Genomic DNA, 54798 nt, shown 5'->3' on the forward strand with positions numbered 1-54798 from the left:
GACGGTCAACGGCCGGCGGGAAAACCGCCGGCCGTTCTGTTTTGCCCAGTCTCAGGCCGTATGACGCGCGATCACCTTCGGCGTCATGCCGACGACCACCCGGTCGTCAGGCGCCCGGCGCCCGTTGAGCAGGTCGAGCACGAGTTCGGCGACACGGATGCCGATCTCATGCGCCTCGACATCGATCGTGGTGATCGAAGGCACCGACTGTTCGGCGAGGTCATAGGCGCCGAAACCGGCAATCGCGACGTCGTCGGGAACGCGGATGCCGCGCCTCACGCATTCCATCAGCGCGCCGAAAGCCGAAAGATCCGACACGCACATCACGGCTTGCGTGTCCGGCCAGCGCGAGATCATCTCGACCATGGCGGTGGCGCCCTCGCGCATCGATATCGGCGGCACGCCGGAGGCAATGATGCGCGAGCCATCGAGGCCGCGTTCCTGCAGGGCCGCGACGAAGCCGCGCCGGCGATCGAGGCCACGCGTGTCGCGCGACGTGTCGCCGCCGATGAAGCCGAGCCTCGAGTAGCCACGCTGAATGAAATGATCGACCATCAGCCGTCCGGCCGCGGCGTTGGAGAAGCCGACGACGTGACCGATCGGATCGTCCGGCAGGTCCCAGGTCTCCACCACCGGCACGCCGGCATTCTCCAGCATCTTGCGGCAGCGCGGCGTGTGCCGGCCGCCGGCGACGATGATTGCTTCCGGCCGCCGCCTCAGCAGTTGGCCGACCAGGCGCTCCTCCTCCTCGACATTGTAGTCGGTGAAGCCAAGCAGGATCTCCAGCCCGCTGTCACGCAGGCCCTCGGTCATGCCGCGCACCGTGTCGGCGAAGTTGGCGTTGTTGATCGAAGGGATCGTCACCGCGACGAAACCGGAGCGGCGCGACGACAGGTTGGCGGCGATACTGTCGAAGACATAGCCGAGCTCTTCCGCCGCCTGCAGGATGCGGTCGCGCGTGTCGGTGCTCACCGACGCGTCGCTCTTGAAGGCGCGCGACACCGTCATCGTCGAGACGTTGGCGCGATGCGCGACGTCGGCCATGGTTGGGCGTTTGGGCGGAGGCTGCATCGCCGTACGTTATCGATATCACTGCGGAATGCAACGCGCCGCGATGCTTATGAAAAGGCGATCTGAACCTTCATCGCCCGGCTGCGGTCATTGGCAAGTTCGAAGCCGGACAAGGCCTCGTCGCAGGCCACGGTGTGGGTGATCAGCGGCTTGACGTCGATCAGTCCCTTGCGCATCAGCTCGACCCCGACGGCGAATTCGGGGTGGAAGCGGAACGACCCGTTGATGGACAGTTCCTTGGCGGTGACCACCGACATAGGCAATGCCATCTCCGCACCACCAAGGCCGAGCTGAACGATCGTGCCGCGCGGCCGCAGCGCCGCGATGCCTTGCGCCAGCGCCGCCGCCGCCCCCGAGCATTCATAGAGGATGTCGAACGTCCCCTTGTCGGCGAGATAGGGCGCCAGCCCTTCCGGATCGGTTTTTGTGTTGATGGTCTTGTCGGCGCCGGCGCGCATTGCCATCGCCAGGGTGAAATCGGTGATGTCGACCGCGACGATCTCGGCAGCGCCCGCCCGCCGCGCGCTGAGGATCGACAAGAGGCCGATCGGTCCGCAGCCGGTCACCAGCACGCGCTTGCCGAGTATTTCGCCGGCCCGGCGTGTGGCGTGGAGACAAACCGCCAGCGGTTCGGCCATCGCCGCCTCGCCGGCGCTCAATCCGTCGGCCGGGACGCATTGCAGCGCGTCCGCCACTAGCATTTCGCGGAACGCACCCTGGATGTGCGGAAACGGCATGGCGCTGCCGTAGAAGCGCATGTTGAGGCACTGGTTGTGCATCCCTTCGCGGCAGTAGCGGCAGCTGTAGCAGGGCCGCGACGGCGACACCGCGACCAGTTGGCCGGGCTTGAGCCCGCTGACGCCAGAACCCAGCTTTTCGATGACGCCGGACACCTCGTGGCCGAGAATCATCGGCTCCTTCAGGCGCACCGTTCCGAAGCCGCCATGATTGTAGTAGTGCAGATCGCTGCCGCAGATGCCGCCGGCGGCGAGACGCACCAGCACCTGGCCCGGGCCCGGCGCCTCGACCGGACGGTCCTCGATGCGCAGGTCCTTGGCGGCGTGGATGACGATCGACTTCATGGTCAGCGAACTCCTCGGGCAATTCCAGGAACAATGTGCAGCGGTTTTCCGTCCGAATCTGCGTGAGACAAGCCTAGAGCACCGGCGTGAGCAATGGCTGGCCGGCGAAATGGGCGGCAAGATTGTCGCGCACCAGTTTGCCCATCGCCTTGCGCGTTTCGATGGTGCCCGACGCATGGTGCGGCTGCAGCAGCACATTGTCGAGCGCCAGGAAGCGCGGATTGAGCTTCGGCTCGCCTTCGAACACGTCGAGCGCGGCGGAGCCGAGCACCTTCGTCTCGAGCGCATCGAGCAACGCGTCCTCGTCGATGTTGGAGGCGCGCGAGATGTTGATCAGCATGCCGTTCTCGCCGAGCGCCGCGAGCACATCCTTGTTGACGATGTGGCGCGTCGCGGCCGATGCGGCAAGCGTCACGAACAGGAAATCCGAACGCCTGGCCAGTGCGTCCGGATCGGCGACGAATTCCCAATCCGGGGCGAAATCCTTCGGCGCGACGTCGCTGTAGGCAATGTCCATGTCGAAGCCGGCGAGACGCTTGGCTACCTCGTAGCCGATGCGGCCGAGTCCAAGCACGCCGGCCCGCCGGCCCCAGACGCGGCGCTTGAGCGGGTAGAGCCCCTTCGCCGCCCAGCTGCCGTCGCGCACCCACCGTTCGGCACCGATCATGCCGCGCGACTGGCACAGCATCATGGCGATGCCGAGATCGGCGACGTCGTTGGTCAGCACGTCCGGCGTGTTGGTGACCCGCACGCCTCGCTCCCGGCATGCCGCGAGATCGACCGCATCGAAACCGACGCCGTAGACGGAAACAACCTCGAGCGAAGGGCACGCCTCGATCATGGCGCGGTTCGCGCCGAGTTCGCCGCGCGTGGCTATGCCGCGCACTTGCGGCCCGATCCCGGCGAGGAAAGCCTGCTTGTCGTCGGCCGCGAAATAGCGGTGCACCGTGAAGGCTTCGTTGAGCGGCTCCTCGTCCCATGCCGGATAGGGTCCAACCTGAAGGATGTGAGGCCGCTGCATCGCTATTCTCTCCACTTGACTTGACAGATGATGTTATCGATAACATAAGACGCTCAGCGACGAGAGGCAATCGGAAAATGTCATCCAATCTGTTCAATCTCGGCGGGCGCACCGCGCTCGTGACCGGCTCCTCTCAGGGCATCGGATTTGCTTTGGCCAAAGGGCTGGCCGAGGCCGGCGCCAGAGTGGTGCTCAACGGCCGTGACGAGGCGAAGCTCACGGTTGCGGCTGGGCAGATTCCAGGCGCTGCGACGCTTGCCTTCGACGCGACCGACCACGACGCCGTCAGGGCCGCAATCGACGCCTTCGAGCAAGCCAGCGAGCCGATCGACGTTCTCGTCAACAATGCCGGCATGCAGTTCCGCACGCCGCTGGAGGATTTTCCCGCCGATGCGTTCGAACGCCTGCTGCAGACCAATGTCGCCAGCGTCTTCCATGTCGGCCAGGCGGTGGCCCGGCACATGATCAAGCGCGGTCGCGGCAAGATCATCAACATCGCCAGCGTGCAGACCGCGCTCGCCCGGCCGAGCATCGCGCCCTACACGGCGACCAAGGGCGCCGTCGGCAATTTGACCAAGGGCATGGCGACCGACTGGGCCAGGCACGGCCTGCAATGCAATGCGATCGCGCCCGGCTATTTCGACACGCCGCTCAACGCGGCACTCGTCGCTGACCCGGCCTTCAGCGCATGGCTCGAAAAGCGCACCCCGGCCGGCCGCTGGGGCAAGGTCGAGGAGCTGGTCGGCGCCTGCGTCTTCCTGGCCTCCGACGCATCATCCTTTGTCAACGGACACATTCTCTATGTCGATGGCGGCATCACAGCTTCGATCTGACGGGCCGCCGCGCATGGTGGTCATGGGCGTTACCGGTTCGGGCAAGACGACGATCGGCGTGGCGCTGGCCCGCGCTATTTCCGCGACATTCGTGGACGGTGACCAACTCCACCCTGAGGCCAACATCGCCAAGATGAGCGCCGGCATTCCGCTGGACGATGCCGACCGGTGGCCATGGCTGTCCAAGGTGGGCGAAACGCTGCGGCTAGGGCCCGCGCCGGTCATCGTCGGCTGCTCGGCGCTGAAGCGCGCCTATCGCGATTTCATCGCCGAGCAGGCGGGCGCGCCGGTGCTGTTCATCCATCTCGACGGCTCGCGCGAGCTGATCTCGAAGCGCATGCATGAGCGCACCGGCCACTTCATGCCGGCCAGCCTGCTCGACAGCCAGTTCGCGACACTGGAAGTGCCGGGCAAGGACGAGAATGCGATCGCCGTGCCGATCGACGCGCCGCTCGACGAGATTGTTGCGGACATAACAGCGAAATTCGGGGAGCGACCATCATGACCAACGCAGTCGCCTTGATCGGCGCCGGCGCCATGGGCGGGGCAATCGGCGAACGCCTGCTCGCCACCGGCAACCGCCTTTTCGTGTTCGATCTCGACAAGGCCAAGGTTGAGGTGCTGCTCACCAAAGGCGCGACCGCCATGGCGAGCGCGGCCGAGGCCGCCGGCGCGTCCGACTACGTGATCCTTAGCCTTAATTCGGCGGCGATCGTGCGCCGCGCCGTGTTCGGCGATGCCGGCGTGGCGGCTGGGGCGAAGCCCGGTACGCTGATCATCGACATGTCGTCCATCGACCCCGACGCGACGCGCCAACTCGCCGCTGACGTCAGCGAGAAGGGTTTACGCTGGGTCGACAGTCCGCTGTCTGGCGGCGCGCCCAAGGCGCTGACCGGAGAATTGACGCTGATGGCCGGCGGCGAAGCCGAGGACGTGGCCGACGCCTACAAGGTGCTGCGCCACGTCGCCACCAATTACACGCATATGGGCCCGGCCGGAGCGGGGCAGACGACCAAGCTGATCAATCAGGTGCTGTGCGCGCTGAACTTCATGGCTGTCGCCGAAGCGACCAAGCTGGCGCTCGACGCCGGCGTCGACGCGCTCAAGATCCCGCAGGCGCTGAAAGGCGGCCGCGCCGACAGCGCCATCCTGCAGGAATACCTGCCGCGCTTCGCCACCCGCGACTACCGGCGAACCGGCCGCATCGACAACATGGTGAAGGACCTCAACGCCGCCCAGGACCTGGCGCGGCGCACGCACACCGCAATGCCGCTGACGGCCGTCTGCGCCGAGGTGCACCGGCTATTGACGGCCGCAGGGCTGGGCGGCGAGGACCAGGCGGCACTGATGGAATTTTTCCAACGCAAGGATGAGGAACCGAGCAGATGATCACGCGCTATGCGTTCTTTGAAGGCAAAGTGAAGGAAGGTCAGATCGAAGCGTTCCGCAAGGACGTGATTGAGACGGTTCTGCCGAAGTGGAAGGCTTTCCCGGGCGCGCTCGACGTTCGAGTCAGCTTCGCGGAAAAACGCGACGATGGTGCGCCTGAATTTCCGATGATCCTGGCGATCAACTACCCAGATATGGCGGCCGTCGACGCGGCTTTGGCCAGCCCCGCACGCGCTGAATCGCGTGCCGCGACAGAGGCTGTGTTGTCCAGGTACTTCGAGGGTCGCATTCACCACCACGTCACCATCGCCAACGAGTTTTCATTGGCCGGAGATTGACGAATCTTAGGACATGTATCTGGCCCACTGCACTTCCCATTCATCGTTCTGCTCGAGCAGGATTGTGCCGACGAGGCGCACGATCGCATCGTCGTTCGGGAAGATTCCGACGACCTCGGTGCGCTGCTTGATCTCGCCGTTGAGACGCTGTGGCGTCCGGAATTATCTGTCGCAGTCCGGAATTTAGTCAAGGCGTCGCTGTCGCGCGCAAGTGCCTACGCTGAGATTCTGACGTCATCTGTCTCAAGGGGTTGTGGGGGAAGTACAGAGCCGTATCTTGGCCGATAAGGCTGCTGCTTTGGTTTACCAATCCTGGGGTTTGGGTTGACCAATTGGTTGCCGACCGCAAGCGGGTTTACCAATAAGGGCGGTTATATTCTATGCGAATCCAATCACTTAATGCCAATCCAGAATTAACTGTCATTGGGGCCATTGGCAAACTCGATGTTAGGGTCGGAACCCCCCTACCCTCAGCCAGAAAAACTCTTCTTTTCAATCACATAGTTCACCCGCCGCCGACCCATATTTCCGGACTGGTAAACCCCGTGAAATGCCAAATAATTCCGGACATCACACCAGTGTGCCGTCCGGAATTATCTGTCGCTGTCCGGAATTAAGCCGGGCTGCGGAGGTCGTCTGCGGCGGCGTTTCGGCGCTCGTGTAGAAGCCTGAGCACATCGCTGCCGCACGACATGCCGCGAAGCGTGGTCTCTATCCGGGGAAGACGAATGCTGCCGAAGCCGCTGGTCCCGGCAGCGCAATTCTGGAGGAGATGGCAAAGCGCGCGAAGGGAGGTGTTCTCACCGTAGATAACTATCGCTTCGTAGGCGTCGGCTCCCTCAACGTTGTGTTCCTCGCCGATCCTCACGCAGTCCTCCCGCGTCGGCTGCCCGATCTCGAAACGCATGCCGATACGGCTTTCGATCTGATCCACAGCGTGGGTATCACGCCTCGTGGCCGCTAACCGATGAGTATTGCCGGCGAGCAGTAAGGCGAAGCCGCAGCGCTCCTGAAGATGCAGCAGCTCCCGCAAAACAGTGGGTGTGAAGTTCTGATATTCGTCCACCAGTAACGGACGCGTCGGGCCGTATCGGGCGCCCAAAAAATTCATGCAATCCTTCGCAAGATCGTATGTGTGCTTGCTGTCGCTTTGGACGCCGTAGGCATCATGCAGCATCAGGAACATCGGCCTGATAGCCTTGGTATGCTGCGCAACCTCACAATAGGCAGCGCCGCTTTGCGCCGCTATCCAGTTGAGCGCTACAGTCTTTCCGACTCCGGCTTTGCCGACCGCGAGCACCGGATATCGCCTCTTGACCGCCGTATCGAATGCAGCCCGTACGGTGAACGCGGCGCGGGTTTCGATAAACGTCATCCGACGATCCTCTTCGCCAAGTCCATCTGAACGGCTATGCGCTCGTCTTGTTCGCGTCGGCGCTCTTCGGAGGTCGAAGCCCCCTTCGGCATTACGATCCGCGCCGGCCGCTTCGCCGGATGGTAAGAGACGATGCCGACAGGCTCGTTGGGGACCGTGTCAGGCTGGGCTTCGCCGCGTGCGATCAGGCGTGCAGCCACGTCGATATCAGGCGCTGACCGATCGAGATCACGCACCGCCTGCCGATGCACCCTTGCGCGTTCGGCTGATGCTTTTGCGCCGCGCTTGTCGAGCGGATGGAATTCGACATCGGGAGAGGCTATGCCGACTCGTTCACCATGCCGGTCAAGCAACAGCAACTCGGCCGGTGTGTGATAGGCCGGCACACGGACCCAAATCTTCTCGTACTGGTAAGCTTGCAATTCCGGGCATGTCCAATGACGGCCACCGACCGATATCGCACCCTGAACAACCGACCGCTCTTCGGTTCGCGCACATGCCGCGCGCACTTCATCGCGGCTCATCGCAGTCGGCGCCCATCCCGCCTCGACGTGTTTGCGGTATGTGGCTTCAGGTGAGAGACCTTTGAGCGCGCTCTTCTTGCCCTGTGCAGTGTAATTATAGGTGCGCACAAAGCCTTCTATGGCTGGCACCACATCTTCGAACGCGCCGAACGGAGCGACCGTCCTGCCGATCGCCTCCTGCTTCTTGCTCATTCGGTTGCCGCCGATGTGGCCGCGCGCCGTGCTGAAATAGCGCGTCTCGGGTGTGGCCCCACGACATGCCTCCTTTGAGCAGGCCGCGGATTTCCTGTTTTAGGTCCTCCGCGATTTTCGCCTTGGTGGGGGCGTCGAACGGGACGAGCCTGTCCCACTTCCGGCTTATGACGACACGCTTCTTGCCCTTGTCCGATCGACCATGCCGTCCGACCTTCATGCCTTCGTCAAAGCGTGCGGCATGACGCTGTAGCGTCCGCAGGGAATAGCTGACCGCCCTACCCTCCAGTTCCGCGTTGACTTGTCTGCTCGCTCGGCCAGGGCGTCGGCGCGGGCAGTCGAGTTGGCTGGATGCTGAAGCGCTGGCCCCAGGTAATCGAGCCACCATGCGTGTTCTGCCGTCCTGTCGATGATTGATTTCGAGTGGTTTTCAAGGAGGGTTTGAGAGACCTCTAAACGGTGCTGGTATTCGAGCGGCAGAGACGTGGAATTCACCTGATATTGCTCTCCGGCGTTCCCGCCGCGCCGACCATTGACCTTCCGCACTTCGAGCGGATTCTTGCGCCAGTGACGCCGACGAAGAGCGCGATGAGCGACTTGTCGCCTAATGCCGACCAGCTCAGCAAACTCAACTGTAGACAGCCACTCACCCATAGCTAGCTACCTGGCGTCGACGCGGGGCAATTCCTGAGAATTTTGTGGGGATATGCTTACATCGCGAACGTGTAGGCTATTTGAAGATCGTCCGAGACCAACTCGCGGAGGCAATCTGCAATAGCGCTTGGTCGTGAGCTCGATGACCTCTCCGCTAGGGACTGGGCCAGTTGGATCGCTGATAACCGCCTCCGGATATTCCAGGAGATCGATGAGGCAGATCGCATCGACGAAACGATTAACGACCAATGTCTGGCGAGCCGTCTTGTCGGGTTGGTCATGCGCACCACAGACGGGAATCTGCTGACCGCAGCTGAACTGAAACGAATTCGCCGAAAGGTGCGAGCGCCACTCGCTCGATGAGGGTTACCAAAACCTGTCGCTGGGGGTTACCAATGCGCCTGTGGGGTGGCCTTAGGTTCCCAAACTTGGCCGTAATAAGCTCAATCAAAACAACTCCTTAAGGCCAGTCGGGAATTGATTGTCGTTGGGGCACATTGGTAACCTATTGTCCAAAGGGCATTGGTAACCTCTTCGGGCGAAAGCGGCGGGATATCATCCACTTAGCAGTCCGGCCAACGACAGATAATTCTGGACTCTCGCCCCTACCGACGACAGATAATTCGGGACGCCATACCAGTATGGCGTCGGGAATTATCTGTCGTTGTCGGGAATTAATCCGGACTTCGGAGAGGCCGGGTCCATTACGAAACGATCAATGATCTGTGTGTCTAGCCGCCGCCGCGGTCAGAAATCTGCGGGGTTTCACCGTCCCCGAGTGGGAGCGGTAGTCGCTCGTTGACGGTTACCAAACCTGTCGCTGGTGGGTTACCAATGCGCGTAACGGATGGCGTTGGGTTACCAATCGAGGCTACAATTAGCTAAATGAATGCAACGCCGACATGGGGTGCAGAGTTGCAGAGAAGCTGCGTAGAGCCGCCTGCGACAGTCATCGAAATTACCGGTGTTAACACCAAACATGCACGCGCCGTGGCAAAATTCATGGAGCCGGATATCATCAAGGCATGCCATGAAGGCTATGTGAACCAAGGCGGCTTCGCCTCGCCTGAGGAGTGCATTCGCCAGACGAAAGCGGACCTTCTCGGCGATGCAATTCGTGCGGAAGCAAATTGCAGTAAGGGCACCATCAATTTGGGGCATATGTCCTTCAAAATACCCCTTGAAAATAACTGCGCATCAGGCGGAATTTTTGCCGCACCAGCTTTCACAATGCTCCGCCCCAAATATCGGGGCAAGGTCGTTAAACCGTAAGGAAAGGCCATTGCGCGCACACCGAACTTTTCGAGCGCAAAAATTGCATTCTGATCGTTTGAACAACAAGTGTTCAGTTTGAAAACTGGAGCACGGGAACAGTCTTGTTTCGAAGCCCACCTCTTCTGGCAACACACCGACTCCTGCGCAGCTTGTCCTTGCAGCGCCCTTTCACGGCGGTAACAGGGGTTCGATTCCCCTTGGGCGTACCAGATAAATCAAGCACTTAGCTGTTACCTTTCGGCCCTGTCCAAGATTTGGCCAATATTCATCCAGAATCGCGCGTTTGCCGGCCGGTCCATGCGAAGACGCTAGATGCGCGTAGTGCTATTCTCTCGGCTACCAAAATGTCGCGTCCGCATAGGCCCATCGCCGCTTCGCTCTTGGTCTGATCCGCCGCCCACCTCAATGATTCCGACCAGTGCGCGAACAAACTGAACCATATCGTTTGCCGTGACTGCTGCCTCGTCAGGACTTTGCCCAATGTGCTCGGCGGCTGCGCAACATGACAGGCGGATGAGATCGTAGTGTGAATCCCTTTCATCCTCCGGAAACGCCGCTATTTTAAGGGCTCGGCGATAAATCAACCGCAGCAATTGTTCGAGAGCTGTTCCGACGACACTCATGCGTTTGCTCCGCATTGGTCGAGCGTTTTCCGGCGTCCAGAGCGCGCGTTGTAACGTCGATGAGGGAGGTGGTTTTCCCGTCCCGTGTGTGGAAGGGTGCGTCACAGCCGTTAACATATCGTTTCTTGCTAATATAAGACGCGTCGCAGAAGCCGCCCTGCAACTAGGCTGGGGCCACGTCTCCTCAGAAATTGTTCGTGTGTAGGACCAATGACGGGGCTTCGCGGGCCGATTCTACAATTGACGATGATCTTACGTAGCGTTAACTTCTTATTAGCTTTTGCTAACAAAGAGGGCTTCCAATGAAAACCGCTATCGTTTGCGCGGCGATTGTGCTTGCCGCGTCGAGCGCCGCTATGGCGCACGAGATGAAGAAGCCAACAGTCACTGCCGAAAAGACATGTGCAGGCATGTCGATCAAGGCGGCAGCAGCCGCCAAACTTGACTGCACCGCTACCGGAACCGCCAATTCACCACAGACGGACATGGGCAGTAATTCCAAGCCCCGCCTCGGCTATGAGACGAGCAGTCCCCAGGTGTTCTCTTTCGGGCTCTAGGGGTTGATGGTCGATTTTAGGGAGACGCTCACGCACGAGGCCGGCGAGTTGGCTTTCGCCGAGGAAAGGCGGGCCGGAGCACTACGGCGCAAGCTCGCGCTTCACGATGAAACGGGGGCAAAGCTAAAATCTGCCGTCGACTACGCTGCCTCTGCGGCTGCTCGCGTTCATAGATATCACCCCGTCATTGAGGAAACGCCGCAATGCCCGCGCTGCTGGATATTGCGAGCAAAGAAGGAGCCTTTGAGCAATCAAGTGAGCGGCGAAAAAAACGATTTGTTCAAGTGCCGCGAATGCGGGTACGAGATGCCCTTGGAGCCTTGAGGCCCTTGAGGCCCCGGAAGCCGAAGCGGCCGGGGCCAAAATTGATCAACAGATTTCGATTAATCTTCAAAGACCATTTCGCTGTCGACGCACACCTCCCGCTCATGGTCGCCACGCGCGCCGTCTGCCCAACAGGTTTGATTGTGGTGACGGTTCGGCGCGCCTAGCGTCGGTTCCTCGTTGCCGTCGTCCTCAGTGTCGCAGTCGTCCTGTTCCCGATCGTCGTAAGGGCTGCCCCTGCCATCATCAAAGCCCCTGACGGTCTGCGGGCCGAGCGCACACCAGCCAAGCCAAGGTTCGAGGTCGGCACCGTCTTCCAGATCGCAATCCACCTCCATCAGGTCGAGCGCCGTGATGAGGCTCATGGCGCGGTCGAGGAGATCGTTCAACTGCCTTTCGATCGCCTGCCGCCATGTCCGTGGATCGGTGCCGAGTGGCATACCCAGCGGCTTAAGAACGGCAACAGTCTTCAACAGTTCGCTCACGGTGATGCCGGCATTCATGGCGTCGTCCCCAGTGTCGCCTTGAATTGTGCGAAGACTTTATCGTGGTACCTCAAGCTGCGAATGTAAGCCAAGATATCAGCACGAGGCGCGCCGCTCTCTTGCATCCATACAATGTGGGTAAGCCACTCATGCATCTGCGCACGATAGGCGGCTGCGATATGTGGCGGCAGCGTGTCCAACAGGGCTTCGAGGCGCGCGAGTTTGGCATGAGCGCTTTCCCTGGTGGGCGGTGTGGGCGGTGTGATCAGAAGAGCCAGCGGTGCCGGCAATGCCGCTGTAGCGCCAGCTATGGCCGGCAGACAGGCAATGACGCCGAAGGCGGCGCGCCGTGAGAGGTGCGCGCTCATGACTGCACCTCGAAATAGGCCAACGCTGCGGTAAGGAGCGGGTCGACAATTCCGCTGCGTTCAAATGCCCTATTCTCTTCGGCAATCAGCTTCAGCGCTTCTATGGCGCTGCTGCGCGTCTTTGCTGGCTCATGCCATTTCTCAAGTGCCGCGAATGGCCGTTCGTATGTTATCGCGGCATAGGCGTCAGCCGCATCGTCGTCGTCTGGCGTGCTTGCATTGAAGGCAGCAAGGCCGGCGCGATAGGCACGGATGGAGTCGAGCAGCGGATCTTTGATCCGGATGGCAGTGGAAGCCGCAGTAGCGGCTCCCAGGGCCGGCAGAGAGGCAAGCCCGGCAAGGACGAGCCGGCGAGAAAATCGCCCGGTGATGATGTGCATTCCCTCGACAGCAGGCATAGCTTCGCTGGCCGCCGGAACATGGGTGTTCGGCATGGTGGTTGCCTCCAAATGGTGATATTTACACCATTAAAGGTAATGCCATAGCCGGTTTGCTGTCAACAACGTTTGGTGATAAAAACACCACATGAGACCAGTACAATGCCGTATGGGGCGCGCCGCCCTCAATTGGAGCACTCTCGACCTAGCCAAGGCGGCTGGCGTTGGGGGAAATACAGTCAATCGATTTGAGGCTGGACAGGACGCCCGCCTGAGCAGCGTGGACAAGATGCGCGCGGCACTCGAATCGGCCGGGGTCGAGTTCATTCCTGAGAATGGCGGCGGCGCTGGCGTGAGGCTTCGGAAGGCCTAAAGGCGCAAGTTCGCTTGCACGCGTGCTGGAGTTGCGCAAGTATTGGCGGATTGACTGGGGGAGCATAGTGCTGTGGGTTGGGGAAAATTCCTGTGGTTTGCACTAGTGATTGTCGCTGGCGATGCAGAAGCTCAAACCCTTCAGGGCATCGAAAACTGTCGGCAGTTGGTAAACGGCGCGGACCGGCTGGCGTGCTACGACGGCCTAGGAACGAGCGCGCCATCAGTAGAAACAGGCCAAAAATCTGCGGCCCCCGTTACTCTCGCCAAAGCTCGATTCAACATCCAAGCCAAAAATTACGAACAGCAGATTTTCAACCCTCGGATTGAACTGCATATGTCATTTACCAATTCAACGGCCAAGAGAGTATCGGCCCTGGCTTTGGTAGTGTCCATCAAAGATGCGTTCGGCGATGTAGTCCTAAGCGGTGACAGTAAATTGGATGTCAACATCGGGCCGGGCGCGACCGAGACAAGCCCCACCTTCCTAATTTGGGAGGACAACCAGTTCCTTAACGACGATCCCTACAGCAAGATGGTTGGCCCGGTGGATGCGGGGACCGCAACGGCCGAGATCGCAATCAAGAAGGTGGTCTACCAAGACGGAACAGTTGAGTCCTACTAACCAAAAAGGGGGAGGGAAAACATGCCGCACATCGAGCGCATCGAGAAACGTAAGCGCGGTTTCTTCGGAATTATTTTCTGGTGGATGTTCCTGGCCTTCAACGCGCTGATGGGGCTCTGGATATTCTACGCCATCAAGATTTCCAGCGAGCACTACCAAGCCACAACAGATGCAGCCGGACAGGCTGGCACTGCGATCGGCGGGACACTTGCGGTTGGCATGCTGCTTTGGCTGTGGGTGTTCGGCGACATCATTCTCGGTTTGCTGGTCGCGCTTTCCCGAGGGAAGAAAATCACCATCGAGCGGACTGTCGCCTGATGACAACCAGATTGAGATACAGAGCCAACAGAATTTCACTGGCGCCGGCAGCTTTCCGAGCGGTGGGGGCCTGCTGTGGTTGCAGGCGGGGTTACGGCAAAAGGCAGTGACGCACACTTGGCGCCAATGACGGATTGAAGCGTCCAGTTCTTGCCCAATAAACGAGGCCTCTATTCTTTTCCCCCGCCTAATTTTGGTCAGTGCTTGCACTCCTGCCTTGATTGCGCGATTGCTCAGTTAGGGCAACAATTGGGGCGGGGCTGCGTGATACCGATGCGTCGGGTCATCGCGCACGGCGATGGCATGATCACAGACTTATTTCTCACAGCGGTCGCTGCGTTTTCTATTCTGATTCCACTCTACTTCATCCTCAAATGACAGGCGTCGGCTCCAGTTTCGCCGTGAACAAACCGGGGATTCACAGATTCGCGCACCGGGTATATGTTGCCAGGCATGGAACACGCTTTCGATGACATCGCCAGCGCCTTGAAAGCCCCTCAGACTGGCCAGGGAAGCCGCTACAGCGCGTTTGCTCTGAAGATGGCAGCGAACTTGGTCCTCGGCTTCGCTATCGGCCTGGGAATCGCCATAGGCCATGCTGTAGCGGGCTAGCGGCCCATATTTGCGCTATTGCTAATATTAGGCCATGATCCCTTTGCCGGGAGGGATCGCCGGCATGGCCCGGTTGCCGGCCTCCAACCCAAAACACCCCACGGCAGCCGGGTCGCCCGTTTATTACCGGCCGCCCTTAGCGTCCCCATAGAGGTTTTGCCCCATGCCCGACGTCTTGTTGGAATCGGGCGAGTAGATCAGCCCGACCGTCTTGCACTGGCAAACGTCGCATTTCAGCTTTGGCCTCAGATCCCACTCCATTGCGGGCATGTCCGGTCCAAATCGGTGGCGTAGCTTTTCGAGCGGTAGGGTCTTGCAGTGGTTGCAGGCCCCGTTCTGGCAAAAGGCAGTGACGCACATCTTGGCGTCTATCAGCGATTGAAGCGTCCAGTTCTTGCCTATCAAAGCACAGTGTCCCTATTTTTCCCGAAAGTCCTTCAGAGAGGCGTGACGTAGCTTCTCCTCGCCCTTCAGGAACCGCACGCGGCCGACCAGACCCGGCTTCAGCCATTCTGCCTTGTCGCTCTTAAGCCCCCTTGGAACAGGTCCGCCGACCTTCCCCTGCACGCGATCCCATAACGCTTGCCGTTTGTCAGCCTTGAAGGTGACAAAGGCGCCACCGGCATAACGGCCTTTGTCGGCCATCAGCACCATCGCGGGTTTCCCCGCCTCACGCTGCACGCCAATGATGTCCATTTCCTTTTCGGCATAGCACTTGATCTTGCGCCAGTTCATCGTCGGCCCGCTGCGGTATGTGCTGTCCTTGCGCTTTGAAACCATGCCCTCCAGGCCGGCTTGGTCGACAAGGTGATAGACGGCATCGCCGGTCCCAGGCATGGCTTCGCTGAACTGGATGCGGCCGCCGGTCGGGATCAATGCCTGGAGAATGTCGCGGCGGTCTTCCACCGGCATGTCACGCAAATCGTGACCATTGAGGTGCAGGAGGTCGAACGCCACCAGATAAAGGTCGCGCGACTGCGTGCGGCTGGTTACGGCTGATTGCATCGCATGGAAGTCAGACAGGCCAGCTTCGTTGATGGTGATCGCCTCGCCGTCAATGATGAAGTCTTTCGCTTCGATCGCCGCTGCTTCGCCGGCAAGCTGGATATATCGGCCGGTCCAGTCGTAGCCATTCTTGGTGATCAGCCGAATCCCGTCCTCATCCTTGATGACCTGGGTCCTGTACCCATCGAACTTGATTTCGTGGATCCACTCATCGCCTTGGGGCGGGGTATCGACCAGTTCGGGCTCCATCGGCTTAATGAACTTCAGACGCATGAACACACTCGCAAAACCTCGACTCAATTAGCTTTGTCTAAAATTGTTCCGAAGGGAGACGCCGACGCCGAAACAAAGCGACCGATCGCACGTTGCGAATCTCGCCACAGGAGGAACGTTAATGGCCGACGACAAGAGCAAGCGTGATGCCCGCGATCGGAACCGCGTATCGGGTGAAGAGGATTATGAGGTCGCCTATTTCGCCCGGAAATTCCAGCTCACCATGCCGGAGGTGCGAGACCTCATTGCGAAGCACGGCAACGACCGTGAGACGCTAGAGCGAGAGGCAAAAGCGCTTGGAAACCGCTGAGCCCGAGATATTCGAGCGGCTTCGCGCTCTGCCCTCGATGATGATCTCCGCCGAGGACTGTGACGAGGCCCTTGGCCTGATCAGGATGGCAATCGAGGCGACCTGTCCGGCTGGCGTGCTGGCTAGCCGAGAGATGGTCAATGCGCTCTATGGGCCGACCCCGATCCATGAGGCCGAGGCGCTGGCCAAAGCGATCATCGCCACGGTGGAGAAGCTGACCAGCTAGACGAACCACCAAATGGCCGCCAGCACAATTGCTGCAGCGATGAGACCCGCCGATCCAGTCCTGGCATACCTGCGACGCGCCGCTTTGCGGGCTGCTGCTGGCGCATACGCGCTGTAAAGACGCTGGCCGTCTTCGGCGAAGCGGTCGCTGTTCGGGTAAGCTTTTTTGGGCTTCTGCCGTGGTCGAAGTATCCCCATGAAGGACGATGATAAACGAGATGCAGAACGCCCGCCACCCAGTGGGCCCGCCTCCTGGCAGTACGGGCAGGGAAGCGGGCCCGGCCAGGGGGGACATCCTGACCAGCAGCGGGGAGCTGCCACGTTTCGAACTTGCCGAGAAATACCAAGTTCCCACATGCGCACAAAATGCCCGCCGGCCGGAGCCAGCGGGCAGCTGACAGAAGTGGAGACCCGCCGGAGTAGCCGGCTGGCTCCCGAACCTTTGACTCTGACGTATGTTCCAGTGAGGCCCGCACCCCACCCCACTGTAGAGCGCGGGCCGGCCAGCGTCGCGAAAGACCCGGACGCGCCGCCGCCTAGGCCGGAACTTGCGACTGGTCGAGCTGTTCCCGACCCGAACACGAAAACCCGCCGGGCGTAGCCCTAGCGGGCTGCTTTGCATGGATCGGCTAGCCGGCCGACTTCGAGATGACGATCACCTGGGCCGCGATCCTCGATGTCCTACCGACGCTTCTTCGGCCCGCACGGAACGAAATAAACTCTATCCTGGATTCGCGCTGACCATCTCAGAATTTGTAGTTAATCTTGGCGACGACAGTGTTCTCGGTCTCGCGAGCGCTGAGCACGAAGGCCGGGCCTGCTAAGCTGCTGGCGCCATCTTTCGAGCCAAAATCGTAATAGTTCCATTCGACGCCAGCGGTCCAATGGTCACTGAAAGCGTAGTCAACGCCGAGGCCAGCAGTCCAACCTACCCGAGACCCACCCCCAAAGGATTGAAGCAAAAGCTGCGTCTCCGCGAACTTGTACTTGCTGAATGCAACGCCGCCATCGCCATAGATAAGCACCCGATCCATTGCGTACCCGAGGCGTCCGCGCACCGAACCCAGATAGTCCTGCTTGGTCTGGCAGACCGACCCTGGCGTAGCCGGACATTGACTATCGCCCTTTACCGAAGAGCCTGCGAAATCGCCCTCGATGCCTATGACGAATTGGTTGATCTGGTAGTTGTAACCGATCTGTCCGCCGTACACGGCTCCGGACCCGTTTGTATTGAAGGGAGCGAAGCTCCCCGGAGGGATTGCCGGCGACCATCGGCTGTCATTCCAGGCGCCTCCGACTTGTGCGCCGATATAGAAGCCGGTCCATGAGTACGGCATCGCGGCGACCGGCTCAACGAAGTCGGCAGCCAGGACTGGAGAAGAAGCTGCCAGAAACGCAACGGAACAGATGAGCGCGAGTTTCATGCCTTCGTCTCCAAATTCATCAACTTGTAGCTTTGCGCATTTTCTCAGGAAGAGTCTGCGCTACTTTTGCAACAGGGCGGATATTCTAGCGCTCGGTCGCGCATTGGATATCGTGCGTTTGCAGGCGCACGCTTTAGGCGTTGCTAGACGCAAAACTGCTGTGCGCCGCTTCAGGACCGATGAGGCAACGACCGCGACGCCGCGTCCTATCGATATGGGCGGCCGGGCGCCACAGTATCAAAAAACAGCAAGCACGCTGCGACCGATAGGACGTCGACTAGCAGTTCGTCCCCGGTCAATCCGAGAAAGTGGGCGAAATCACAAGCCAACACCAGCGCCATCGCACTTTACCGATCATAGAGTCCGGGAACACGTTGCATAGGTGAACCGTTAGAGGGCGCTAATGTTCCGATCTGGACTCCTACGCGGGAACCCGCCAAGAGTTGGGGCGCCGTTCATTCACGGCGGGTCGATCTAGCCCCGATTAACCAGAGTAGACATGCACCCTTGCACAAGGAATAACTTTAGGAGATGCTAATCCTTGGCCTTGGGAGGGCTCGGGGATGAAAATAAATACGTTGATGGCACTTGGTGCCATTGCCACGCTATGTGGCTGTCAGACCAGCAATCAATCTGACTACATGCAGAGCTGTTTGTCGCTTCCGTCTAGCAAGATGCGCCTGCGTTCTGCCTCCAGTGCTTCAGCCGCTGCTTCGGCGCCTTCGATGTCAATCTGCCCCAAGGCGGCCGTTAGATCCCCGACCGTATTTGCTTGGCGGCGCACCAAATTCAAGAAGGCTTTGAAGTCCATTTGTGAGGCTCCGGTTTCCGATGCACCGAATATACGATAAGCGGCGCAGCCAGTCATTTTGGGAAAACTGCAAACCTGCATCGGAAACTGCAAAACATGAACAGACCTGTTCACGGATGATTGGAGACATATTCGAAAAGCTCCGCCTTCTTGGTTTCGTATCTTCCACCAAACCTTGTCCCGATACGTCCGCCTTTGCACCACCTTGTGATCGTGCATTCAGACCTCCTTGCCAGATGGCCAGCTTGTTTCGGTGTCAGGATATCTGGCTGAAGAAGCCACTCGGCAGGGAATTGCGGCTCGAAATGGGGCGCAGGTTCCGGCTGCCGACAGGCTCCGGAAGAGCCGTGGCAGATATAGCGACGTAGGTCCGCCAGCGCGGCTTCTGCAGCTGCGACATAGGCTTCCAGTTGCGGATCGAGCGGTGTCATACACTCCTCCCCATCGCAAGCAGGGAACGAGGAACCAAAGCAGAATATGAGGGTTTCCTAATGGAAGGGATTCCAACGGACGCGAAACAATGCTTGAACTTTCGATCTGGAGCTTGCCAAGGCCAGGCTGAGCGTGAGCCAAGCTGAATCCGAGCTCAAACGTGTCGAGCGGATGCAGGACAAGCGCTACGGCGTGGGCATCGACCTTACCCTCTGTGACACGATACGAGGCGCGCACAGACGTGTCTGTGAAGCCAGAGAGCACCTGACGAAGATCAAGACCGGCAACATGGGCTGAGGTGGTGCTATGATCTACAATTCCGAATTTCACACTCCGACCAAATGCCCGACACAGATCGGGCAAAGAGGATATCGGCGCTTCGCCGACAGTTGGCGGAGCAAGCCGCACACACGGATGCATCGGCTCGGCTGGTCGAGAAAGCGGTTGCCAGGATGGCTGAGGCAAGCGGCTCTGGAGGCTTCGGACGGCGGCACATTCGCCGCTGGCTGGCATTTGGCAGCTGACCAACTCGGGGGCCGAGCCGGCGGTCGGGAAATTCCTTTGCGAACGTCCTGAAGAAGCGTAGCTTCACAGTGCGGGAGGGCGTCTGGGAGGAGCCCTTTATGTTCGAGGTGCGGAGCTTTGTCGCCAAGCTGGTGAAACGCGAGCGCGTAGCTGCTAAGCAGCACGTAAACTCGCCGATGGTGAAAACACTCGCCAATCGGCCGGTTCACATCAAACCCCGGCCCGCCAGGAACAGACCGGCTCCGCCTCAGCATCACGCAGCCAGCAACATGTAGGCTCGTCGGGGCCGCCGTCGCAGACAAGCTTTTGAGGGAGGACGAACGTGGCTGCCGAATACCAAGGAAACGATCTGACAGTCGTCTCGAAAGACCCGCTTGTTGGCAGCGTGGAACTTATTGGCGACGACGAGGTGATCGAGTTGCAGCTCGATTCCGAAACGGCGGAAGATATTATTTCGGCGTTGATACAGTTCTTCCAATTAGGCCAGCGAGTTTCCTGACGCGAGCCGACGTTCGATCCTGGCTCCCTCTTTCTCCAAAGCCCTCTTGCGGCGCTGATGGCGGGTTGGGCCTTTGCGATTTGAGCCAGTCTCAGGTCTCGGTCTAAGGTCTCGGTCTTGGTCTTGGTGTGTGCACACCCTGTCACAGGGTGTAAAACTACCCCTACAGAGGGTGTGCACAGGGTCACTACAGGGTGTCTACAGGGTCTCATTGGCCACCCCGCATCAATCGAGTGCCCATCAGACGCGAAGTGGTTCCGATGGTCTCAGCCACCGATCTGGACATTCCAGCGGCCTTTGCGGCCTTGTCCGCTGCCTTCTGTGCTTCCCGTTCGATACGAGCCGCGTTGACCTCATCGAAGCCCGCGACGGCCTTCTCTCGCAACCGGTCGCTCTCGATTGCCTGGAGGCGGCGCCGTGTGCCTATGGCGTGGTCATCGTTGGTCGGCGGGTTATGCTTGAACCAGCGTTCTATGAGGATCACGTCGCGGTCGCGGTCGATCAACTCAACCTCGACCAGCTCGCGAAGTGCGCTCTCATACGCCGCATCAGTCCAGCCGAGATCCGCGCAAGCGTACCCAGGCGGGAGGTCGTAGACCCCGGCACTCGTCACATGGGCATTGGTGAGGAGATAGAGAAATCCCACCTTCGCCTCGTCCGGCAAGCTGATAAACCGCCGGGAGCGCCAGACGGCCGGCGCTACCTTGGTGAAGCTGCGGGCGCTCATTCGGCTGCCTCGCACCGAAGGCGCCGATGCTCTGCCTGATGGTCACGCCGGCAAAGCCAATCCACATCCATCGGCCGGTCATAGTCCGGATGATGTGCTTCGGCATCGAGATTGCCGCAGACCCTGCACGGCTCCTGAATGACCAGCCCCCGCTTCAAGGCACTCCGCAAGGACTGTTGAGCCCAGACTTTTTTCGGGTTGGCGCGCTTCCACCTCTCTTGCGGCGTAATGCGGTCGGCGTTAGACTTACGCGTCAACCTTCCTTTGCCGCCGTTCCCGACTGCAATCGGGGCGGCGGCCTCGTTTTCAAGAGGCGTCTGCATTGCTGATGCCTCCCTTCACGATCTTGAACAACGTCAACGCTTCGTCCGGTGTCAGTTTGAAGCGCTGCGCCAGCATCTCCCGCGTGGTCCAATGGGTCCGGCCTTCGCCAGCATAGGCGATGAACCAAGAGGCCTTTTCGATCATGTCATCGATGAAGGTCGTCAATGCGCCCTCGCCAAACGAAGGGCGTTGGCGAGGCGAATGGCCTCGATTGCCTGGGGTGCCGTGATGCCGAAGCGGCTGCGCAACTCAGGAACGGTTGCCGCGCCGGTCTTGCCGCCACCGGCGAGCCATTCGGCTGCGTGCTGGACTTGCTGGTCGGGATTGAGATCGAACTGCATTATGCGGCCTCCGCCTTGGCCGCGCCAAGTTCGCAGGCTTTGCGCCAATCCGCCGCCGCTTCCCTAGAGATCAGGACGCGGGCACCCACCTTCATGGTGCGCGGTGCATGACCATCGTTGACGAGATTGTAGAACGTCGCGCGGCTGATCCTATGAGCGGCGCAAAACTCGGGAATGCTGTAAGCTTCGAAAGAGTAGTCCATTTGGGTTTCCCTGTGTTGTTACAGGCCCAAGGTGGACGACGCTTTCCACTGTCGCTAATTGTCGATGGTGGTAGATAGTTTCACTTAAACTCCGACAATTCCCGACGAGCGCGGCGGCAAGTATCGCGGGAAGCTTTAAACTGCGCGGCCATGGCTTCCTCGGTCATGGTGTCGAGAATGGCCCGGTCGAAATCGGCCATCGCCGCCTTCACACTGAGAAGTTTTTGCGGTGCAGGCCCTCGCCGCCGCGCCATCGGCGAATCGGCAACGGTTGCCGATTTGGTCGGCAATGCTGGTTGCTTGGAACTGGCGCGATCAATGTCGGTGCGGACCTGATCATCGGCCGCAACAACCGCCTGTTTGGACACGCTCCAGTACTCGACCCATGCATCGAGATCGGCCTTTCGAACTTGAACGTCGGTGCCGATTTGTACCGCCAGGAGATCCTTGTCTACTGCCGGATGAGCTTGGGCCATAGATGGCGGATCGAACGTGAGATGGCCACGATCATCGTAACGTGGATGCCCGTGCGGATTAGTTTCCTCGCCGCGTCGGGGATCGATGGTTACACCATCAGATGACCAGTCGAACACCGCTTGCTCATGAAGCGATGACGGCAAATCGACATTGGCGGCGGCGCCTAACGTTCCGGCTTGCACAGCTACGGTTCCCGATCGCCAGCATGACAGAAACATATCCCGCGCAAACTTTGACCGATCGGCCGAGCGAGCGGCCCGAGCATATGGCAAGAGGCGTTCGGATTTTTCCGATGCCGGAATGAGTGTCGTTTCCAACATGGCGACCGCAAATTTGAGGGGACCCATTCAACGGTCATCGCTTAAACCCCTCCCATCGAGACGACGTTTGTATTCTGCACGGTGCCGAACCGTGGCGCCCCTGCCCTCACCGCATCGGCCACATAGGACGGCGCCAGATGACCGTAGTGCTTTTCCACCATCCTCGTATCAGTGTGCCCCAGGTTCTTTGCCACCACCAAAAGCGGCATTCCATTCATGACGGAAAGGCTTGCCCAAGTGTGCCGAAGACCATGGAAACCGATCGCCGGAACGATCTTGGCGTTCTTGCAAGCTTCGTTCATCGGCCGGAACTGATGCGATTTCTCCCATAGCCGCGCGCCCCAATGCGCCCCGTATTCAGGATTGAGTTCCTGATCTCTGCGGATCGGAGCAAACCAGCGATTAAGTTCAACAAAATCCGTGGACATCTGGTCGTCACCCAACAGTTCGGTGGGCTATTTTAGCCAAATCACCGGCTCCCTCATGCAGCTTCTATGGTAGCCACCGATTGAAATCATTTGCGCGCGATTCACCGAGCCGCCTTCGGAACGTAACCCAGTTCGTCTTGACAGGAGATTGACCGTGACCTCGGGAGGTTCGAACAAATATGTGGGTCGTAACCCGCCGGGCATAAGGCCCTTGCAGAAGCGGACATCGCGGAACACCAACTGAAAATGATGAAATGACTTGGCTAATGCGGCGGCGGTCATACTCAGCGACCCCTCGCTCGTCGACGTGACTCTCCTCGCGCCTAGGGCGCCGATCCGTTCGAGCGGAAGTCTTCGAGCCACTTTCGGAAGTATGCGCGACACGAGGCGGCATACGGGTTCATCCAATGGAGGTAGTCCCGGACGATTTGGTTCAGCGCTAGTCTTCCATTCTCCTTGAGCCTGTCCTTTTTTGCCTGGTGATCCTCGTCGTCCGCTAGGCTGTAGAGTAATTCGACGTTGTCGATCGCGCTTTTCATCCGCTCGATCATCCGCTTTCTCGAATATGCAAGCCGTGGCCTGTTCAGTCCGTAGATTTCGATCGAAGCACGGCCCCTTGGGTCCTCCGCCCCGAGCGCACCGATGGTCGGCTCGACGACGCTCTCGCTGCGTCCCGACGGCGACTGCTTGTAGACGTGGTTCAGATGCGCGGCGGGGTCTTCGGCGGCGGGATCGATTAACAGGGGTTCTTCAGTGGCGACAGCGGCCGGTGTGGTCGCCGGCATCGCACCTCCCTTCAACGGGAACAGGTTTTCCTTGCCATATTTATAGTGCGAACCGTCCAATTGGTGCCATCGCCCTCGGTTGCAGTCGATACAAGATGGCAGGAGATTCGCCCATGTCGACGCGAGCCACCAATAGCCTGGAAATAGCAGGTTACCAGCCGGTCCGACTACGCGTCCCTTTGGGCGAAAATGCTCTACATCGACAGGCATCCCTGGGCCGAAGTCTGTTTCACAGTATGCGCACTTGTAATTGACAGCTCGTTGAGACGGTGCTTCACCTCGTCGTTGCCATATGCGCTGAACGTCATGCTCGCGGTCGGCAGAGGTAAAGCGTTGTAGTATTCGTGTGCCGCTTGCCGTTCTGCGGCCGCCGGCGAGCCGACGTCTGCGAGGACGTCCGGCGCGTTCACAAGGTGACGCGGTCGCCTGATCATGTCTCGCGCTTTGTATCTTGCTCGATTGCATCCCTCTCGGCGAGCTCGAAGAGGTTTACGAGTTCGTCGATGGTCTGGACGCTCATCTTTTCGACTCGCGAGCCCTCATGGCGAGAGAGATAGGTGTCGATGATCCTGTACATGAGCCTCTCGCGCGGATTGTCGCCGAGCGGGACTGCCGACGGAAGTGCAGCCTCAGCAGCGACGAGCGCCTGGTCTTCAGCTTCCGAACGGACCGGCCGCGCAAGGAGGGAATAGTACCGGGCCAGCCGGTCGGCAGTAGTGATGTCGAACGTCGTGGTCAGGCCGAACAGGTCGGACGTCAGGATCTGGTCGACGCTCATCCCGTCCAATCCGAGGACAGCAGGTCGCTCGATAGTGGTTCCGTTCTCGCCGCGGTCGAGGATGACTACTTCGCCTTCGATCAACCCGCGCAGCGGAAGTGGGTCGTGGGTTGTCATCAGGAACTGTGCAAGTGGGAATGTCTCACGCAAGGCTTCCACCACTGCCAGCCGCCACGACGGGTGGAGGTGGGCATCGATTTCGTCGATCAGGATGAACGCCTGCGCGGAGGTCATCCCGTTCCACACCTCATACATGACATCCATAATATCGGCCGTGATCGCAACGATGCTCTTGAACCCTGAACTAAGCTCATCGAGCGGTTGGGCTCGTCCATTCTCATCCACGATTAGTCGGTTGCCCGCGCCCAAGCTTGCCTTCGCCCTGCCTCGGAGTACGGCGTTGAGGGCGCGAGTCGCGTCGTTTAGTCGCTCGACATCGGGTTCGCCGTTCGCTCGTCTGAGGTGCTGGCGAAGTCCAAAGGCGCCGTTCACGAGCGCACGCTCCGAGAAGAGGCTCTGGATGCGGAGCTCGTACTCGCTGCCGCGATGGGTCAGCTCGCGCCGCGCCGCCATACGGTATGCACCGTATCCAAGCACCATCACAGGCACCTGCGCGTGGCCGTCGAACGCCGGCGACGAGGAGTTGAACGAAACGCGGTTTGTACGCTCTGTTCCCCAGAACTCGACGACGATCTCGCCCTCCTCCTCCCCTTCGGTGAGGCACCAGTTCGGCGTGACGTTGGCATCCAACGCACGTTCCGGACCGAGACAACCGAGTGCGGCGGCCTGCAGCACGGACGTCTTTCCAACGCCGTCGTCGCCGAGCACTACCACCGACCCGGCCGCTTTGACCTGCTCCTTGCCGCGCGGAGGAAACTCGAGGACGGCTTGGACAAGGCCTCGAAAATGCCTGACCGATACGCGGCGCACGTAGCGGCGCCGTCGGCGTCCTTCATCAGGCCGCCATCCATCGTCGATCAAGTCTGGGTCTTCAGGGCTGAAGGCGTTGGTGATTAGGTTGCCGAGAGTCCGCCTGTTCGTCGGCCGCCGCCGCATCCTCGCGCGTGCCAAGTAAGGCGGAAACCGTTCGAGGAGAGCGAGCCAGGCAGCACCGGAGTACGGGGCACGAGGCAGGAGCCTGTCGATCCGCGCCGACATAGGTTGGCGTGGCGATAGAAAGACCCGTAGCACCCCGCTACGCGCCTCGATAAGGGTCGGCCGGTTTAGGTCGAGGATGTCGATCGTCATCTCCCCACGCGACGTCTTGCCGATTAGGTTGCCCCGGTGATCGATGGAGAAGTGGTCTGCGGGAAGATCGGCACACGGGTCAATCAAGGTCTCGCGTTCGATGTTGCGGAGTTGTGCGACGGAGCGTCGGATGGGTCCGCGGGGGTCCGCGGGGAAGCGGTTGCGCTTCTCCCGCAAACAGTCCGGACATGCAAGATAGAGGTTCGCCCAGTCGAGCGCGAGCCAACAGTAGTGCTGGTAGTGCACCTCCCCATCGCCACCTTCCGCACCCTGCTGTGGTCGGAAATGGTCGATCTCGCCCCCCGTGGTCACTGGCGTCTCGCAGTATGCGCAGGCTCCTTCAAACAGGCGATCAAGCGAGCGACGAAGTTCTCGGTCTTCCAGCACCTCGAACGGCAGCTTGGGCGGTCGCTCGCCTCGATTTCCCTGACTGAGATATCGATCTACCCGGACACGATAGTCCTGCGCCAAAGTCGATCGCAGGGCGGCAGGACCTGCGACACGGCGTCTGTCGATATAGCGCAATCACCCCTCCCTCTTCTGTCCGACCAATAACGCCCGCTAAAGTCATATCTAATGCGATTGCGCCTCACGGACTGGAGCAAGGCCGTCCCATCGGGGCGGCGGTTCCTGACAGCCGAAAATTGATTGAGCATGCGACACAGCTGTTGGTTAGAGCAGCATCACTGATATGGCGAATTAACTCTTCATCGGATGGCGGTGTGCCGGCACGCAACTCGGGCAACTCGATGACAGCCGCATGCCTGCAGGAAGCAGCATCACCGACCTGAGCCGATATCATTCGCTGCGTCGCATTGGCTAGCTGCCATGTGAGCGGCAGGGACAATGCGGCATTCAGTTTGACGAGGGGAGACGGTGAGGAAAAATCGCCTGTGGTTCCCGCTGTCGAACCGTGCTGGGGGTTTAGAAGCGTCCTGATGCGATGGGTCGCCATGTCGGCCCTCGTGATCCTCGAGGCAAGGAGCGTGCGCACTGGCGAAAGCAGGTCACCAAATCCCTCGACTGCTCCCGGCCGCAGAACGCCTTCCGACGTGAGCGTGATCAAATGGACTTCGAAAGGGGGCACCTGCCCAATCGTGAGCTTTCCACCTAGCTGCTGAACCTGACGAAGCTCCATGATAAGGTCAAACGCCGTTTCATCGCCGGAGTTGTCAAGATAACCACCGTCGACCAGCCGGAACTCGGTTCTGCTGGTGATGAAGCGGGCCGCCGGCATGACCCACGGAAAACGGGCGCTCAGCCCCAGTGCGGTGCTAAGCTTAATGTCCTCGTCTGCACCCAACGCCTCCCATCCGTCATCGACGAGCTCGCCGTTAAAATAGCGCGTGTAGCGCGCTCTCTGATGGAGTGTGCCTGCCTCCAGCGGGCCGTCGATTGACATAAACGGTGCCACCACCACGCGCATACCGTTTTCGACCTGAGTCGTGTTCGCCAAGATTGCCGGCGCAGCACCATCTGGCCTCCAGAAACCCAAATAGGGTGCAGATAGCGGATTCTGGATGGCCGGCAGTACATCGCTCCATGCGCGCTCGAGTCCGGTGTCGAAGACGTCAGCCCTATCGTGGCGCGAAATCAACGCTGGAACTAACGTCGCCGGCAGATCGCTGAAGAGCATCGACGCCATCACTGGTGCGAGGAAATCGCGATCGAGAATCTGGCGCGTGGTTCGCTCGAACATGCCCGGGGCCATCGTACCAACGGCGCATTCGGCCCAGGGCCCGTTGGCGGCAAACGACTTCGCTAGCGCCGCAAAGACGCCCGCGCCGATTGAACCGCCGGAAACCGAACTTATTGCGAAGATGTGCTGGGAGAAGCTTGGGCAGCGATCCTGAACGCGAGCAAGGAATGTGGCGGCAAAGTCTGCGGCGTAGTGCCCGCCGCCTGCCGCGGAGATGATGAATACCGGATATGGACGTCCCGAACTCAGGAAATGATCGCGGTCACCGCGAGCCGAGAGCCAAGCATAGAGCGCTGCGGCAGTCGGTTGAACACCTGCGGCACCCTCGGGACGTCGCACCTTCGACGGAATATGGTTGTCGCTGACGTTCAACCACGAAAGGTAGACAGCGACGATCAGCAGGATGGAGAAAGCGGGAATGTTCCAACGGTCGCGTAACCGAAAAAGGACGCTCAGGAACCCTCCTGTAACCAGCAAAAAGAAGAGCACTATGGCCATGCTGCCCAACAATACAGGGAGTCGGTACGGGGCAAGTGCAAACGCGACCCAACCTACTGAGCCCAAGCCGCATATCGGACCGAGGATCCGAACAAAACGCGGACGGAACGTTCGCCCGACGCACAGGAAAAGGGCTGCGACCAGCGCACCCAGAAATGCCACTAAGAGGGCGGCTAACACGAGGTTCGAGGGAAGGTCGGATATCGAATCGAAGATTGCGGAAAAGGCCCCATCGAGCGCGCCGGCAGGTTGCCCCGCGCCCATGACCTTTGTCCTCGATCCCGCTAGGAAAAGCCCGCTGGCGGCGCCCAGAAATGGTAGCAAAGCGATCACAGCCACCAACGCCGCTCTAAATCGACTGCCAGGTTGCGTGAGGGCCAAACCGAGTAGCGAAAGTCCGACCGCCAGGCTCAGCAGCGCCACAAGGGCGAATATCAACGGACCGACCTGGCCTTGTGTATCCAAAGCAAGAACCCGGTAAATCTCATGAGTCTGCTCGGGAAAAGTCAGGGCCGCGGCAGAAACGGCGGCAACCACTACCGGTGCTCTGGCTTCGCGAACAAGCCTCAGGCGGGTGGTGAGGCCGCCTTTCCATTGTAGAAACTTCGCTCTAAGTTGAGTACCAATTCCGTGCCTCAACTCTCTCCTTCCACTCATCCGCCTATTGTTCACACACGGACCTACTTTATGTCTGGGTTGGAAATTGCCTCGTCGTACTTGTCGATGGCGATCAGTTCGGACAGGTCGATCCAACCACGCATCGCGTCCTGGATGGCGCTGATGCGCTCAAGCTCGCCCTTCCAGTTGGGCGTGATCTTGAACTCATCCTCCGTGAACGGGATAACATCCTGCTTGAGGACGAAGCCGTAGGCACCGGCGGCGCTGCCTTGTTTGTTGACCACGATCTTCCAATAGGCGCGCGGTATCTGCACGCGGATACCGCCGTCGTCGTCTCGTCCGTTGAACCAACGATCCTTGGCGCCGAATATTGGACCCGCATAGATCACGACTTTCTCTTTGTCCTTGTCAGGGCCGGTCTGCTTCTGGACCAACACTTCGAGATCGCCCCAGTTATCCTCTCCCTTAGGGGCCTGATTGAAGGCACCGATCTGCGGTGAGCAGTTGGTGACGTGAAAAGTGTCGCCGTTGGCCATCTGGATGTCGTCGAAAGTGTCGCCCCAGCACACATCGTCGCGCCGCACGATGTGGCCCTTGTCGAATGCGCCTGCCTCCGACCCGGGCTTGTAGTAGTCCTTGGTGAAGAAAATGTCGGGGAGCTGGTGTCTGGCAGCGATCCGCGGATCAGTCACCCATTGCTCGTAGATCCTCTTGTCCGGAGGGAACCCGCAGAGCGTGTCCCGGTCAGTCGGCTTTTCGTCGACAGCCGGTCGCGCCAGTCGACGTTGGACGCGGTAAAGAGCGCTATACGCCGCTCGGCGTGCATCCAGATCGAGAACTTGTTGTACTTCAGCTCGGTCCCACCACCATCGAGAAGCGGTGCCGCGATTGCTTCCCCCTGAGGCGTCAACTTGGGCATGGGGACGCTCTTGCCCAGAAACTTGCGCTTGAAGCCCTGGCGGCTCGGCAGGTTGTCGAAGATCACCGGAATTTGGAATGTCGCCGCCTCGGTAGAGTCGACGAGCGGCTCGGCCTTGACGGTCGTTTTCTCTGGCGCCGTGACGACAGGCGCGACGTCACTAGGCGCGCCGACCAAACTCACCCTGAGGGCCAGCGGCAGGATAAGCCCGCCCAAACCATCGCTCACCGATCCGGCTGCGGAGACTGCAGGCTTTTGCGTCACTTCCTCGACCAATTTACCTTCCCTCCCATCCGAAATCGGCGCGCTGCTGTTGCCCTTTCTGGCGATCGCAGCGCTAAGCACGTCGCCGCCCGCCATTGCCGCCTCGACGACCGGTCGCCAACTCCCCGGTTGCGCCGCTGCCATCTCGGGTAGAATTGCACAGATGCGGCTGATGCGAATGCCGACGTTGAACTCCCAGACCACATCTGATTCATCGCGATCGTCGACGCTCGCGACATATTCACCGCTCTTGAGCAGGAATTGGCCCGCCTCGTTGCGCTTGATCCGGCCGCCAGAGTGAAGCGCCGCGATCTGAAAGCTGTCGTTGAATACTGGCGCACCTGACGAGCCATGAGCGGTGTCGGCAGTGTAGCGGATGACGAACTCCTCCTGGGACGCCGTGACGACCTTGTTCTCGCGGAGCGCTATTTGCATATAGTCGCCGTCGGGGTGCTGCACGATGGTGACGAACTTGCCCTCATACGTTTTGCCAGTGCCAGGGCTGAGCTTGAGGTAACCGCGCTCGCTCAGCGCAACCCCGTTGGTCGCCGTCGGAGAGAGAGCGACCACCGCAAAGTCGAGCTCCTTATCGTTGACGAAGAAACGGTCGGGTTCCATCGCAAAGGTCACGGTCGGATTGTCCCCGCCGGCTATGTCGTGCCAGTAGCCAAACTGTGCAAGGCCGCCAATCGCCGCTTCCGCGTTTGGAAGCACATGGTGATTGGTCATCAACAGGCCAGGTGCGACAAGGAATCCGGTTGCTTGCTCTCGGCCCCGCTCAGAGTCGATTTGCAACCGGGCAATACAGTTCATGATCAGATTGCAGCGAGGAATGAAGTTGGCATCGACAAGATCGAAATCTTCGATCATCGCCTCCATCTCGATCCGCGTGGGACGCTGTCCTTCGGACGATAAATTGCGGATGGCGACGATGGCTGGATCCGCTGCGGCCAGCTGCGCTCGCGCCGACTTGCTCACGGCAGCGACCGATTGTCGGCTGGAGATAGCCGGCGCACCGCTTTCCCAGCGCGCCTCCTTGACCTCGCGGATTTTCACAATACCCCCCTTCAAAAAAATACTTGCGCCGCCAAGTATTCAATGTCGCAGCTGTTGCTGTAACAAACAAGCGGCAGATTCTACAAAAGGTTGTCGGCTCACCTGACATTGTAGGCAGTCAATGAGCGCCAGAAGACGGACCGCCACTGCCGAGGCATCGCCACCAACTGTTTGTGGACTCACCAGCTTTGCCCAGTCGGGCCTCTGTCGCAGTGAATATTGAGTCAGTCGATGAACAGTCTGGTTTATGCCATCACTTGGTCGAGGCCGGATCATCCCTGCAGCATCGAGTGCAATATCGCCTGCATTTGCCCTTCCAGATCGAGCTCTCCCCGTGCCTCAACAGTCAACAGGTACCCATCCTTGGCCCGGCGATCGCGTCGGCTAGTAGCAGGATAGGAACAGATGCCAGCAATGCTTGCTCTTCAATTCGGTCTGCCCGTTGGCGGTCGTGCCACCTGCTGCCCACTTGATGAACGACCGCATGGAGTGCGTTGCAGCATTGCGGACCTCACCATATCCAACCCGCGTCCCTTTTACGAATCGAAGGAAGGAGCATATTTGGCCGAGGAATTCATACAGCTTGGCGGCCTTCAGGGGTCTGCCATCCAAGGATCGAAGCAGCGCCCGATGTGAAATCGTGGGTACCAGCGGAAGCCGGACACCCCCGCCGCCCAAGGCCAGGAAGTGGTCGAATGGCTGAACGGTTACCGCGAGATTGCCGAATTCCAGTGCGATGCCGACCTTCTTTGGATGGATTGCCGGACCGCATGAAGTGACGGCTTCCACCAATCCCTTGGATTTCCCGGCGAGATCCAGAGGCGAGTCCTCACCGGTCGGAAAACAGGCGGCGTTTGAGCCGTTCTGCCGAGGTCATTTCGGCTTCCTCGTCAACATCTTCCTCATCGGCGGCGACTGCGTCCCGCGACAACATGATCAGCGCGTAACCTTGCCGTTGCAGAAGAATCTGCTCATAGAGCGGCGCGGGTTGGCGACCCCTTTCGACAGGGAGCCACACGCCGGCGTCAGTCTCGTCGATCTCACTGGGCACGCCCATCTCATGCTTCCGGCGATGCAGCAGCGAGTGTGCGGGAACCATGGCCCCGGTCGGGATTGCAAGTCGGGGAAACTTGAGCGAGTCGCGATAGTCGCGCAACAACTTGCCGTTCTGCGTCACGACGAGGGCGACAGGTTCTTCGCGAAATCTGACGTATGCGCGGCCGGCCGCCTCCTTGCTGACGTCGTACTTCTTGGCGATGGACGACAGTTGGCGGATGTCAGGGTCTTTGCCGACCGCGACATCCATCCGGAACTTCGGGGGCGGCATCAGGAGCTGCGAGGCAAAGCGATTGGCCTCTACTTCCATTTTCAGGCGCCGGTCCGACTCCCCGCCCTTCAGCTCGCGCATGTCCTGCAACTTACACAGGAAGCGGCCTTCCGCCGAGGGTACGTGCGACGGGATGAGAAAATGCCCAAGCTCGTGGGCGATGGTGAAGCGCCGCCGCTCCCGTGGGCTTGCCTCGTTGAAAAGAATCGATCCGTTGAACTTGTCGGGCGTGGTGACGAGCCCGCCTTCATAGCTATGCGTCGTGAGTGGCACGATTTCGTGAATGTCCAGTCTCAGGCACAATTCCTCGATCGGCACCGGAATCGGCAGCTGCGGCTCGAGCTTCAGGATCTCGAGAACGAGGCGCTCGGGGCTGCCCGCGTCGGCAAGGTCCATCCGCGTGATCTTCATGATTTTCGGCTGGCTTTCAGCCGCTCGGCAATGAGCGCTATGGTCTCGCGATCCTCAGGCTCCAGTTCGCTTAGGTTGCGATAAAGGGCAATCAGGTCAGGCTCTTCCTCTGCGCCCGTCGGATCTTCACCCACCAATTCAGCCACGCCAATCTTGTAATAGTCGGCAAGGCCCTTCAGCAGGACCAGCGACGGGTTCTTGCTGGCGCCGCGTTCGAGGTCCCAGATATGCGCCTTGGAGGCCCCCACCGCATCAGCGACCTCCTGCAAGGATTTCGCCTTCCTCAGGCGCAGCTGCTTCAATTTGACGGCCAATTCTACCATTCAGTCCTTCTCCACGAGTCATATCGGCGCGCACGCTTGCGCGGCACGCCGTCTGATAAGGCATTACAACATCATACCGTGGGCATTGACGCAAGCCTCACCGTACGATATAGTTGTACGAGTTTGTAGCAAACAGGTTTTAACGGAGACTTTCATGGGCAAAAATCAGCATGTGGTACCTCGTGACGGACAATGGGCGGTGCTCGGCGCCGGCAACAGCCGTGCAACTTCCCTTCACCCCACCCAGGCCGACGCCATCTCTTCGGCCCGGGCCATCGCGATCAATCAATACAGCGAAGTCGTGATCCACCGCCCCAATGGCCAGATCCGCGACTCCAACTCGTACGGCAACGACCCCTACCCTCCCAAGGGCTAACAGAAGGAAACACACAATGACTGACGCCGCCGACAAGAAGGACGATCACGACAAGACCATCACCATCGTGGTGAACGGAACCGCGCACGAGGTGCCGAAGAACGACGACCTGACCTACGCGGAAGTAGTGACGTATTTCGACCCGACCTACCCGCAGCATCCGCAGACGATCTATTCTGTGACCTACACCCGCGGCGACAAGCCCAAGGAAGGCACTTTGGCGCCCGGCGGGTCGGTCAAGGCGAAGAACGAGATGGAGTTCCATGTTATTCCAACTAGCGAGTCATAATGCCGACATCCAAAAGCTGATCGACCGGGGCTACGCGCTCCGGCTCGACAGCGATTACCTTGTCGTAAGGGACATCCCGTACCTCGACGTCGAGGGCAGCCTGTGCTGGGGCGCGATTGTGACCGTGCTCAAGGACATCGATGGCAAGCGGGTTGAACCCGTCGATCATCAGGTGTTTTTCGCCGGCGGCGTGCCGCACGGCCTTGACGGCAAGCCGATACCTTCTCTGGGCGGCGGCGCCGCAAGCGTGACGTTAGCCAAGGCCGATGTGGTGGTGCAGCGGTCCTTTTCCAACAAGCCGCCAGGCGGGCTGCCCGACTTCTTCGTCAAGATCGAGCACTACCTGTCAATCCTCTCGGGGCCAGCTATTCACAAATACCCTGAGGCCAACCCCTTCACGTTCAACGTCGACGAGGATGCCGGCCCCGAAAGTGTTTTCCATTTTCGCGACACCCTGACCAGCCGTGCGCTGATCGGCGACCTTGCCGCGAAGTTCGCCCGTGAAGTGGTCGCCGTCATTGGACTGGGCGGCACCGGCGCTTATGTGCTGGACTTCCTCGTGAAGACCAATGTGCTTGAAATCAGGGGCTTCGATCCAAAGCCCTTTCACGTTCACAATGCGTTCCGCTCACCCGGGCGGCTGCTGCAGGACGAGCTCGACAAGCCGAAGGCGCAGGTCTACCGGCAGCGCTACGAGAACTTCCGCAAGGGGCTGCATTTCGAGGTCAAAGCCATCGACGGCGACTGCGAGGCGGACTTCGCAGGCGTAACCTTCGCGTTCGTCTGCGTCGACAAGGGTACCGCACGGGCGGAAATCTTCGACCTCCTCATGCGTCTGGGCATTCCCTTCATCGATGTCGGAATGGGGCTGGTCCGCCAAAACGGCGCACTCGCCGGCATGGTCCGCACGACCACGTTCCTGCCTGAAAACGCCGCCGAAGTCCGCGGCAAGGGGCTGGTGCCCCTCACCGACCCGCCGGGCGACGAGTATCGGCTCAACATCCAGATCGCCGAACTCAACGCCCTCAACGCAAGCATCGCCATGTTGCGCTACAAGCAGCACTGCGGATTTTACGCGCACGCGCTGCCGGCCTATCAATTGCTGATGAACACCGTCATGCCACACCTGTTTGCGGAGCCCCTCGAGTGACGGAACTCCGCCTCGAGAAGGTCCGCTACGTTCCCGGGGAGCCGGAGGCCGGTGTTTTGTACGTCTCCGACGAGTACAAGATCGCCGTGCACCTGTGCGCCTGCGGTTGCGGCAGCAAGGTCCCGATTCCCCTCGGGCCGGCCGGGTGGAGTGTCAGGGAGCGCGATGGAAAGCCTACCGTCTGGCCGTCAATCGGCAACGGACAGCTGCCCTGCCGGTCTCATTACATCATCACTGACGGAAAGATTCATTGGGCGCCTTCCATGAGCGCTGCCCAGGCCGTGACCGCCTTGCAATACGACCACCGTAGGCGCGAAGCCTACTATCGGACGCCGAGGTGGTGGATACGGGTATGGAAGACGGTTCTCGGATGGATTGGCCTCGGCTAGCCGTTGCCATCAGGGCACGCAGATATCTATGACCTAAAGCGGTTCGCGGCTGCGGTGAATGCTGCAAGGCTTGTGCCGATCCGCACTTTCTTTCCGGAGCGCTTCAAGGAGCTGTTCCAGAACGTCGCCCGTACCGAAGATGGGATTTGGCAGGAGGTTTGATGGCAAAGGGTCCGGGCGTCCTTGTGCGAGGTTTGAGCGAAAAGAAAATCGAATCCTTGTGGGCTTTGACGATGCGGCCGGAAGGGCATTGGTGGCAGGACCTTCCGCGATCCTGGGCGCCGTCGGGAGCGCCGCTGGAGGGGCACCGACAGCTTGGAGGGGCACCGACAGCTGCGACTGGCGGTCCGCGACGAATACCTCAACTTCTATCATTGCGGACAATCAGTCGCCAGAGTGTCCCTAGACAGGATGGCACGGCCCAGGCTGGAGGTGCACCAAGTACGTTTTCGACGACGTGCCCGGCCAAGCGTACATGACCCTGTCCGACGGGACCGTCCGCTACAGATCGGGAAACAATAGCGAAGTCCCGTACCAAGGGCTTCAGACCATAGCGGCCTGGATCAGGCGAGCGGATAAATATTCCGGTTATGAAAAGTCCGGCATGGAATGCGTCGTCGCGGCAAACGACGTCGTCATAGATCTCGAGATGGGAATTCCTTGGTGGCCGGAACAGTCGACGGGCGCGGGCACACCGGAACGGACAGGCAAATACGCTCCACGCATGGACATGGTAGCATTGGAGGATGGCCCTGGCGGACGCATCGATATCGTTTTCTGGGAGGCGAAAACTCTGGGCGACAGCAGGCTGCGCAGCAGGAGCAATCCAGAGGTCATCCGGCAGCTGCAGGTTTACAACAAGTACCTCAGCCGCCCCCGCCTACCGGGACGCGGCTTCCGCAGCCTATGTCGAGACGTGCAAGCTTTTGGAGACCATCCATCAGATGGCTGCGGGGCTTCGCAGAGAAACAGCGCTCCCGCGGCTCGGCAACATTGTGTCCCGGATTGCGGCGGGAGCCGAAATTCCTGTAGTCGATTCGATGCCGAGGCTGTTGATATTCCCCTCCGAGTTTGGAAGCGGGAAAATTCGAGCGGCAGGTATCAACCTGGAGCAGCCACCTTGCGAGACTCCGGAGCGCGTTCCCTGTCTACTGCGTCGACGACCCGAAAACTGCCGCCCTGGTTCGTCATACTCTTTAGCCCGCTGGGCCGACCTTGTTGGCATCGCTGTCCTCGTGGAAGGCGATCGAGGAATTCGATGGAGGTTTTCGCGTTGCCGAGAGCGTCCCTATGGCTTCGGCCCAATTGAATACGCGCCTTAGACCTTGCGGCCTCAACTGGAACATCCGCTTCGGGCTCGGGCACCGCAAGCGACGGGTGTTCAAGTCGTCTCCTAGCGCGGTCTCATGGGCAGATTTACGTCCACGGTCTTCGCTGCACCCGGATAGATAATCTCCGCTGACCTCACCCATTTTCCGAGTTCACCAATATAATGATTGATCGATGGGCTGGATCTTAACGCCTCAATCGTCGCGAGAAGCTCAAGGTAGACGTGGTTCAATTGAACTTTCTCCCTTCGAGAGCTCTCAATGGTGATCGACATGTGCGACCAGGCTCGATCAATTGCCTGTTCGCTTGCGTGCTTCCGACGATCTGAGACGTGAGCGGCCTTCTTGTCCGCTACGTATTTAATGACTTCTCGCCTTCGCACCGGTGTCCCCAAAACCGCAATCGCGAGGCCTTCCAGATACTCGGAAAGAGAGACATCGGCATTGTCGCGATAGCTCCAGATGGCTCCAGCCAACGGTGGCACCCCCTTCACGGAGAACTCAGCGGCCACACCTTCAAGGCGGTCCCCGGCCCAAGGATAGTTGCCGCACGTCACCAGCACGGCAGGATGGATCGGATTGAAATCCAGCATCCGCGCGCGAACTCTCAACTCAGTGCTCGGCGGCAACAGGCGCCCCATATTGAACAAGTCCTTCTCGGACAGCAGGCGTCGCAAAATAGTGCTTCGCGCCCGGATTTCGGCAGGCACCTCCGCCAGGTTTTCCGTCATCTCTTTGGTGACGAACCGAAAATCTTCCACCGTGATCCGCGCCAGATCGAAGTCTGCTTCCGAGAGGACGCGGTCCGGGGATTTCAGCCGAAACTGCGGCTTCAGCAAATACGAGAACAATGGGGTGGCGGAATTGTTCATCACGGGTCATTCGATTCCGGCGTTTGTTACGAGAGAGAGAGGGCAGTGACCAGAGTGGTGTCGTGGCGAGTTTTATCGAACCAGCCCTCCAGGTTGGCGACGGCTAGTCTACAGGCTCGGCCCATTGTGCAAGGGCAAACATGGTGGCGAACAGGATCGTCATCGTTGCCGCGACGATGCAGCCTACGCCGGTGAGATCCCACACAGGCACGACCAACTCTTGGAGCACGCGCGACCTTGGATGGTTTAGGTAGACGGAGCAGCCTATAGCAAAAATACCAAGGATCACCGTTATCAGCAGCAACTTCAACGCAGTGGTCATTAGCCTGTCGGCGGCCCTTGTTCGGAACAACAGTGCGCAGGCGATGGCCAGGAAGGATGCGATGGCAATGCCGGTCTGCTCTGCGTGTCCAGCATATTGAGGTCGCAGGATCGATGTGCCCGTGAACACATCAAACCACGCTGTGACAAATGAGATGATCAAACTAGGCGTGACACTGGCGAGCGTTCCGAGAAAACCCGAGATCTTCATTTTTTGGGTTCGCCGAACAGGGGCATTGGAATCGCCGACAACAGACGGTCCTTTTTGTCACGGAATTCATAATAGGCGGGCACCGGGGCCCAGCTTTTGAAATCGCCGGTCACGTTCCATTCGACCGACCCGTCGGCAGACAGCGGCACGCCATCCTTGTTGGTCGCAAAGAATGCCGGAGCGAAAAACTGCTCCTGCTCGGGGAATCTCGGCACGACCTTCACATCGTCGATATTGCCCTTCGTCCGCCCCGCATACTGTTTCGCGGAGTACGAAAAGAACGTCTTGAAGTGCCTCGTCCCCTCGGTGCGGAGTCCTATCCTCCCCACTAGCTCCAGCATGGAGTCATGGGAATTGTCAGGATCACTGGGAAAGAAGATGCGCACTTCGTCCGTCCAGCCTTTTGGGGGGAGCTCGCCATCCGAAGAGCTTACCTGCTTGGCCGTTGCGCCATGCCTGCAGAAATCGCCTTCGTCGTTGCGCTCATCGTCGCGCGCTGTCCCCATGAACTGCGCAGGCGTGCGCTCGCCGCTGTGGCCGTACTCGATACAGCCGTTGATCGGCCTGGGATTCAGGTCGTCGCTCATCCGCGGTGTCTTGGCCTCTTCCGTCGCTGGAACGTACGACTGGAAAGGGCCTGCTATGAACCACGTCACCATCAGGTCGCTATTCGGGTCGAGGTTGGAGACGCAGGACACATAGCGCCGCATGTTGTCCACCGTCTCGACCCAGGAACTGGTAAGAAAGTTGAAGTTGCCTACATGGTGAGGCTGTGGGGCATCACCATCCTTGCAATCCTTTGCCTGAGTAGCCGGAGCCGGAAAAATACCCGAAGCCAAGACCAAAGCCAGTATAGAAAGCCGCGAGCAGTACATTTGTCTTCCCCCTACCTGGCGGATCAATGTGCCAGAACGTGCGAAAACTGCAATCTTGCTTGACCTTCATCGACAAGCGGACGCGTGCCGCCACCTCCCTTCCGTCACGCGAAGGACCCAGACGGCGTGCGTGGCGCAATCTTCTATCTGACGAGCGGCGAGATCGCGTGGATTGTCCCGCCGTGATGGGATCATCTATTCGTCGAGCGCGGCGCTGGCGCCATCGATATCTGCAAACCCTGGGATGATGTTACCGGCCAGCAGCTTCTCCTTCGACAGCAGCCCGGCGTCCTCGAGCGCCTCGAAATCCGGCAGCTGGCGCAACGTGTCGAGCCCAAACTGCGACAGGAAATTTTTCGTCGTCACATAGGTGTAGGGCGCGCCCGGTTGCGGCGAGCGCGGCCCGGAGGCGATGAGGTCCTGCGCCCGCAGCACGCCGATGAGATCGCGCGACACCTCCTTGCCGAAAAAGCTCGACAGCTCGCCACGCGTGATCGGCTGGAAATAGGCAATGCACATGAGGACAAGCGCCTCCGTCTGCGTCAGCTCTTTTGCACCCTCCGCCGCCGGCGTGCCGAAGGCGACGTGGATGGCGTCGGCAAAGACCTTCTTGGTCCGGTGCTGCCAGCCGCCAGCGACCGCGACCAGTTCGTAAGGGCGGCCGGCGAGCTCGGCGCGGATGTCGTCGATGATCAGCTCGAGATTGCAGTTTCTTCCCACCACCCGCGCGAGGACACTACGTGTCACCGGTTCATTTGCCGCAAAGATCACAGCCTCGACCCGGCCCATCCACTCGCGCCAGCGCAGCTCGGCCGGCAAATGTTCGAGTTCCGTGTCCAGCAACGGCGGCTGATCGTTTGCTTTGCGGCGAGCAGACGCTTCGCTCATCGCTACAGTCCAAACAGCCGGAAGCTGGGGCGGCCGGAGAGCTCGCGCACGACCTCGAGTTGCTGCAGCCGCTCGAATAGGCGTCGAGCCGCAAAACGCGACAGGTTCTTGGTCGTCAGCGAGCCAGAAACAGCATCGTCGTCGAGCAGTCTTTGGATGACATCGCCGGCCCCCTTTGCTCTGAGCTTCGGCGCCAAGGTAATGAGCCGTTCGGCCCGACGGCCAATCTCGGTTGCCAGCCGGCAGGCCTCCGCCGCCGCGTGGGCCAGCGCCACGCAGACCGCCCGCTCAAAGCTTTTTTCCCCGGGGCGGATGCGCTTGCTGCCGGACTCGGCGCGAAAAGGCGGTGCAAAGGCCTGCGTCATCGACAGTGGCAGCGGCCGCGGCCAGCGCAGGCTTTGCGCCAGCACCAGGTCGGCAAGCCACCAGGCAAACAGCTCGGCATCGGGCCGCATGGCGACCGTGTGAGCGGCGATCGCCGCGGCGGCGAATGGCGCCGGCCGCGACGACCGCGCCAGTTTTTCGATCTCCGTGCAGAGCGCCGCAAGCGCGGCGCCGTCCCAGGCGAACCCGAGCATTTCGACAATCTTGGCAAGCCGGTCAGGGGTAGCGACGGGCGGCTGCGCGGAAAACTGCCGCCAGGCACCAAGGATCGCGCCGGCGGGACCGGGATCGGCGCCGGCTCGGCGCAGGTGCCAGGCATCGCGCAACGCGGCTTCGTCCTCGGCGCGGCCAGCCAGCCGCATGCTGGCGGTGGCACATTTCAGCGCCAGCCGCTGACGCCAAGCCCCGGCCCAGGCAGGCTGCGCCCGGGCGAGCATGTCGAGCGTGCCCAAGGCGGCGCCGGCCTGGAAGGCGGCGTAGGCGTCGCTGGGCGCGCCGCCGGCGGCGAGCGCCCAGGCCGGAACGGCGGGCGGCGCGGAGGAGCTGGCGGTCGCGGGATCGAGGCGAATCATGATTTGGAGCGTAAAGCGCTCGTGCGCTTTGTGCCATAATTTTCGCGCCAAAACGCACAGCCTGTCGGCAACATAAAACGAATGATAATGTTGCCTTATCGTTCGTTTTGCTCTCTATAGAGCGAATGGCCTCTCTCGTCGATCAAAACCCCGAAAATCACGTCGCGCCACCCTCCGCACCGTCCCACAGCACGGCAGCGCAGGACGATGTTTCGTCCGCGAGGCTGTCGGTGGAGCCCGACGCGCCCCGCGCCGACGACTTGCCCGACATCATCGACGTCGTCATGGCCATGGGCACGACGCCGGAAGAACCGCCGGCCAAAGCCCCCTCCCCTCTTCCGGCCGTCGCCAATCCTCGCCTGCCGGCGCATCTTGAGGCGCTTGCTGGCCGCGCCCGTGACTATGTCGAGGCGGCAAGCGCGGCCAACACCCGCCGCGCCTACGCCGCAGACTGGAAGCACTTTTGCGCCTGGTGCCGCCGGCAATATTTTGACCCGATGCCGCCGGATCCGCAGATGGTCGGGCTCTACATCACGGCGCTGGCTTCTGGGTCTGGAGGGGATAAAAAAACCGTTGCGACGATTGAACGGCGTCTGTCCTCGCTGACCTGGAATTATGCCCAGCGCGGTCAGCCGCTGGACAGAAAAGACCGGCATATCGCCACTGTGCTGGCCGGCATTCGCAACAGCCACGCCAAGCCACCTGTGCAGAAGGAGGCCATTCTGCCCGAAGATCTCATTGCCATGCTGGAGACGCTCGATCGAGGCACGCTGCGCGGCTTGCGCGACCGCGCCATGCTTTTGCTTGGCTTTGCGGGCGGACTTCGCCGCTCGGAGATCGTCGGGCTCGACGTGGCCCGTGACCAGACCGAAGACGGTCGTGGCTGGATCGAATTCTTCCCTGGCAAAGGCGTCCTGGTCACGCTGCGCGGCAAGACCGGTTGGCGCGAAGTTGAGATTGGCCGCGGTTCGGCGGACGCCACCTGCCCTATCGTGGCCCTGGAGGCGTGGCTGAGACTGGCACGAATAGGCTATGGGCCGCTGTTTCGCCGTGTCACCGCCCAAGGCAAGGCGGTCGGCGCCGAGCGGCTCAACGACCAGGAGGTGGCACGGCTGGTCAAGCGCGCGGCACTTGCTGCCGGCGTGCGGGGTGATCTGCCGGAAGGCGAACGCGGCCAAAGGTTTTCGGGACATTCGCTGCGAGCCGGTCTGGCCTCCTCAGCCGAGGTCGACGAGCGCCATGTGCAAAAGCAGCTCGGCCACACCTCGGCTGAAATGACCCGCAAATACCAGCGCCGTCGCGATCGGTTCCGCGTCAATCTCACCAAAGCGAGCGGGTTGTAGCAGGAAAAGCGCCCTCCCCTGCCCCGAACCAGATGTCCAGAAAGACCAGATGACGATCTGGTTTGAGTTGGCGCCGCAAGCCGCCAAACTCGTTAAAGGGCCGTCATAGCCAGGATAGCTGGTCTTTCGGCAACCGTCCGCTCGGATCGAATACCGTCACCTTGTGCGGCAGATCTGGCCCCCAATCCCAAAGCACGAGATTGCAATCTTCTGCCTCGGCGCCCGGCGCAAAGCTTGGCACCAGAATGCCGGCAATGCCTCGAGAACGCAGGCGGTCATGGACATCCCATGAAGCCGGGCGTTCCCCGTTGCTGAGCGCCGTCGCCCAGGCGCACGACACCTCGTCGAGCGTGACGGACGCTTCTCCCCTCCCCTTCCCCGTTGTCAGGTCCACAATGGCCTCGCAATCAACCTCGTAGGAACACAGCACGCACGGATCGATCCGATGCGCGAAGCCCTGATTGGCTTCCTTGACCGCCGTCATGATGGTCAGGGCCAGGTAGAGTGCGGGCACACCTTTGGGATTAAAGCGCGCACCCCTGATCGCGGCTCCCTCACCGGAAGTCGGTTTGAAAGCCCAACGCGGATCATGTGCCCTGTAGCAGGTTCCAACGAACCTCAAGCAAAGCCGCCAAGCGCCATGTGATCGAGATAGTCACGAACGGCACCAGCCTTGCCCTCTTTCACGAGCGCTTCGGCGGTGCGCCCTCCGAATGCCGCAAGCGGCTGGGCTCGATACCACGCCATCGCCTGGTCCTTTCCCCCCGCCCAATCCGTCACGCGGCTGATGATCTCAAGCATCTCACGAAGTCGCCCCTGTGTTTTGGCGGCGCGGCTGCGCTCCAATCGATAAAGGGTCTCGCGAGCAAGGCCGGCCGTCTCGGCCAATTGGCCCTTGGACATTCCAAAGCCATCCGCCACCTGGTCGACAGCAATGTTCCCGGCCGGATCCATATAAAGCAAAACCAACGGTTCATTCGGGGCGATTTTTCTGAGTGCGTGGCCCACAGCTTACATCCTGTCATATCAGACGTCACAATTACTAGGCAAAACATAAGGCACTTTACCGTTAGCATCAAGTCTCGCAACCGAGGCGACCACCGACGAGGCTGTTGGATGGCCCGCTCGCGGCTGATCAAGAGCATTCCCCTGCCTCGACTTACGACGTGACAGCACGTGACCCAGTACACCGGCTAAACAGCTTGGCCTTGAGCGGGATTGATCAACGACCAGGCCCGTCCCTCCCCAATCAATCCCAGCCTTTCCGTTTCATGCTGAGCCGCAGTGCCTCGCTGATCTCAGCGGATCTTGGGCCGCTGGCCGGCCCATCCTGATGCGCGCTGTCCTTCCAGAGCGGCTTGCCGGCGTTCTGGCTGGTCTTTGCATCAAGCCTTGCACGCAGCAGCGCCATGACCATCGGCCACACCGAAAACTGGCCGTTGCGAGCCCGCTCCGTCAGGTTCCTGAGATAGCCGCCCCGACTGTTGATCTGGTCGGTTCGCTGCAGCATCGCAGCTATCGTGATAGCCGCGTTTTCAGGCCCCATCACCTGGACCGCCTCCTGCCATGCGCTGGGGCTGACCCCCATATGGGGCCGGGCAAGTTCGGCCGCCGCAACAAAGTCACGCCAGGATCGAATCTGGGCGCCGCGGCCCATGTTTAGGATTTCCGGACATGCGTCCAGCACCATTCCCAGAGGCAACTCCCGTTTGGGCAGGCTGTGAACATTGTTGTCGGACCCGGCACTGCCGCTCGCTTCTTTTTCGTTTTCCTGGCGATCTTCAGTTTCATCGTTAGAATGAGAGTTTGGGTTTGAATTCTGTATGTGGCGCTCGGAATGGGACTCATTGGCGTTCATATCTTGTGATTTAACGAATGTTTCCAGCAGCTGATGCACTTCGGCCCAGATGTCCTCCAACTCGTCGGCAACCGACTCCAGCAACTGGCGTGAGGCTGTCCGCGGCAATCGAGCGACCGCCGCCTCATACCGCTTCTGAAACCGGCGCCAATCACACGGAACCTGTTCATTGAGCCCTGCATCGATCATCTTGACGATGTCGCGCCGGCAGATGGTGAGACGCTCCTTGACCAGCCTGTAGGCCTTCCGCTCGGCTTGCACGGCGGCCGCCAACTGCTTGAATTCCTCGGCACGAGCCACGATTGGCGCAAGGTCGAAGCCATAGGCCTGCTCGATCTGCCCGCCCTCCCCCTTGCGAGCAAAGCGTTTGCCATTCGGGCTGTCACGACGGATCACCAAGCCACACGTCACAAGGACGGACAGGTGGCGCCTAAGCGTCGCCGGCGACATGCCGTTGGCACGCCGGATCAGCTGCTCATTGGAGGGGAACACGACCAGGCCCCCCTCCCCGGAAAGATCGTCCTCGCGGTGAAACGACAGCAGCGCATTGAGGATCGCCAGCGAACGATCGGTCGCGCCTATGGCGTCCCTGGCCTCTGTGATGTCTCGAAAGGCCTGCCATTTGGGCACAGCCGCCGTTCGGTCGATCGCCTTTGCACCTGCCTGGCTTGCCATCTGAGCAAGCGTCAGTGGCCGCCGCCCAAATGGCGTCGTTGAGATATGCGTAACCATTTTCCCTTTGCCTCTAGTCAGACAAAAGAAATCTGCTCGCCAAACGACGCCTAATAGCACTTGACAGTGATTCGCGGATTTGCGATTCTCGGCTTGCTACAGACCTGAGAAGGGCTTCCGTGACGGTGACGTTCGGGGGCCTTTTTCTTTTGCGGTTCAGTCTCCTGTTGTCTTCCTGGATTCCGTCTCTCGGAACGCCTCGAACAGTTCCTCGAGCCTGCCGGTAATGAAAGCACCGAACGCCGATGCCTCTCTGGATTTAAAAGCCAGGGTGAAAACCTTCCCGGTATCGGTGATCCTTGCCTTTACGGAATTGTCTTTTGTCGCCCAGGCCCTTTCCACGGCCCTCGTCGGCGTCGATTTCGCACCGTGGACGGTTGCCGCCAGCAGTTCATAAAGGGCCTGGAACCGCGCATCGCTGCCGGCTTGCTGGAACTGGGCGGACTGGACATGCGCCTGCGCCCTGGCGGCATTGGCCGGATGCTCCATGAGCTTGGCCAACTGCCACCAGCGGTCACGGCCGATCCCCTTGGCCGCCCCGATGGCCATGATGACGGATTCGGAGACGTTGCTCGACACGGACCGCATCTTCGAGAAGGTCGTATCGTCGAGCGCCAAGGCCGATTTAACGATATCGGCCGAATAGCCCTGCTTGAGCAGGCGCTCGGCAAACAGCGTCCGCTCGACAAAGGACAGGTTGGCGCGAGCCGCATTCTCCTGGCCCTGGGCGACGACGTGATCGCGATCGTCCATTTGCTTGACAACGGCTCGCACTGGGCGCCCCAACGCACGTGCGACCCTGACGCGCCGATGCCCGAACACTGTCTGGTAGCGCCCGGGGGAAGCCGGATGCGGCCTGACCAGAATGGGCGAATCCTGTCCGCGCTCCTGGATCGCCCGCACCAACTCGGAGAATTCCTGCTCATCCTCGCCAATCCGGTCCGACACAAACGAGGTGTCCACCAGCTCTGGGTCGAGATCGACAACCGAGCTTTTCGACAGCTCTTCAAAGGACTGCATGATGGATCGCGACGCGCCGCGAACAGCGTAGCTCGCCACATCCCTGGTCTGCTCCACCGCAGCGGACCCCATCACGCTATCGAAAATGTCCTTGCGCGCCATTCAGCCCCTCCTCAAATCAGCTACCAGTCTGATTTTGTGGACAAAAATCTGCGTTTTTACTGCAGTAAAATTCATCGCCATCACGCCCTCCCCCACGCGCGATGGACGAGCGAGACGATTTCGGAATTGACCGCATCAAGCGATTCCATCGCCCGATCGTAGGTCGTGCGCGTGAACGAAGATTTCTCGACCTCGTAGAGCGTCTGCTTGGTCAGCCCGGCGTCCGATATGGCAGTCGACTTCAGCATCGGATGCTCAAGGATCTGGCCGGCCAGCATCGATTGCATGAAGCCTACCATCTGGGCCTGCGGAATGTCGGTGGGCTCGTAACGGGTGATCAGATACCTGAACCAGTCGAGTTGGATCTCGGCTCCGGCTCCCTTGATGGTTTTTAGGATGCCGCCGAGCATCAGCAGAAACTGGCTCATGGACATGAGATCGAGCATTTGCGGATGAACCGTAATCAGCACCGACGTCGCTGCCGACATGGCGGTCAAGGTCAGATAGCCGAGCTGCGGAGGACAGTCGACGACGACGACGTCATAGCGATCGTCGACGTCGCTCAAGGCCCTGGCTATGCGCAAGAAGAACTGGCGGCCGGCATTGGATGATTTGTCCTGCATTGCCAACGGCGTATCGTACTCATATTCCTGAAGTTCGAGATTTGCAGGAACAATGTCGAGGCCGGGGAAATTCGTCGGGACGATGACGTCGGCTATGGACCTACGCTCCGCATCATAGCGGATCGCCTCATAGAGCGAGAGGTTCCGGTCGAGTTCCGGCTGGAAGCCGTGGAGTGCCGACAAAGACGCTTGCGGATCGAGATCGATGGCAAGCACGCGATGGCCGGTAAGTGCCAGGTGCTGGGCGAGGTGAGCCGCGGTCGTGGTCTTACCGCTTCCTCCCTTGAAATTGACCACCGCGATGACCTGCAGCTTATCTCCAGGCTTGCGGTGCGGGACGTATTTCTTAACCTCCGTCCTGCCATGCTGGTCGAGGAAATGGCGAAGCTCCAGCATCTGGTCGGCCGTATAAGAGCGTCGACCCGACTGCGCTTGTTCGGGCAGGGGCCCCTTGCCTTCGAGATGGAGGCGCTTCAGATTGTTTTGCGACACACCAAGATAGTGCGCTACCTCGGCCATGGAGAAGGTGCGCAGGGTCTTCGTGGCGTTCGGAGGAAACTTCTCCATGCGCAGCTGATTGAGCCGACGCGATATCTCCGCCCCGTGCTCGAGGATCTTGTCGTCAAACTCAAAGCTGGGCAACCGCATCGCGATGTTCATACTTCCGGAAACCTGAATTGGCGCTTTTTGGTGGGAAACAGACCAACAACCGCCATTAAGCTCCGATTCGCCATCCCGAGCAAGAGCTTTTGGGTTAACAGGAGGTTAACGGCCCGAGCGGTCAACACGCCGGTAAAAACGTCTGCTGGAGAGAGCTACCACGCTGTTTCGATTTAGGTTTTTGTGGAAATTTACTGCAGTAAAGTACAAACAGTAAAGTTGCCACCACTGTCGCTGCAGCGGCGGGAAAACGGGAGTCATTCGACCCCGGGGGCGAGATATCTGTGCATGGGGCCGGGGCCTTGGTGTCAGTCAGCCGCACCCATGACCTGGCGGCCAGGCGTGTTGATCAGCAGCAGCCCTGCAAGTTCACGGCTGACTGGCCCAAGCGCCTGGCATAACGCAGCGCCAACGCGTGCCGGACGGCCATTCTATGCCAGGCGCGCCGCTGGCGACAAGCGGCTGCTGCCAGGGCGACGGCTGCTGAGACGGTCATGAGCGCCAGCCCCGCCGTGTCATAAGCCAGCGCATCGCGCAGGTTAAATGGCGTTGTAGTGACCAAATGCGATTACCGGCTCGTAGACGATATAGGACCTGGTGATGGCTTCCTTGTGCCTCCTTAACCCTGTCATCTGCGATGCCCAGGACAAGCTGTTGCTGCTCGAGTCATTGGCCTCATCCAGGGCCTCTGGCCCGCGTTCGCGTTCTCGGCTCTGAGCAGCCAGCTTACAAGACACTGGCGCTGTGATGCCGAGCCTCAATCGGAAGAGCCGCTAGTCGACGGCATATTCGGTCCGGGCATTGTTTGGTCTCCTCGAGCGTCGAGCGGAGCTGGTGAAAAGCAGGCTGCTCACGGAAAGGATCACGAGGAGCGCGCCACTCGCCATCCATATCGACGGAACCTCCGCAAGAAAGGCCCAGCCGAGCAACACAGCGATGATGGGGTTGACGAAGGTATAGGTCGCTACGAAGGTCGGCGTGACTTTGCGGAGCAGCCAGATGTAGGCGGCAAAGGCGATCACCGTTCCGGCAACGGTGAGGTATGCCCACCCAGCGACCGACAACGCCGTGATCGAGGAGGGGTGAACAAGGCTCACTTCGCCCTTGGCGGCACCGACAACCGCCAAGGCAGCGGCGCCAGCCCACAATTCGATGATAGACATCACCAATGGGCTGCTGGACGTTGGGGACTGTTCGGATACCACCGTTCCGACGCTCCAGGACAGGGACGCGCCAAGCAGCAAGAAAATGTCGATGAAGTGCACCGCCCCGATTCCGCCACCGCCTTCTTCCCAGGCTATCAGCGAAACGCCAACGACACCGGGGACGAGAAAGGTCAGTGACAAGGGGCTTGGCCGATCGGGACGTCGGAGGCCTGTCTGAAGCGCCGCAATCCACAAAGGAATGGTCGCCAGCATGATTGCGGCCAGGCCTGTTGGAACACGCTGCTGAACGTTGGCAAGGATGCCGTGGCATCCGACGAAGAAAAGTAATCCGCATATGACGCCGTATAGCAGGGACCTCCTTGACGGAGGCTTCGCACCGGATGCTGCGGCAAAGATGAAAAGGATCAGACCACCGACCAGGCAGCGCGCCGCGATCAGCAGGAATGGCGGCAGTGATTGCAGGGCCAGCGCCAAGGCCAGGTAAGTCGAGCCCCAGATGAAGTAGATGGCGCCGAAGGCAGCTATCAGGAGAAAGCTTGCGCTGGGGAGCTTCATAGGCGTAAAACCTCTTATGAGGTTAGAATTCGGAGATCGCGCTTGGGTTCCCCGCACAACCTGAAAAAGCGGCAGCCGACCGATGTCGCGAAGGAGGATCTAGCGATCCGCTTTGTCAACACGGTCGCCTGGCGCCTGCGGCAAGCCACTGAGGAGCGGCTTCCCACGCCCGCGGCACTGCTGGATTGGCTTGATGAAAACGGCGTGCGCATTTCCAACGATTCTGCTGAACTCACGCGGGGGAGGGGAGGGCACTTTCAAGGGGCCCAAACCGCATATGCAAGCGCCATAGCGCTGCGCGAGACGATCTATGCACTCCTGGTGGCACAGATCAGAAATGTCAGTCCCGTTGCCGACCACGTCCAGGCATTCAATCGTTTTCTGCATCACAGGCCAGCCGCTTTGCTGGAATGGCGTGCCGGGAAATTCGGCTGGAACGGCTCGCATCCAAATGAACTCGATTTTTGCACGCCGATCGCCATCTCCGCGGCTGAACTCATGACCGGCCCGCGGGCAGGACGGGTCAAGCAATGTGCCGACGATCGCGGCTGCGGCTGGTTGTTCATCGATGAGAGCCGGGCGCAAAACCGTCGTTGGTGTTCCATGGGAGACTGCGGCAACCGCGCCAAGGCGTCGCGCCATTATGCCAGGATCCGCGAGACCCGAACCGGGAACTGACGCCATGGCAGCCATCCACAGATGTTGCTGTAAAAGCAGGTGGCCCTGAGTCACGCCTATCATAGCGTCAACTGTAGCGGGCCTTTTCGCCACAGTTCAGTGACAGGATACCAGCTGGCATCGGGTTTGCCGGAGGGGTGTAAGGTCGTATCCTACATCGCGCAAGCTGGATCAGACACTATGTGCAACGACTACGAGCAACACATTCTGTGGGCTGAATACTGCAAGATGATGCAGAGGCTCGAACTCGGGATGCCTACCGGGCAGAGCGAAGGCGATCTGCCCGAGTTCGACGACATCAAGATCAACGATGTCGGCCCGGTGATGCGCGCCGCCGGCAATGGCATCGAACTGGTGCCTATGAACTTTAGCTTCCCGCCATCGAGCCCGCGCGGCGGACCGGTTTTCAATTTCCGCTCCGAAGGCCGAAGCTTTGCCAATAGCAACCGCTGCCTCATTCCGGCCTCGGCATTCTTCGAGTTCACGGGCAAGAAATATCCGAAGGCCAAACATCGCTTCACAATGAATGATGAGCCGTTCATGGCGATCGCCGGCATCTGGCGGGAAGGGCAGGGCGGAGCGCCAGCGGCCTTCACGATGCTGACAACCGGTCCCGGACCAGACGTTGGGCCCTATCACGACCGGCAGATCGTCGTGTTGAGCCCGCATAACTGGGCGCACTGGATCTACCTTACCAAGACCGAAGCGGAGCTGCTTCAACCGTCGCCTGCAGGCACACTGCATGTTGAAACGGTTCGGCCAGGAAGCGACTGATGAGCGCTGCTGGCGGGGCCCAGATTGGAGCCCCTGCTGTTCGGTGACAGGCCCACGACTGCGTACAGGCGCGGCGTCAGCCAGCCTGGTTGGCGGTGGCATTTTCTTTCCAGCCGTGGCGCAGACCAGCCCGGCCAATGCCGGAGAGCACGGCGACCGACAGCTACACCACGTTCGGGACACGATCCAGCCAGCGTGCATCGGCGGGCCTGATCGTCACGGAGGCGACGCAAATGTCGCCTATGGAAAAGGGTAGCAGATCGCGCGCTCAAAGCCCGTCGTCGTTGCGTTTCTTTCCCTTGCCTGCAAAACAGCTTCTGGGGGCGAATCCGGTTACCTGGGTCTCGAACCCGCACTAGAGGGAACATTCTGCCTGACAGTAAAATTGTTTAGCGATACCAGAAATGTCGTGCGGAACGATGAACAGACGATCTGCTTGGCGGATTGGAGCCATCGGCATCGGGGGACATTGAGTCGCCGGGTCTGAGATAAAGCGCATTGGTATTCGAGGAAACCTGATGTACCAAGAAACAACATATTGCTCGGCCTGGCCTTTGGCGTTTCCTTGGCACTTGTGCTTAGCGTCATTGAGTGCAGCCCTAAAGTAAGTTCAGCATCGCTATGTCCGCAGACGAGACCAAAAGAGCCAAACTCGAACGCCTGATATCATCCGTACCGAAGCACGAATTCGAGTTTCTGGTGAAGCTCGGAAAGCTCAGCAGGCAAGAAGCACAGGCGCTCGTCGAGAAGCACAATGGCGATCGCGCCCGGATATATGCTGACTTGGCGGCCAAAAGAACATTCAGATGGTAGGGACACATTGCCTGCGAGTTCCTCTAAGTCGAGCACGACGCCGACCCTGGGACGGCAATCTTGCGCCATCCCCATTCTCTCTACTCCAGCGTCGCTATATGGCGGTATGACGGCACCACCTAACGCATGACGAAACGGCTAGGGCCGCCGACGAGCCCTGCCGACCTCCCGCTCCGGACGGCTCCAGCTCGCTGCCGCGAGGGGAGGGATCGTGCTGTATCGAGTCGCCGCGGTCGGCATTCCCACGCTGCTCTAGCATGCCGTCCTTCAGCCTCTGCGTTCCGCTCTCCAAACAGGTCTGAACAGCAAGTCCGCAATGCTCGGTTTGCACTCGATCCCTCCCGGTCCCGGCGATGGTGGTGGTCGTCCGATAGGCTTAATTGCGCTGTAGCTAATATAAGATATACCAAGCCTTGCGGGAGGCCCCCCGACCGCGATGGCCGGTGCGGCCCGCATCCCAACATCCCAGACCGCGCCGGCCATTCCAGCTCGTGTCCAATGAGGGGATGTAGCTCGCGCTAACAAAAGCTGCTTGCATGTGGATTTGACAGCCCCGCGATGAGCGTGCCGCGCGCCGGAGGCATCGGCGCTGCGCCATGCTTTGGTGGCGGACACCCAACGTTTGCCTCAAAGGGCTACGATGAGGGTTTGCAGGCTAGCAGCTAAAGGGAGATGGAAATCACCCAGGCGCCGGCGCCGCGGAAGGATGGGCGGTCGAACACGCAAGGGTGCGGGGAGCCGGCCCGGCGGAATCCCTGGGAAGGGTCAGCCGGCGCCCAATGGCCGTGCAGAGCCAGCCCTTTGCCCGCCTTGCTGCCGGACGGCAATGCGCCCCTCGCTCAGGAGGCATCTGGATGCCAAGTTGCTCCTACATACAGATGTCAACTGTTTATATAGCTGCATTCGAAACCCGCATATTCCGTCATGCCTCGTAGATCGAGCACGCGAACACGGCCTTGCCGGAATTCGAGAAATTTACGCTCGCGCAGTTCGCGCAGCATCCTGTTGACATGAATCGGAGTGAGGCCGAGGGCGTCCGCGAGATCGTACTGGGTCAGAGGGCATTCATAGCTATCGCGGGTGACGAAGCCTATGTGTTCCAGGCGCGTCCTCAATTCGAGGAACAGATGTGCGGTCCGCGCCAGGGCACTGCGTCGACCAACATTGGTGAGATGTTCAGCGATGACGGCCCCCTTGTGCCCAAGAGCCGCGACGACCAGGGAGAAAAGATGGGGGGATTTCATGGCTGCGAGCGTAAATGTCTTGGTCGAGGCTACCAAGACGTTCAGTTCGGTTCGAGCAACAAACGTTTCAAGCGCGCCACCCCCGCTCGACCGGGACAGGACGAGATCGCCTTTCAAGGCAAAATCAAGGATCTGTCGCTGCCCCCCTGCAAGTTCGTGCGACAGGCAACCCCAGCCCGACTCGACTATGAATACGCGATCATTGTCCTCACCCTGGCTGAAAATGACCGTCTCGGGTGGATAACGCTTCGGTGTGAACCCCAGCGTCTTCATGAGCGCCGAATCTTCGTCGGCAAGCCTGATATACGATGACCGCTTTTCATTCCCGCCCAAAGACTGTGAAGCGTACAACATCTATAATCCCGCCCGATGTCTTCCTTTCTATCCCCAACGGATCGAATGTACATTAAATTTGGCGTGATGGGTACCTGTGCGACGTCGCAGCTACCAGCATGCGAAAGCAAGCGTTGTACGTCGCAACCCCGCAGCTAGCTTTTATTTCTTGTGAAAGTTTCTTGCATGGAATCGACTATTTCGGCGGCGATGAAGCTGCTGCGATTGTCCACTTGGCCGGCGGCATTCCGCAAGGTATTTGATGCGTCCTTGAGCAACCCTCTTATCTGTCTTGCCGACAACAATTCCGATGCCTCAAGTTCAAGCAGCACCGATTCACTTACGTGCAACGCGGCAAGGGCAACAGCTCGAGGCCTGGTGGCTAGTAATTTCAAGAGATCACTGCTGGGCCTAGTACGCGATTTCTTTTTTGCCATAGTATGCTTCTCAACTGTCCGGACAAGAAGGGTGTTTGGACTCACATCACCTCGCCTTGGCGATTTTAATCGCGATCCGCGGCGACAAACGAGATTGGAAAAGCTCAATCTGTGCGTCCCTTTAGACATATTGTAAGCATGCTATCCCGGTTTGGAGCCACGACACAGAGGCAGGCATACCGAATTAGCCGTAGCTTGCCCTTCCACCTTGGGACACCACGATACCGCCGTCGCCGCTGAGACGTCGCATCGGAGAACGGCGACAAGTCGTTCATCAGAGAAACCATGGTCACTCCCCAGCTCACGGGGTCGCCGCTTGCCGTCCGGGACGGGTCTCGCCACCTTCGATCGGGCGCGTACATCGCTGGCCTGCCACGCTGTCGAATTCTTCCATACCCAGCCGGATGAATAGTGTAGGGCAGACCGTGAGGCTTAGCCCAGAGCCCGCGCGGCGACGCTCTCACCCATGCCCAAAGCCGGCATCGGGAAAGATTCGATCTGCCCTTCGGTCTTGTCCAAATATTGCATCAAGGCCGTCACCAAGTGGTAGAAAATGCTGGCGGGAACCTCCGTCGCCTGTGATCTTCCGCGCTCGTCAATTCTGTCGATCCACAAGCCAAGGGGGGCGGGATCGATATGCCATCGAAAGAGGCGGGCAACACGGGCCTCTATCTCTGGTTTCAAATCAGGCCCGCCTATGCCGTCCAAGGCTATGGCTGCCTTGATAGCCTCGCATTGGGGCCAACTGCGGGAGAGCCGGTCGATGGGCATTCCCTGCCGCGACACAGCCGCGTAAGCCAGACCCGTAGCCCGATTCAAGCCGCTGGCGATCGCGGACGAATAGAGCTTCCGTGCATAACTGGCCAAGTCCTTTTGCCCGCTTTTTTGAGCGAAATCGATGAGAAGCGAGGCCCATTCGAAATGGTGGCCCGGTTCGGTCGACAGGCCTTTTTCTCCAGGCAAAGGTAGCCAGTCGACGTCGAAATTTTCCCCTACCGTCCAGCTCTCCTGGTCGAAGAAATGGCATCTGAAGAGATCGACCACGCGAGCCGACCGGCGCAGATAGGTGCGGTCGCCAGTAACGCCATGCCACGCAAGGAAAGCCTCCAGCATGTGCATGTGCGGGTTCGAAAACCGCATCCCGTTGGAGCCGGAGGTTTCCAGAAAGCCGTTCAGACGGTGGTCTTCGAGATGTGCGTCGATGAAATGGAATGTCTCTTGTGCCAGTCGCAAGGCCTCGCGATGGCCGCATCGATGAGCATGGCAAAGTGCCAGGAGCACGCAGGAATGATCGTATGCGTCCTCCGCAGGGTCAGCCACGCTGCCATTGACATTAAGGGTGCGCACCCAGCCACCACGGGTGGTACGGCCATATTTGGCAATGAAGTCGATGCCGTGGTCGATCAGCTCGTCGGCTGGTCCGGCCCAGCCGCGTTCCTTGGCCACCGCGAAGGCGTAGATCTGGCGAGCCATGGTGCGCATGCGCTTGGGCTTCCCCAGCGGCCTTGTGTCGAAACCGAGCGCCTCGTGAAAGCCGCCGTTCACATCATCGACCCCTACGGTGGACCAAAGCGGCAGGGTTTCGTTGAAGAGCCAATGTTCGACGCGCTTGCGCCAGGAACCGTTGATGATGACCCGGTCTCCCGAGGGTGTGTACTTCGTCTCAAGCCGTCCGCTCTTTTCCAACTGCTCGACGACCTTCTTCACGTTCTGGCTGTGGCTGACAGGGGCGACGAACACCGCGTCCGGTGTCGCTACTACCGCCACCCCCGTCATGCCGATGACGGTCAGCAGCCTGCCTTGGCTTCTAAGGTAGGAGCTGTCGCAGTCCATGGCGACGATGTCGCCCATCACGACATTGCCATTGCCGTCGATCGGACTGGCTTCGAGCAGCGATTGCCACGACCCAAGGTCGTTCCAGCGGAAGGAAGCCGTAACCATGGCAATATCGCGTGCATGCTCCATGACGGCATAGTCTATCGAGGTGGAGGGGACGGCCGAGTAGAAACCCTGGGGGAGACAGATACCCGAGAGGTCCGTTCGTGCAGTCTTGTAGGCCCGTTCTGCAGTTTCCCAGATGTCCGGCTGCAACTCGAGAAATGCCCGGCGCATGGTGTCGGCACGAAACAGGAAAATGCCT

The 54798-nt window shown here is 60.0% G+C and carries 61 protein-coding genes and 1 pseudogene (1 of these 62 only partly in view); 18 read left to right on the plus strand and 44 right to left on the minus strand.

Going from position 1 to position 54798, the window contains the following annotated elements; all coding sequences use genetic code 11:
- Positions 1-51: 51 nt before the first annotated feature.
- The 3 genes from FJ954_RS24615 to FJ954_RS24625 all read right to left on the minus strand — a co-directional run bounded on the left by FJ954_RS24615 (position 52) and on the right by FJ954_RS24625 (position 3174).
- Positions 52-1044, minus strand: coding sequence for a LacI family DNA-binding transcriptional regulator (locus tag FJ954_RS24615; protein ID WP_140663782.1), 993 nt, complete (start codon positions 1042-1044; stop codon positions 52-54).
- 74 nt (positions 1045-1118) lie between these two features.
- Positions 1119-2153 carry an L-idonate 5-dehydrogenase gene (locus tag FJ954_RS24620; RefSeq protein WP_140663784.1) on the minus strand — a complete coding sequence of 345 codons (1035 nt, stop codon included), beginning with the start codon at positions 2151-2153 and terminating at the stop codon, positions 1119-1121.
- 73 nt (positions 2154-2226) lie between these two features.
- Positions 2227-3174 (minus strand): 2-hydroxyacid dehydrogenase, encoded by a 948-nt coding sequence (locus FJ954_RS24625; RefSeq protein ID WP_140663786.1) that lies wholly within the window; start codon positions 3172-3174, stop codon positions 2227-2229.
- 77 nt (positions 3175-3251) lie between these two features.
- Here FJ954_RS24625 and FJ954_RS24630 point away from each other — a divergent pair, with 77 nt between their 5' ends.
- From FJ954_RS24630 to FJ954_RS24645, 4 genes are read left to right on the plus strand one after another with little or no spacing between them, the layout of a single operon-like run.
- Entirely contained in the window at positions 3252-4007 is a 756-nt protein-coding gene (locus FJ954_RS24630) for an SDR family oxidoreductase (RefSeq protein WP_140663788.1), read from the plus strand.
- Positions 3976-4512 (plus strand): gluconokinase, encoded by a 537-nt coding sequence (locus FJ954_RS24635; RefSeq protein ID WP_140663790.1) that lies wholly within the window; start codon positions 3976-3978, stop codon positions 4510-4512. The genes FJ954_RS24630 and FJ954_RS24635 overlap by 32 nt, the downstream gene beginning before the upstream one ends.
- Positions 4509-5396 carry an NAD(P)-dependent oxidoreductase gene (locus FJ954_RS24640; protein WP_140663792.1) on the plus strand — a complete coding sequence of 296 codons (888 nt, stop codon included), beginning with the start codon at positions 4509-4511 and terminating at the stop codon, positions 5394-5396. Before FJ954_RS24635 ends, FJ954_RS24640 begins: the two co-directional genes overlap by 4 nt.
- Positions 5393-5734 (plus strand): hypothetical protein, encoded by a 342-nt coding sequence (locus FJ954_RS24645; RefSeq protein WP_140663793.1) that lies wholly within the window; start codon positions 5393-5395, stop codon positions 5732-5734. Before FJ954_RS24640 ends, FJ954_RS24645 begins: the two co-directional genes overlap by 4 nt.
- A gap of 6 nt (positions 5735-5740) precedes the next feature.
- On the opposite strand, the pseudogene FJ954_RS24650 reads toward FJ954_RS24645, so the two are convergent.
- The 4 genes and pseudogenes from FJ954_RS24650 to FJ954_RS24665 form a co-directional block, all read right to left on the minus strand.
- Positions 5741-5884 (minus strand): annotated as a pseudogene (locus FJ954_RS24650) (transposase); the annotation flags it as partial.
- A 463-nt stretch (positions 5885-6347) separates the two neighbouring features.
- Complete coding sequence (locus FJ954_RS24655) at positions 6348-7109, minus strand: ATP-binding protein (RefSeq protein ID WP_140663795.1); 762 nt, start codon at positions 7107-7109, stop codon at positions 6348-6350.
- Positions 7106-7825, minus strand: coding sequence for a hypothetical protein (locus FJ954_RS24660; RefSeq protein WP_140663797.1), 720 nt, complete (start codon positions 7823-7825; stop codon positions 7106-7108). Before FJ954_RS24660 ends, FJ954_RS24655 begins: the two co-directional genes overlap by 4 nt.
- A gap of 216 nt (positions 7826-8041) precedes the next feature.
- Positions 8042-8479, minus strand: coding sequence for a hypothetical protein (locus FJ954_RS24665; RefSeq protein WP_140663799.1), 438 nt, complete (start codon positions 8477-8479; stop codon positions 8042-8044).
- 885 nt (positions 8480-9364) lie between these two features.
- Here FJ954_RS24665 and FJ954_RS24670 point away from each other — a divergent pair.
- On the plus strand, positions 9365-9751 hold the full coding sequence (locus FJ954_RS24670) for a hypothetical protein (protein WP_140663801.1): 387 nt from the start codon (positions 9365-9367) through the stop codon (positions 9749-9751).
- A gap of 928 nt (positions 9752-10679) precedes the next feature.
- Positions 10680-10934, plus strand: coding sequence for a hypothetical protein (locus FJ954_RS24680; RefSeq protein WP_140663803.1), 255 nt, complete (start codon positions 10680-10682; stop codon positions 10932-10934).
- Positions 10935-11317: 383 nt separating this feature from the next.
- Here the strand turns inward: FJ954_RS24680 and FJ954_RS24685 are convergent, their stop codons facing one another.
- Genes FJ954_RS24685 through FJ954_RS24695 form a run of 3 tightly spaced genes read right to left on the minus strand, consistent with a single transcriptional unit; the run spans position 11318 to position 12545 of the window.
- The gene (locus FJ954_RS24685; protein ID WP_140663806.1) at positions 11318-11761 is read right to left on the minus strand and encodes a hypothetical protein; all 444 of its coding nucleotides are present in this window, start codon (positions 11759-11761) and stop codon (positions 11318-11320) included.
- Positions 11758-12111: a hypothetical protein gene (locus tag FJ954_RS24690; protein ID WP_140663809.1), complete on the minus strand. Its 354-nt coding sequence runs from the start codon at positions 12109-12111 to the stop codon at positions 11758-11760. Before FJ954_RS24690 ends, FJ954_RS24685 begins: the two co-directional genes overlap by 4 nt.
- A complete protein-coding gene (locus FJ954_RS24695; protein WP_140663812.1) occupies positions 12108-12545 on the minus strand; it encodes a hypothetical protein in 438 nt (145 codons plus the stop codon). Before FJ954_RS24695 ends, FJ954_RS24690 begins: the two co-directional genes overlap by 4 nt.
- Positions 12546-12933: 388 nt before the next feature.
- On the opposite strand from FJ954_RS24695, the gene FJ954_RS24705 reads away from it, so the two are divergent.
- Both FJ954_RS24705 and FJ954_RS24710 read left to right on the plus strand, forming a co-directional pair.
- Positions 12934-13485, plus strand: coding sequence for a hypothetical protein (locus tag FJ954_RS24705; RefSeq protein ID WP_140663818.1), 552 nt, complete (start codon positions 12934-12936; stop codon positions 13483-13485).
- A 21-nt stretch (positions 13486-13506) separates the two neighbouring features.
- Positions 13507-13803, plus strand: coding sequence for a hypothetical protein (locus FJ954_RS24710; protein WP_140663821.1), 297 nt, complete (start codon positions 13507-13509; stop codon positions 13801-13803).
- 735 nt (positions 13804-14538) lie between these two features.
- On the opposite strand, the gene FJ954_RS32150 is transcribed toward FJ954_RS24710, so the two are convergent.
- Both FJ954_RS32150 and FJ954_RS24720 read right to left on the minus strand, forming a co-directional pair.
- Positions 14539-14685 (minus strand): hypothetical protein, encoded by a 147-nt coding sequence (locus FJ954_RS32150; protein ID WP_246681144.1) that lies wholly within the window; start codon positions 14683-14685, stop codon positions 14539-14541.
- A 147-nt stretch (positions 14686-14832) separates the two neighbouring features.
- Positions 14833-15693 (minus strand): ATP-dependent DNA ligase, encoded by an 861-nt coding sequence (locus tag FJ954_RS24720; protein WP_140663824.1) that lies wholly within the window; start codon positions 15691-15693, stop codon positions 14833-14835.
- A 121-nt stretch (positions 15694-15814) separates the two neighbouring features.
- Between FJ954_RS24720 and FJ954_RS24725 the strand changes: the two genes are divergently transcribed.
- Together FJ954_RS24725 and FJ954_RS24730 are read left to right on the plus strand one after the other, a co-directional pair.
- Entirely contained in the window at positions 15815-16003 is a 189-nt protein-coding gene (locus FJ954_RS24725; protein WP_140663827.1) for a DUF3606 domain-containing protein, read from the plus strand.
- The gene (locus tag FJ954_RS24730) at positions 15990-16229 is read left to right on the plus strand and encodes a hypothetical protein (protein WP_224720462.1); all 240 of its coding nucleotides are present in this window, start codon (positions 15990-15992) and stop codon (positions 16227-16229) included. Before FJ954_RS24725 ends, FJ954_RS24730 begins: the two co-directional genes overlap by 14 nt.
- Before the next feature lie 745 nt (positions 16230-16974).
- Here the strand turns inward: FJ954_RS24730 and FJ954_RS24735 are convergent.
- From FJ954_RS24735 to FJ954_RS24740, 3 genes are all read right to left on the minus strand, one after another.
- Positions 16975-17652 carry an outer membrane protein gene (locus tag FJ954_RS24735; protein WP_140663830.1) on the minus strand — a complete coding sequence of 226 codons (678 nt, stop codon included), beginning with the start codon at positions 17650-17652 and terminating at the stop codon, positions 16975-16977.
- A gap of 637 nt (positions 17653-18289) precedes the next feature.
- Entirely contained in the window at positions 18290-18463 is a 174-nt protein-coding gene (locus FJ954_RS31720) for a hypothetical protein (protein WP_181174549.1), read from the minus strand.
- Between the two features lie 110 nt (positions 18464-18573).
- Positions 18574-18894: a helix-turn-helix domain-containing protein gene (locus tag FJ954_RS24740; RefSeq protein ID WP_140663832.1), complete on the minus strand. Its 321-nt coding sequence runs from the start codon at positions 18892-18894 to the stop codon at positions 18574-18576.
- 133 nt (positions 18895-19027) lie between these two features.
- Between FJ954_RS24740 and FJ954_RS24745 the strand changes: the two genes are divergently transcribed.
- On the plus strand, positions 19028-19192 hold the full coding sequence (locus tag FJ954_RS24745) for a hypothetical protein (protein WP_246671866.1): 165 nt from the start codon (positions 19028-19030) through the stop codon (positions 19190-19192).
- 550 nt (positions 19193-19742) lie between these two features.
- Positions 19743-19919, plus strand: a complete 177-nt coding sequence (locus FJ954_RS31725; RefSeq protein WP_181177916.1) for a hypothetical protein — start codon at positions 19743-19745, stop codon at positions 19917-19919.
- Positions 19920-20127: 208 nt separating this feature from the next.
- Here the strand turns inward: FJ954_RS31725 and FJ954_RS24750 are convergent, their stop codons facing one another.
- From FJ954_RS24750 to FJ954_RS24820, 15 genes are all read right to left on the minus strand, one after another.
- Positions 20128-20646, minus strand: coding sequence for a hypothetical protein (locus FJ954_RS24750; protein WP_140663838.1), 519 nt, complete (start codon positions 20644-20646; stop codon positions 20128-20130).
- Complete coding sequence (locus tag FJ954_RS24755) at positions 20643-20969, minus strand: hypothetical protein (protein WP_140663841.1); 327 nt, start codon at positions 20967-20969, stop codon at positions 20643-20645. The genes FJ954_RS24750 and FJ954_RS24755 overlap by 4 nt, the downstream gene beginning before the upstream one ends.
- Positions 20953-21135, minus strand: a complete 183-nt coding sequence (locus FJ954_RS24760; RefSeq protein WP_140663843.1) for a hypothetical protein — start codon at positions 21133-21135, stop codon at positions 20953-20955. The genes FJ954_RS24755 and FJ954_RS24760 overlap by 17 nt, the downstream gene beginning before the upstream one ends.
- Positions 21132-21311, minus strand: coding sequence for a hypothetical protein (locus FJ954_RS24765; protein WP_140663846.1), 180 nt, complete (start codon positions 21309-21311; stop codon positions 21132-21134). The genes FJ954_RS24760 and FJ954_RS24765 overlap by 4 nt, the downstream gene beginning before the upstream one ends.
- Positions 21311-21514, minus strand: coding sequence for a helix-turn-helix domain-containing protein (locus FJ954_RS24770; protein ID WP_140663848.1), 204 nt, complete (start codon positions 21512-21514; stop codon positions 21311-21313). Before FJ954_RS24770 ends, FJ954_RS24765 begins: the two co-directional genes overlap by 1 nt.
- An 80-nt stretch (positions 21515-21594) precedes the next feature.
- Positions 21595-22338 carry a hypothetical protein gene (locus tag FJ954_RS24775; RefSeq protein WP_140663851.1) on the minus strand — a complete coding sequence of 248 codons (744 nt, stop codon included), beginning with the start codon at positions 22336-22338 and terminating at the stop codon, positions 21595-21597.
- A 14-nt stretch (positions 22339-22352) separates the two neighbouring features.
- A complete protein-coding gene (locus tag FJ954_RS24780; RefSeq protein ID WP_140663854.1) occupies positions 22353-22739 on the minus strand; it encodes a tyrosine-type recombinase/integrase in 387 nt (128 codons plus the stop codon).
- A gap of 323 nt (positions 22740-23062) precedes the next feature.
- Positions 23063-23584: a hypothetical protein gene (locus FJ954_RS24785; protein WP_140663856.1), complete on the minus strand. Its 522-nt coding sequence runs from the start codon at positions 23582-23584 to the stop codon at positions 23063-23065.
- Between the two features lie 370 nt (positions 23585-23954).
- Positions 23955-26075, minus strand: a complete 2121-nt coding sequence (locus FJ954_RS24790; protein ID WP_140663859.1) for an AAA family ATPase — start codon at positions 26073-26075, stop codon at positions 23955-23957.
- A gap of 64 nt (positions 26076-26139) precedes the next feature.
- Positions 26140-28404, minus strand: a complete 2265-nt coding sequence (locus tag FJ954_RS24795; RefSeq protein WP_140663862.1) for a hypothetical protein — start codon at positions 28402-28404, stop codon at positions 26140-26142.
- A 23-nt stretch (positions 28405-28427) separates the two neighbouring features.
- Positions 28428-29057, minus strand: a complete 630-nt coding sequence (locus FJ954_RS24800; RefSeq protein WP_181177917.1) for a DNA/RNA non-specific endonuclease — start codon at positions 29055-29057, stop codon at positions 28428-28430.
- Positions 29054-30604, minus strand: coding sequence for a serine protease (locus FJ954_RS24805; RefSeq protein ID WP_140663868.1), 1551 nt, complete (start codon positions 30602-30604; stop codon positions 29054-29056). The genes FJ954_RS24800 and FJ954_RS24805 overlap by 4 nt, the downstream gene beginning before the upstream one ends.
- A gap of 384 nt (positions 30605-30988) precedes the next feature.
- Positions 30989-31396, minus strand: a complete 408-nt coding sequence (locus FJ954_RS31730; RefSeq protein ID WP_181174547.1) for a hypothetical protein — start codon at positions 31394-31396, stop codon at positions 30989-30991.
- A 37-nt stretch (positions 31397-31433) separates the two neighbouring features.
- Positions 31434-32342, minus strand: coding sequence for an ImmA/IrrE family metallo-endopeptidase (locus FJ954_RS24815; RefSeq protein WP_140663870.1), 909 nt, complete (start codon positions 32340-32342; stop codon positions 31434-31436).
- Positions 32339-32665: a helix-turn-helix transcriptional regulator gene (locus FJ954_RS24820; protein WP_140663872.1), complete on the minus strand. Its 327-nt coding sequence runs from the start codon at positions 32663-32665 to the stop codon at positions 32339-32341. Before FJ954_RS24820 ends, FJ954_RS24815 begins: the two co-directional genes overlap by 4 nt.
- A 154-nt stretch (positions 32666-32819) precedes the next feature.
- Here FJ954_RS24820 and FJ954_RS24825 point away from each other — a divergent pair, with 154 nt between their 5' ends.
- The 3 genes from FJ954_RS24825 to FJ954_RS24835 are packed head-to-tail and all read left to right on the plus strand — an operon-like array spanning position 32820 to position 34480.
- Positions 32820-33041: a DUF2188 domain-containing protein gene (locus FJ954_RS24825; RefSeq protein WP_140663875.1), complete on the plus strand. Its 222-nt coding sequence runs from the start codon at positions 32820-32822 to the stop codon at positions 33039-33041.
- Between the two features lie 16 nt (positions 33042-33057).
- Positions 33058-33330 (plus strand): multiubiquitin domain-containing protein, encoded by a 273-nt coding sequence (locus tag FJ954_RS24830; RefSeq protein ID WP_140663878.1) that lies wholly within the window; start codon positions 33058-33060, stop codon positions 33328-33330.
- Positions 33305-34480 carry a ThiF family adenylyltransferase gene (locus tag FJ954_RS24835; RefSeq protein ID WP_140663880.1) on the plus strand — a complete coding sequence of 392 codons (1176 nt, stop codon included), beginning with the start codon at positions 33305-33307 and terminating at the stop codon, positions 34478-34480. Before FJ954_RS24830 ends, FJ954_RS24835 begins: the two co-directional genes overlap by 26 nt.
- A gap of 1782 nt (positions 34481-36262) precedes the next feature.
- On the opposite strand, the gene FJ954_RS24840 is transcribed toward FJ954_RS24835, so the two are convergent.
- The 5 genes from FJ954_RS24840 to FJ954_RS24860 form a co-directional block, all read right to left on the minus strand.
- On the minus strand, positions 36263-37069 hold the full coding sequence (locus tag FJ954_RS24840) for a hypothetical protein (RefSeq protein ID WP_140663882.1): 807 nt from the start codon (positions 37067-37069) through the stop codon (positions 36263-36265).
- 103 nt (positions 37070-37172) lie between these two features.
- Positions 37173-37601 carry a hypothetical protein gene (locus tag FJ954_RS24845; RefSeq protein ID WP_140663885.1) on the minus strand — a complete coding sequence of 143 codons (429 nt, stop codon included), beginning with the start codon at positions 37599-37601 and terminating at the stop codon, positions 37173-37175.
- Entirely contained in the window at positions 37598-38440 is an 843-nt protein-coding gene (locus FJ954_RS24850; RefSeq protein ID WP_140663886.1) for a hypothetical protein, read from the minus strand. The genes FJ954_RS24845 and FJ954_RS24850 overlap by 4 nt, the downstream gene beginning before the upstream one ends.
- Before the next feature lie 231 nt (positions 38441-38671).
- Positions 38672-39364, minus strand: coding sequence for an SMC-Scp complex subunit ScpB (locus FJ954_RS24855; RefSeq protein ID WP_140663889.1), 693 nt, complete (start codon positions 39362-39364; stop codon positions 38672-38674).
- 2 nt (positions 39365-39366) lie between these two features.
- Positions 39367-40320 carry a DUF1403 family protein gene (locus FJ954_RS24860; protein ID WP_140663892.1) on the minus strand — a complete coding sequence of 318 codons (954 nt, stop codon included), beginning with the start codon at positions 40318-40320 and terminating at the stop codon, positions 39367-39369.
- A 125-nt stretch (positions 40321-40445) separates the two neighbouring features.
- Here FJ954_RS24860 and FJ954_RS24865 point away from each other — a divergent pair, with 125 nt between their 5' ends.
- Positions 40446-41663, plus strand: coding sequence for a site-specific integrase (locus FJ954_RS24865; RefSeq protein ID WP_140663894.1), 1218 nt, complete (start codon positions 40446-40448; stop codon positions 41661-41663).
- A gap of 103 nt (positions 41664-41766) precedes the next feature.
- Here the strand turns inward: FJ954_RS24865 and FJ954_RS24870 are convergent, their stop codons facing one another.
- The 6 genes from FJ954_RS24870 to FJ954_RS24895 all read right to left on the minus strand — a co-directional run bounded on the left by FJ954_RS24870 (position 41767) and on the right by FJ954_RS24895 (position 48379).
- A complete protein-coding gene (locus tag FJ954_RS24870) occupies positions 41767-42285 on the minus strand; it encodes an RES family NAD+ phosphorylase (RefSeq protein WP_140663897.1) in 519 nt (172 codons plus the stop codon).
- Complete coding sequence (locus FJ954_RS24875) at positions 42282-42617, minus strand: antitoxin Xre/MbcA/ParS toxin-binding domain-containing protein (RefSeq protein ID WP_140664019.1); 336 nt, start codon at positions 42615-42617, stop codon at positions 42282-42284. The genes FJ954_RS24870 and FJ954_RS24875 overlap by 4 nt, the downstream gene beginning before the upstream one ends.
- Before the next feature lie 295 nt (positions 42618-42912).
- Positions 42913-44253, minus strand: coding sequence for a plasmid replication protein RepC (repC, locus tag FJ954_RS24880; RefSeq protein ID WP_140663901.1), 1341 nt, complete (start codon positions 44251-44253; stop codon positions 42913-42915).
- A gap of 156 nt (positions 44254-44409) precedes the next feature.
- On the minus strand, positions 44410-45375 hold the full coding sequence (gene repB / locus FJ954_RS24885) for a plasmid partitioning protein RepB (RefSeq protein ID WP_140663904.1): 966 nt from the start codon (positions 45373-45375) through the stop codon (positions 44410-44412).
- 80 nt (positions 45376-45455) lie between these two features.
- Positions 45456-46658 (minus strand): plasmid partitioning protein RepA, encoded by a 1203-nt coding sequence (gene repA / locus FJ954_RS24890; RefSeq protein ID WP_140620207.1) that lies wholly within the window; start codon positions 46656-46658, stop codon positions 45456-45458.
- Between the two features lie 773 nt (positions 46659-47431).
- Entirely contained in the window at positions 47432-48379 is a 948-nt protein-coding gene (locus FJ954_RS24895; RefSeq protein ID WP_281407734.1) for an EamA family transporter, read from the minus strand.
- Between the two features lie 42 nt (positions 48380-48421).
- Between FJ954_RS24895 and FJ954_RS24900 the strand changes: the two genes are divergently transcribed.
- Together FJ954_RS24900 and FJ954_RS24905 are read left to right on the plus strand one after the other, a co-directional pair.
- A complete protein-coding gene (locus FJ954_RS24900; protein ID WP_246673987.1) occupies positions 48422-49057 on the plus strand; it encodes an ABATE domain-containing protein in 636 nt (211 codons plus the stop codon).
- A gap of 180 nt (positions 49058-49237) precedes the next feature.
- Complete coding sequence (locus tag FJ954_RS24905; RefSeq protein ID WP_140663909.1) at positions 49238-49831, plus strand: SOS response-associated peptidase family protein; 594 nt, start codon at positions 49238-49240, stop codon at positions 49829-49831.
- A 1694-nt stretch (positions 49832-51525) separates the two neighbouring features.
- Here FJ954_RS24905 and FJ954_RS24915 read toward each other — a convergent pair.
- The 3 genes from FJ954_RS24915 to FJ954_RS24925 all read right to left on the minus strand — a co-directional run.
- Complete coding sequence (locus FJ954_RS24915; protein ID WP_140620199.1) at positions 51526-52242, minus strand: Crp/Fnr family transcriptional regulator; 717 nt, start codon at positions 52240-52242, stop codon at positions 51526-51528.
- 134 nt (positions 52243-52376) lie between these two features.
- Positions 52377-52658, minus strand: coding sequence for a hypothetical protein (locus FJ954_RS24920; protein WP_140663915.1), 282 nt, complete (start codon positions 52656-52658; stop codon positions 52377-52379).
- A gap of 432 nt (positions 52659-53090) precedes the next feature.
- Positions 53091-54798, minus strand: the 3' portion of a protein-coding gene (locus tag FJ954_RS24925) for an AGE family epimerase/isomerase (RefSeq protein ID WP_140663918.1). Its footprint extends 593 nt past the window's final position; only the last 1708 of its 2301 coding nucleotides appear in the window; its start codon lies beyond the right edge, outside the window; it ends in the stop codon at positions 53091-53093.

The organism is Mesorhizobium sp. B2-3-15 (genome assembly GCF_006442875.1).
In the GTDB taxonomy this organism is placed as follows: Bacteria; Pseudomonadota; Alphaproteobacteria; order Rhizobiales; family Rhizobiaceae; genus Mesorhizobium; species Mesorhizobium australicum.

What these genes read in the sequence shown, in the direction of transcription:
- FJ954_RS24815 (WP_140663870.1), bottom strand. Translation starts at nt 32,342, where the DNA reads ATGAAGATCACGCGGATGGACCTTGCCGACGCGGGCAGCCCCGAGCGC.
- FJ954_RS24710 (WP_140663821.1), top strand. Translation starts at nt 13,507, where the DNA reads ATGCCGCACATCGAGCGCATCGAGAAACGTAAGCGCGGTTTCTTCGGA.
- FJ954_RS24845 (WP_140663885.1), bottom strand. Translation starts at nt 37,601, where the DNA reads ATGAAGATCTCGGGTTTTCTCGGAACGCTCGCCAGTGTCACGCCTAGT.
- FJ954_RS24780 (WP_140663854.1), bottom strand. Translation starts at nt 22,739, where the DNA reads ATGTCCACGGATTTTGTTGAACTTAATCGCTGGTTTGCTCCGATCCGC.
- FJ954_RS24680 (WP_140663803.1), top strand. Translation starts at nt 10,680, where the DNA reads ATGAAAACCGCTATCGTTTGCGCGGCGATTGTGCTTGCCGCGTCGAGC.
- FJ954_RS24665 (WP_140663799.1), bottom strand. Translation starts at nt 8,479, where the DNA reads ATGGGTGAGTGGCTGTCTACAGTTGAGTTTGCTGAGCTGGTCGGCATT.
- repA (WP_140620207.1), bottom strand. Translation starts at nt 46,658, where the DNA reads ATGAACATCGCGATGCGGTTGCCCAGCTTTGAGTTTGACGACAAGATC.
- FJ954_RS24625 (WP_140663786.1), bottom strand. Translation starts at nt 3,174, where the DNA reads ATGCAGCGGCCTCACATCCTTCAGGTTGGACCCTATCCGGCATGGGAC.
- FJ954_RS24855 (WP_140663889.1), bottom strand. Translation starts at nt 39,364, where the DNA reads ATGAGCGAAGCGTCTGCTCGCCGCAAAGCAAACGATCAGCCGCCGTTG.
- FJ954_RS24670 (WP_140663801.1), top strand. Translation starts at nt 9,365, where the DNA reads ATGAATGCAACGCCGACATGGGGTGCAGAGTTGCAGAGAAGCTGCGTA.
- FJ954_RS32150 (WP_246681144.1), bottom strand. Translation starts at nt 14,685, where the DNA reads ATGCCCGCAATGGAGTGGGATCTGAGGCCAAAGCTGAAATGCGACGTT.
- FJ954_RS24690 (WP_140663809.1), bottom strand. Translation starts at nt 12,111, where the DNA reads ATGAGCGCGCACCTCTCACGGCGCGCCGCCTTCGGCGTCATTGCCTGT.
- FJ954_RS24825 (WP_140663875.1), top strand. Translation starts at nt 32,820, where the DNA reads ATGGGCAAAAATCAGCATGTGGTACCTCGTGACGGACAATGGGCGGTG.
- FJ954_RS24830 (WP_140663878.1), top strand. Translation starts at nt 33,058, where the DNA reads ATGACTGACGCCGCCGACAAGAAGGACGATCACGACAAGACCATCACC.
- FJ954_RS24660 (WP_140663797.1), bottom strand. Translation starts at nt 7,825, where the DNA reads ATGAGCAAGAAGCAGGAGGCGATCGGCAGGACGGTCGCTCCGTTCGGC.
- FJ954_RS24635 (WP_140663790.1), top strand. Translation starts at nt 3,976, where the DNA reads ATGTCGATGGCGGCATCACAGCTTCGATCTGACGGGCCGCCGCGCATG.
- FJ954_RS24865 (WP_140663894.1), top strand. Translation starts at nt 40,446, where the DNA reads ATGGCCTCTCTCGTCGATCAAAACCCCGAAAATCACGTCGCGCCACCC.
- FJ954_RS24615 (WP_140663782.1), bottom strand. Translation starts at nt 1,044, where the DNA reads ATGGCCGACGTCGCGCATCGCGCCAACGTCTCGACGATGACGGTGTCG.
- FJ954_RS24755 (WP_140663841.1), bottom strand. Translation starts at nt 20,969, where the DNA reads ATGCAGACGCCTCTTGAAAACGAGGCCGCCGCCCCGATTGCAGTCGGG.
- FJ954_RS24740 (WP_140663832.1), bottom strand. Translation starts at nt 18,894, where the DNA reads ATGACACCGCTCGATCCGCAACTGGAAGCCTATGTCGCAGCTGCAGAA.
- FJ954_RS24840 (WP_140663882.1), bottom strand. Translation starts at nt 37,069, where the DNA reads ATGAACAATTCCGCCACCCCATTGTTCTCGTATTTGCTGAAGCCGCAG.
- FJ954_RS24820 (WP_140663872.1), bottom strand. Translation starts at nt 32,665, where the DNA reads ATGGTAGAATTGGCCGTCAAATTGAAGCAGCTGCGCCTGAGGAAGGCG.
- FJ954_RS24620 (WP_140663784.1), bottom strand. Translation starts at nt 2,153, where the DNA reads ATGAAGTCGATCGTCATCCACGCCGCCAAGGACCTGCGCATCGAGGAC.
- FJ954_RS24905 (WP_140663909.1), top strand. Translation starts at nt 49,238, where the DNA reads ATGTGCAACGACTACGAGCAACACATTCTGTGGGCTGAATACTGCAAG.
- FJ954_RS24765 (WP_140663846.1), bottom strand. Translation starts at nt 21,311, where the DNA reads ATGCAGTTCGATCTCAATCCCGACCAGCAAGTCCAGCACGCAGCCGAA.
- FJ954_RS24915 (WP_140620199.1), bottom strand. Translation starts at nt 52,242, where the DNA reads ATGTTGTACGCTTCACAGTCTTTGGGCGGGAATGAAAAGCGGTCATCG.
- FJ954_RS24735 (WP_140663830.1), bottom strand. Translation starts at nt 17,652, where the DNA reads ATGAAACTCGCGCTCATCTGTTCCGTTGCGTTTCTGGCAGCTTCTTCT.
- FJ954_RS24920 (WP_140663915.1), bottom strand. Translation starts at nt 52,658, where the DNA reads ATGGCAAAAAAGAAATCGCGTACTAGGCCCAGCAGTGATCTCTTGAAA.
- FJ954_RS24640 (WP_140663792.1), top strand. Translation starts at nt 4,509, where the DNA reads ATGACCAACGCAGTCGCCTTGATCGGCGCCGGCGCCATGGGCGGGGCA.
- FJ954_RS24750 (WP_140663838.1), bottom strand. Translation starts at nt 20,646, where the DNA reads ATGAGCGCCCGCAGCTTCACCAAGGTAGCGCCGGCCGTCTGGCGCTCC.
- FJ954_RS24685 (WP_140663806.1), bottom strand. Translation starts at nt 11,761, where the DNA reads ATGAATGCCGGCATCACCGTGAGCGAACTGTTGAAGACTGTTGCCGTT.
- FJ954_RS24725 (WP_140663827.1), top strand. Translation starts at nt 15,815, where the DNA reads ATGGCCGACGACAAGAGCAAGCGTGATGCCCGCGATCGGAACCGCGTA.
- FJ954_RS24835 (WP_140663880.1), top strand. Translation starts at nt 33,305, where the DNA reads ATGTTATTCCAACTAGCGAGTCATAATGCCGACATCCAAAAGCTGATC.
- FJ954_RS24695 (WP_140663812.1), bottom strand. Translation starts at nt 12,545, where the DNA reads ATGCCGAACACCCATGTTCCGGCGGCCAGCGAAGCTATGCCTGCTGTC.
- FJ954_RS24895 (WP_281407734.1), bottom strand. Translation starts at nt 48,379, where the DNA reads ATGAAGCTCCCCAGCGCAAGCTTTCTCCTGATAGCTGCCTTCGGCGCC.
- FJ954_RS24875 (WP_140664019.1), bottom strand. Translation starts at nt 42,617, where the DNA reads ATGGATCCGGCCGGGAACATTGCTGTCGACCAGGTGGCGGATGGCTTT.
- FJ954_RS24770 (WP_140663848.1), bottom strand. Translation starts at nt 21,514, where the DNA reads ATGGACTACTCTTTCGAAGCTTACAGCATTCCCGAGTTTTGCGCCGCT.
- FJ954_RS24645 (WP_140663793.1), top strand. Translation starts at nt 5,393, where the DNA reads ATGATCACGCGCTATGCGTTCTTTGAAGGCAAAGTGAAGGAAGGTCAG.
- FJ954_RS24775 (WP_140663851.1), bottom strand. Translation starts at nt 22,338, where the DNA reads ATGGGTCCCCTCAAATTTGCGGTCGCCATGTTGGAAACGACACTCATT.
- FJ954_RS24795 (WP_140663862.1), bottom strand. Translation starts at nt 28,404, where the DNA reads ATGAGTGGAAGGAGAGAGTTGAGGCACGGAATTGGTACTCAACTTAGA.
- FJ954_RS24860 (WP_140663892.1), bottom strand. Translation starts at nt 40,320, where the DNA reads ATGATTCGCCTCGATCCCGCGACCGCCAGCTCCTCCGCGCCGCCCGCC.
- FJ954_RS31720 (WP_181174549.1), bottom strand. Translation starts at nt 18,463, where the DNA reads ATGGACTTCAAAGCCTTCTTGAATTTGGTGCGCCGCCAAGCAAATACG.
- FJ954_RS24655 (WP_140663795.1), bottom strand. Translation starts at nt 7,109, where the DNA reads ATGACGTTTATCGAAACCCGCGCCGCGTTCACCGTACGGGCTGCATTC.
- FJ954_RS24630 (WP_140663788.1), top strand. Translation starts at nt 3,252, where the DNA reads ATGTCATCCAATCTGTTCAATCTCGGCGGGCGCACCGCGCTCGTGACC.
- FJ954_RS24720 (WP_140663824.1), bottom strand. Translation starts at nt 15,693, where the DNA reads ATGCGTCTGAAGTTCATTAAGCCGATGGAGCCCGAACTGGTCGATACC.
- repC (WP_140663901.1), bottom strand. Translation starts at nt 44,253, where the DNA reads ATGGTTACGCATATCTCAACGACGCCATTTGGGCGGCGGCCACTGACG.
- repB (WP_140663904.1), bottom strand. Translation starts at nt 45,375, where the DNA reads ATGGCGCGCAAGGACATTTTCGATAGCGTGATGGGGTCCGCTGCGGTG.